The 57,671-nt window shown below is 30.9% G+C and carries 59 protein-coding genes and 1 pseudogene (2 of these 60 cut by a window edge); 14 read left to right on the forward strand and 46 right to left on the reverse strand.

The window, feature by feature from the left end:
* From G4D72_RS10275 to G4D72_RS10285, 3 genes are all read left to right on the forward strand, one after another.
* Positions 1-586, forward strand: the end of a protein-coding gene (locus G4D72_RS10275; protein WP_166077606.1) for an LTA synthase family protein. It extends 1,352 nt beyond the left edge of the window; the window shows 586 of its 1,938 coding nt (coding positions 1,353-1,938); its start codon lies off the left edge, out of view; the stop codon is at positions 584-586.
* A gap of 89 nt (positions 587-675) precedes the next feature.
* The gene (locus tag G4D72_RS10280) at positions 676-1,272 is read left to right on the forward strand and encodes a dual specificity protein phosphatase family protein (RefSeq protein WP_166077607.1); all 597 of its coding nucleotides are present in this window, start codon (positions 676-678) and stop codon (positions 1,270-1,272) included.
* A complete protein-coding gene (locus tag G4D72_RS10285; protein WP_166077608.1) occupies positions 1,273-1,608 on the forward strand; it encodes a protease inhibitor I42 family protein in 336 nt (111 codons plus the stop codon).
* A 229-nt stretch (positions 1,609-1,837) separates the two neighbouring features.
* On the opposite strand, the gene G4D72_RS10290 is transcribed toward G4D72_RS10285, so the two are convergent.
* From G4D72_RS10290 to G4D72_RS10310, 5 genes are all read right to left on the reverse strand, one after another.
* The gene (locus G4D72_RS10290; RefSeq protein WP_166077610.1) at positions 1,838-2,611 is read right to left on the reverse strand and encodes a sulfite exporter TauE/SafE family protein; all 774 of its coding nucleotides are present in this window, start codon (positions 2,609-2,611) and stop codon (positions 1,838-1,840) included.
* Positions 2,612-2,710: 99 nt separating this feature from the next.
* Positions 2,711-3,460, reverse strand: a complete 750-nt coding sequence (gene tpiA / locus G4D72_RS10295) for a triose-phosphate isomerase (protein WP_166077611.1) — start codon at positions 3,458-3,460, stop codon at positions 2,711-2,713.
* Positions 3,461-3,541: 81 nt separating this feature from the next.
* Positions 3,542-4,036 (reverse strand): TlpA family protein disulfide reductase, encoded by a 495-nt coding sequence (locus G4D72_RS10300; protein ID WP_166077612.1) that lies wholly within the window; start codon positions 4,034-4,036, stop codon positions 3,542-3,544.
* Positions 4,037-4,075: 39 nt separating this feature from the next.
* Positions 4,076-5,167 carry a TlpA family protein disulfide reductase gene (locus G4D72_RS10305; RefSeq protein WP_166077613.1) on the reverse strand — a complete coding sequence of 364 codons (1,092 nt, stop codon included), beginning with the start codon at positions 5,165-5,167 and terminating at the stop codon, positions 4,076-4,078.
* 123 nt (positions 5,168-5,290) lie between these two features.
* On the reverse strand, positions 5,291-5,833 hold the full coding sequence (locus tag G4D72_RS10310) for a DUF1599 domain-containing protein (protein WP_166077614.1): 543 nt from the start codon (positions 5,831-5,833) through the stop codon (positions 5,291-5,293).
* A gap of 177 nt (positions 5,834-6,010) precedes the next feature.
* Between G4D72_RS10310 and folP the strand changes: the two genes are divergently transcribed.
* The gene (folP, locus tag G4D72_RS10315) at positions 6,011-6,838 is read left to right on the forward strand and encodes a dihydropteroate synthase (protein ID WP_166077615.1); all 828 of its coding nucleotides are present in this window, start codon (positions 6,011-6,013) and stop codon (positions 6,836-6,838) included.
* Positions 6,839-6,884: 46 nt separating this feature from the next.
* Here the strand turns inward: folP and rlmH are convergent, their stop codons facing one another.
* The gene (gene rlmH / locus G4D72_RS10320; protein ID WP_166077616.1) at positions 6,885-7,358 is read right to left on the reverse strand and encodes a 23S rRNA (pseudouridine(1915)-N(3))-methyltransferase RlmH; all 474 of its coding nucleotides are present in this window, start codon (positions 7,356-7,358) and stop codon (positions 6,885-6,887) included.
* Between the two features lie 181 nt (positions 7,359-7,539).
* Complete coding sequence (locus G4D72_RS10325; protein ID WP_166077617.1) at positions 7,540-8,256, reverse strand: YebC/PmpR family DNA-binding transcriptional regulator; 717 nt, start codon at positions 8,254-8,256, stop codon at positions 7,540-7,542.
* A gap of 292 nt (positions 8,257-8,548) precedes the next feature.
* On the opposite strand from G4D72_RS10325, the gene G4D72_RS10330 reads away from it, so the two are divergent.
* Positions 8,549-10,219 (forward strand): RluA family pseudouridine synthase, encoded by a 1,671-nt coding sequence (locus tag G4D72_RS10330; protein WP_166077618.1) that lies wholly within the window; start codon positions 8,549-8,551, stop codon positions 10,217-10,219.
* Between the two features lie 38 nt (positions 10,220-10,257).
* On the opposite strand, the gene G4D72_RS10335 is transcribed toward G4D72_RS10330, so the two are convergent.
* Both G4D72_RS10335 and hutI read right to left on the reverse strand, forming a co-directional pair.
* Positions 10,258-10,866, reverse strand: a complete 609-nt coding sequence (locus G4D72_RS10335) for a hypothetical protein (RefSeq protein WP_166077619.1) — start codon at positions 10,864-10,866, stop codon at positions 10,258-10,260.
* 88 nt (positions 10,867-10,954) lie between these two features.
* Entirely contained in the window at positions 10,955-12,196 is a 1,242-nt protein-coding gene (gene hutI, locus G4D72_RS10340; RefSeq protein WP_166077620.1) for an imidazolonepropionase, read from the reverse strand.
* Positions 12,197-12,242: 46 nt separating this feature from the next.
* Here hutI and corA point away from each other — a divergent pair, with 46 nt between their 5' ends.
* The 5 genes from corA (at position 12,243) to arsB (ending at position 16,020) form a co-directional block, all read left to right on the forward strand.
* Positions 12,243-13,307 (forward strand): magnesium/cobalt transporter CorA, encoded by a 1,065-nt coding sequence (corA, locus tag G4D72_RS10345; RefSeq protein WP_166077621.1) that lies wholly within the window; start codon positions 12,243-12,245, stop codon positions 13,305-13,307.
* A gap of 90 nt (positions 13,308-13,397) precedes the next feature.
* Positions 13,398-13,721, forward strand: a complete 324-nt coding sequence (locus tag G4D72_RS10350) for an ArsR/SmtB family transcription factor (RefSeq protein WP_166077622.1) — start codon at positions 13,398-13,400, stop codon at positions 13,719-13,721.
* Between the two features lie 15 nt (positions 13,722-13,736).
* Complete coding sequence (locus G4D72_RS10355) at positions 13,737-14,213, forward strand: DUF6428 family protein (RefSeq protein ID WP_166077623.1); 477 nt, start codon at positions 13,737-13,739, stop codon at positions 14,211-14,213.
* A gap of 23 nt (positions 14,214-14,236) precedes the next feature.
* Positions 14,237-14,845 carry a low molecular weight phosphatase family protein gene (locus G4D72_RS10360; RefSeq protein WP_166077624.1) on the forward strand — a complete coding sequence of 203 codons (609 nt, stop codon included), beginning with the start codon at positions 14,237-14,239 and terminating at the stop codon, positions 14,843-14,845.
* A gap of 140 nt (positions 14,846-14,985) precedes the next feature.
* Positions 14,986-16,020 (forward strand): ACR3 family arsenite efflux transporter, encoded by a 1,035-nt coding sequence (gene arsB / locus G4D72_RS10365; protein WP_166077625.1) that lies wholly within the window; start codon positions 14,986-14,988, stop codon positions 16,018-16,020.
* A 99-nt stretch (positions 16,021-16,119) separates the two neighbouring features.
* On the opposite strand, the gene G4D72_RS10370 is transcribed toward arsB, so the two are convergent.
* The 4 genes from G4D72_RS10370 to katG form a co-directional block, all read right to left on the reverse strand.
* Entirely contained in the window at positions 16,120-16,377 is a 258-nt protein-coding gene (locus G4D72_RS10370) for a DUF6952 family protein (protein ID WP_166077626.1), read from the reverse strand.
* A 235-nt stretch (positions 16,378-16,612) separates the two neighbouring features.
* Complete coding sequence (locus tag G4D72_RS10375; RefSeq protein ID WP_166077627.1) at positions 16,613-16,921, reverse strand: thioredoxin family protein; 309 nt, start codon at positions 16,919-16,921, stop codon at positions 16,613-16,615.
* A gap of 127 nt (positions 16,922-17,048) precedes the next feature.
* Complete coding sequence (locus tag G4D72_RS10380) at positions 17,049-17,684, reverse strand: peroxiredoxin (RefSeq protein ID WP_166077628.1); 636 nt, start codon at positions 17,682-17,684, stop codon at positions 17,049-17,051.
* A 309-nt stretch (positions 17,685-17,993) separates the two neighbouring features.
* Complete coding sequence (gene katG / locus G4D72_RS10385; RefSeq protein WP_166077629.1) at positions 17,994-20,201, reverse strand: catalase/peroxidase HPI; 2,208 nt, start codon at positions 20,199-20,201, stop codon at positions 17,994-17,996.
* Positions 20,202-20,384: 183 nt separating this feature from the next.
* Here katG and G4D72_RS10390 point away from each other — a divergent pair, with 183 nt between their 5' ends.
* On the forward strand, positions 20,385-22,079 hold the full coding sequence (locus G4D72_RS10390) for an APC family permease (RefSeq protein WP_166077630.1): 1,695 nt from the start codon (positions 20,385-20,387) through the stop codon (positions 22,077-22,079).
* A gap of 79 nt (positions 22,080-22,158) precedes the next feature.
* On the opposite strand, the gene G4D72_RS10395 is transcribed toward G4D72_RS10390, so the two are convergent.
* Both G4D72_RS10395 and G4D72_RS10400 read right to left on the reverse strand, forming a co-directional pair.
* Positions 22,159-23,511: a hydroxymethylglutaryl-CoA synthase family protein gene (locus G4D72_RS10395; protein WP_166077631.1), complete on the reverse strand. Its 1,353-nt coding sequence runs from the start codon at positions 23,509-23,511 to the stop codon at positions 22,159-22,161.
* Between the two features lie 41 nt (positions 23,512-23,552).
* On the reverse strand, positions 23,553-24,473 hold the full coding sequence (locus tag G4D72_RS10400; RefSeq protein WP_166077632.1) for a DUF4349 domain-containing protein: 921 nt from the start codon (positions 24,471-24,473) through the stop codon (positions 23,553-23,555).
* 176 nt (positions 24,474-24,649) lie between these two features.
* Between G4D72_RS10400 and G4D72_RS10405 the strand changes: the two genes are divergently transcribed.
* On the forward strand, positions 24,650-25,153 hold the full coding sequence (locus G4D72_RS10405; protein ID WP_166077633.1) for a hypothetical protein: 504 nt from the start codon (positions 24,650-24,652) through the stop codon (positions 25,151-25,153).
* Between the two features lie 492 nt (positions 25,154-25,645).
* On the opposite strand, the gene G4D72_RS10410 is transcribed toward G4D72_RS10405, so the two are convergent.
* From G4D72_RS10410 to G4D72_RS10555, 31 genes and pseudogenes are all read right to left on the reverse strand, one after another.
* Positions 25,646-27,886: a multicopper oxidase domain-containing protein gene (locus tag G4D72_RS10410; protein ID WP_166077634.1), complete on the reverse strand. Its 2,241-nt coding sequence runs from the start codon at positions 27,884-27,886 to the stop codon at positions 25,646-25,648.
* A gap of 17 nt (positions 27,887-27,903) precedes the next feature.
* Positions 27,904-28,122: a GDCCVxC domain-containing (seleno)protein gene (locus tag G4D72_RS13430; protein ID WP_317165245.1), complete on the reverse strand. Its 219-nt coding sequence runs from the start codon at positions 28,120-28,122 to the stop codon at positions 27,904-27,906.
* Positions 28,123-28,173: 51 nt separating this feature from the next.
* Positions 28,174-28,521 (reverse strand): annotated as a pseudogene (locus tag G4D72_RS13435) (MerC domain-containing protein); the annotation flags it as partial.
* Positions 28,522-28,545: 24 nt separating this feature from the next.
* Positions 28,546-29,259 (reverse strand): heavy-metal-associated domain-containing protein, encoded by a 714-nt coding sequence (locus G4D72_RS10420; protein ID WP_166077636.1) that lies wholly within the window; start codon positions 29,257-29,259, stop codon positions 28,546-28,548.
* Positions 29,260-29,352: 93 nt separating this feature from the next.
* Positions 29,353-29,913 carry a helix-turn-helix domain-containing protein gene (locus tag G4D72_RS10425; protein WP_166077637.1) on the reverse strand — a complete coding sequence of 187 codons (561 nt, stop codon included), beginning with the start codon at positions 29,911-29,913 and terminating at the stop codon, positions 29,353-29,355.
* Between the two features lie 2 nt (positions 29,914-29,915).
* Positions 29,916-30,644, reverse strand: a complete 729-nt coding sequence (locus G4D72_RS10430; RefSeq protein ID WP_166077638.1) for a DUF3347 domain-containing protein — start codon at positions 30,642-30,644, stop codon at positions 29,916-29,918.
* Positions 30,645-30,660: 16 nt separating this feature from the next.
* The gene (locus tag G4D72_RS10435; protein WP_166077639.1) at positions 30,661-31,476 is read right to left on the reverse strand and encodes a hypothetical protein; all 816 of its coding nucleotides are present in this window, start codon (positions 31,474-31,476) and stop codon (positions 30,661-30,663) included.
* On the reverse strand, positions 31,476-31,973 hold the full coding sequence (locus tag G4D72_RS10440; protein WP_166077640.1) for a heavy-metal-associated domain-containing protein: 498 nt from the start codon (positions 31,971-31,973) through the stop codon (positions 31,476-31,478). The genes G4D72_RS10435 and G4D72_RS10440 overlap by 1 nt, the downstream gene beginning before the upstream one ends.
* Position 31,974: 1 nt before the next feature.
* Positions 31,975-32,439: a TlpA family protein disulfide reductase gene (locus G4D72_RS10445; RefSeq protein ID WP_166077641.1), complete on the reverse strand. Its 465-nt coding sequence runs from the start codon at positions 32,437-32,439 to the stop codon at positions 31,975-31,977.
* A gap of 6 nt (positions 32,440-32,445) precedes the next feature.
* Complete coding sequence (locus tag G4D72_RS10450) at positions 32,446-33,318, reverse strand: DUF3347 domain-containing protein (protein WP_166077642.1); 873 nt, start codon at positions 33,316-33,318, stop codon at positions 32,446-32,448.
* Between the two features lie 192 nt (positions 33,319-33,510).
* The gene (locus tag G4D72_RS10455) at positions 33,511-33,888 is read right to left on the reverse strand and encodes a hypothetical protein (RefSeq protein WP_166077643.1); all 378 of its coding nucleotides are present in this window, start codon (positions 33,886-33,888) and stop codon (positions 33,511-33,513) included.
* Between the two features lie 68 nt (positions 33,889-33,956).
* The gene (locus G4D72_RS10460; RefSeq protein ID WP_166077644.1) at positions 33,957-35,948 is read right to left on the reverse strand and encodes a heavy metal translocating P-type ATPase; all 1,992 of its coding nucleotides are present in this window, start codon (positions 35,946-35,948) and stop codon (positions 33,957-33,959) included.
* 10 nt (positions 35,949-35,958) lie between these two features.
* Positions 35,959-36,324: a DUF3703 domain-containing protein gene (locus G4D72_RS10465; protein ID WP_166077645.1), complete on the reverse strand. Its 366-nt coding sequence runs from the start codon at positions 36,322-36,324 to the stop codon at positions 35,959-35,961.
* Positions 36,325-36,326: 2 nt separating this feature from the next.
* Positions 36,327-36,683, reverse strand: coding sequence for a hypothetical protein (locus tag G4D72_RS10470; RefSeq protein WP_166077646.1), 357 nt, complete (start codon positions 36,681-36,683; stop codon positions 36,327-36,329).
* Positions 36,684-36,698: 15 nt separating this feature from the next.
* A complete protein-coding gene (locus tag G4D72_RS10475; protein WP_166077647.1) occupies positions 36,699-36,986 on the reverse strand; it encodes a heavy metal-binding domain-containing protein in 288 nt (95 codons plus the stop codon).
* Positions 36,987-37,024: 38 nt separating this feature from the next.
* The gene (locus tag G4D72_RS10480; protein WP_166077648.1) at positions 37,025-38,314 is read right to left on the reverse strand and encodes an efflux RND transporter periplasmic adaptor subunit; all 1,290 of its coding nucleotides are present in this window, start codon (positions 38,312-38,314) and stop codon (positions 37,025-37,027) included.
* A gap of 11 nt (positions 38,315-38,325) precedes the next feature.
* Entirely contained in the window at positions 38,326-42,675 is a 4,350-nt protein-coding gene (locus G4D72_RS10485; protein ID WP_166077649.1) for a CusA/CzcA family heavy metal efflux RND transporter, read from the reverse strand.
* A gap of 96 nt (positions 42,676-42,771) precedes the next feature.
* A complete protein-coding gene (locus tag G4D72_RS10490; RefSeq protein WP_207784902.1) occupies positions 42,772-43,098 on the reverse strand; it encodes a DUF6660 family protein in 327 nt (108 codons plus the stop codon).
* 90 nt (positions 43,099-43,188) lie between these two features.
* Complete coding sequence (locus G4D72_RS10495; RefSeq protein ID WP_166077650.1) at positions 43,189-44,121, reverse strand: DUF6371 domain-containing protein; 933 nt, start codon at positions 44,119-44,121, stop codon at positions 43,189-43,191.
* A 66-nt stretch (positions 44,122-44,187) separates the two neighbouring features.
* Entirely contained in the window at positions 44,188-45,513 is a 1,326-nt protein-coding gene (locus G4D72_RS10500; protein WP_166077652.1) for a DUF3987 domain-containing protein, read from the reverse strand.
* 2 nt (positions 45,514-45,515) lie between these two features.
* The gene (locus tag G4D72_RS10505) at positions 45,516-45,929 is read right to left on the reverse strand and encodes a hypothetical protein (RefSeq protein WP_166077653.1); all 414 of its coding nucleotides are present in this window, start codon (positions 45,927-45,929) and stop codon (positions 45,516-45,518) included.
* Positions 45,930-45,956: 27 nt separating this feature from the next.
* On the reverse strand, positions 45,957-46,298 hold the full coding sequence (locus G4D72_RS10510; RefSeq protein ID WP_166077654.1) for a helix-turn-helix domain-containing protein: 342 nt from the start codon (positions 46,296-46,298) through the stop codon (positions 45,957-45,959).
* 197 nt (positions 46,299-46,495) lie between these two features.
* Complete coding sequence (locus G4D72_RS10515) at positions 46,496-47,449, reverse strand: hypothetical protein (RefSeq protein ID WP_166077655.1); 954 nt, start codon at positions 47,447-47,449, stop codon at positions 46,496-46,498.
* Positions 47,436-48,581 carry a tyrosine-type recombinase/integrase gene (locus tag G4D72_RS10520; RefSeq protein WP_166077656.1) on the reverse strand — a complete coding sequence of 382 codons (1,146 nt, stop codon included), beginning with the start codon at positions 48,579-48,581 and terminating at the stop codon, positions 47,436-47,438. Before G4D72_RS10520 ends, G4D72_RS10515 begins: the two co-directional genes overlap by 14 nt.
* Before the next feature lie 6 nt (positions 48,582-48,587).
* On the reverse strand, positions 48,588-49,148 hold the full coding sequence (locus G4D72_RS10525) for a helix-turn-helix domain-containing protein (protein WP_166077657.1): 561 nt from the start codon (positions 49,146-49,148) through the stop codon (positions 48,588-48,590).
* 243 nt (positions 49,149-49,391) lie between these two features.
* A complete protein-coding gene (gene mnmE / locus G4D72_RS10530; protein WP_166077658.1) occupies positions 49,392-50,783 on the reverse strand; it encodes a tRNA uridine-5-carboxymethylaminomethyl(34) synthesis GTPase MnmE in 1,392 nt (463 codons plus the stop codon).
* Between the two features lie 608 nt (positions 50,784-51,391).
* Positions 51,392-52,510: a DNA polymerase III subunit beta gene (dnaN, locus tag G4D72_RS10535; RefSeq protein ID WP_166077782.1), complete on the reverse strand. Its 1,119-nt coding sequence runs from the start codon at positions 52,508-52,510 to the stop codon at positions 51,392-51,394.
* Positions 52,511-52,580: 70 nt separating this feature from the next.
* Complete coding sequence (gldG, locus tag G4D72_RS10540) at positions 52,581-54,266, reverse strand: gliding motility-associated ABC transporter substrate-binding protein GldG (protein WP_166077659.1); 1,686 nt, start codon at positions 54,264-54,266, stop codon at positions 52,581-52,583.
* A gap of 5 nt (positions 54,267-54,271) precedes the next feature.
* Positions 54,272-54,997 (reverse strand): gliding motility-associated ABC transporter permease subunit GldF, encoded by a 726-nt coding sequence (gldF, locus tag G4D72_RS10545; protein WP_166077660.1) that lies wholly within the window; start codon positions 54,995-54,997, stop codon positions 54,272-54,274.
* Positions 54,998-55,173: 176 nt separating this feature from the next.
* Positions 55,174-55,470, reverse strand: a complete 297-nt coding sequence (locus G4D72_RS10550; RefSeq protein ID WP_166077661.1) for a putative quinol monooxygenase — start codon at positions 55,468-55,470, stop codon at positions 55,174-55,176.
* Between the two features lie 53 nt (positions 55,471-55,523).
* Positions 55,524-56,354 (reverse strand): SAM hydrolase/SAM-dependent halogenase family protein, encoded by an 831-nt coding sequence (locus G4D72_RS10555; RefSeq protein ID WP_166077662.1) that lies wholly within the window; start codon positions 56,352-56,354, stop codon positions 55,524-55,526.
* Between the two features lie 108 nt (positions 56,355-56,462).
* On the opposite strand from G4D72_RS10555, the gene G4D72_RS10560 reads away from it, so the two are divergent.
* Positions 56,463-57,413 (forward strand): PhoH family protein, encoded by a 951-nt coding sequence (locus G4D72_RS10560; protein WP_166077663.1) that lies wholly within the window; start codon positions 56,463-56,465, stop codon positions 57,411-57,413.
* Positions 57,414-57,529: 116 nt separating this feature from the next.
* Positions 57,530-57,671, forward strand: partial view of a phosphoribosylaminoimidazolesuccinocarboxamide synthase gene (locus G4D72_RS10565; protein ID WP_166077664.1) — the beginning only. Its footprint extends 806 nt past the window's final position; only the first 142 of its 948 coding nucleotides appear in the window; it begins with the start codon at positions 57,530-57,532; its stop codon lies beyond the right edge, outside the window.

The following is a 57,671-nucleotide window of genomic DNA, read 5'->3' on the forward strand; positions in this document are numbered from 1 at the left end:
AAATAAATTGCCAAAAGGTGATATTCCTATGCATCAACCCGTTGCGTATACTGATTTGGCTTTTAAAAAGTTTTTCCAATCGGCAAAAAAAGAACCTTGGTTTAAGAATACTATTTTTATAATTACGGCAGATCATTGTAATCAGGTGCATTACATGGAAGAGTATTATGATAAAATGGTAAATCGATTAGCTGTTCCGATATTAATTTACAAACCAAACAGTACTTTTAAAGGCGAAAGCAATCAGTTAGCACAACATATTGATATTTTTCCTACTGTAATGGATATGATAGGTTATGATCAACCTTTTAGAAGTTGGGGAAGAAGTTTGTTAAACCGACCAAATGATGTTGAACCTTTTGTAATTAATCATAACACAGGCTTATATTATTTTCAGAAAGGAAAGTATTTGTGTGTGTTTGATGGCAAAAATGCAATTGGATTTTATGATATAAATGATAAAAAATTAACAAAAAACCTAATTGCAAAGCGAACTGCAGAAATGAATGCTTTAGAAATAGCGTGTAAAGGCTTTATTCAAGATTATTTTGATAAAATTATTGATAAAAAGTTAACTTTTAAGTAATATCGCAATGGTTCGAAGTTTTTTTTCATATATTTACCTTTTTAAGTTAGACCCAACTGACTTATGAATGATTGAATTAAATTGAATATATGTTCTTTAAAAACAAAATAATAGTTAGAGTATTTCTTTTACTAGTAGCAATTGCCATTGGTTTATTCGGAAAACTTTATGTATACGATTATAAAATTAATCATAATTTTGATACAGTTACAGAAGGTAAAGTATACAAAAGTGGCGTTCTTCCACCAGATGAAATTGCAGATTATGTAGCAAAATATAAAATTAAAAGCATTTTAGATTTACGTTATCCAGGAACAGGTGATGATGTAAACAATCCAGAAATTCCTGCTGAGTTAAAAGCAGAAAAATTAGCAGCAGCAAAAATTAAGGGTTTAAATCATTTTAATATTGGTTCTGAGCAAGTTCCTAAAACTGAAAATTTAAAAGCTTTTTTTAAAGTTATGGATGATCCTGCCAATTATCCAGTTTTAATTCATTGTTTTCATGGTGTCGGTCGTGCCGAAATTTATTCCGCTATTTACAGAATTGAATATGAAAATTGGGATAGAGATCAAGCCAGAACCTCTACCAGATTAGTTACTAAATATTGTGCTTTCGATTTAGGAAAACCAAAAGGTGACTTTTTGCATACTTATGTGAAAAGAAATGAGAAAGCTGGAAAATAAATGATGAGAAAAAAGGCAATACTAGTTTTACTTATTTTATCTTTCGTAATATTTTTTTTTAAGTTACCAAATGGTACTTTTAGAATGCTGCACAAACAATACAAATTGTATAATAAAGAATGTTATCATATAAATGTTGGTGAAACTTTTGAAATTAATCTCAATGAAAATGGCTCTACAGGTTTCATTAATTGTTGGTTAAACCAAAATGCGATAGATATTGTGGAAGAAATAAATTCCGAATATGTGTCAGATAATAATGATAAACTTATTCCAGGTGCTGGAGGTGTTTTAACTATTAAGTTTAAAGGAATAAAAAGGGTTTTGATACAATAATGTTTTCAAATTGTCCTGTATTAAGAGAGAGAAAAAAATGTGAAGCGTATACTACTAAAAATACAGTAGTTGATGATATGTTTATAATTAATGTAGTTGATTAGTTTTATAACATAAAGACAATTTTTTATTTAAGTACTTTCAAAAAAAATAGATTTTAGGTTTTTTCATATCAACAAGTTTTCATGATACATCTAGGCAATCACTTTAATTCGTTTAATTTGTGTGGTTATATAATTCCCAATCCTAAGCCAATCGCAAATATAATAATTAGAAATGCCACAATTTTCTGAATCGTATTTATGGTTATCTTTTTAACCAATTTGTTTCCAAAATATACTCCAATAAACGCCGCAAATGTTGCAATACAAATCAAGTTCCAATTTAAAGTGTCTTTGACTTTTAAAAAATTGCTACAATAAACAGATATTCTACTCACATCAATCATAAAAGCGATGATTACACCAGTGGCAATAAAAGCTTCTTTAGATAAACCAACTTTCATTAAAAACGCACTTCTCAAGGCACCTTGATGGCCCGAAAGTCCACCAAAAAATCCACTTAAAATCCCACCAATCGGTAAATATTTCTTAGGAAACTGTAAGTTTTTTAGTTTCGGAATTAATTCAAATAAAGCGAAGAAAATCAGTAAAAAAGCAACAATACCTTTCAATACTGTAATTTCGAAAATTCTATTAGCTAAAGTATAAGTTGCAATAATATTGCGGCTTGTAATTTGATCTAAAAGAAAAGCTCCAAGAAAAGAAAAAAGTAAAGCAGGAAGTCCAAATTGTAAGGCAATTTTCCAGTTGATATGTTTTCTAACTAAAACAAGTTTAAACGTATTATTTAAAAAATGTACAATTGCAGTTAAAGCGATTGCGACGTCAACTGGGAAAAACAAGGCAAAAGCAGGTAATAACAAAGTTCCCAATCCGAAACCAGAGAAAAAGGTTAGGGCAGAAGCGAGAAGAGCTACAATTGGGATTAAAATATATTCCATTTTTTGAGAAGTCAGTTTCAGTCACAGAAATCAGTCACAGTTTTCAGTCACAGTTTTCAGTGGTTAAAAAAGCTGAAAACTGCGACAGAATTCTGAATACTAAATTCCAGAAATAATTCCGAAGAAATCGTTAGCATTTAAAGCAGCACCGCCAATTAATCCGCCATCAACGTCTGGTTTTGAGAAAATTTCTTTCGCATTGTCTGGTTTCACACTTCCACCATATAAAATAGAAACGTTTTCAGCGATTTCTCTTCCAAAAACTTTATCAACTAAATCTCTCACAAATAAATGCATTTCTTGTGCTTGTTCTGGAGAAGCAGTTTCACCTGTTCCAATAGCCCAAACAGGTTCATAGGCTAACACAATATTTTTCCAGTTTTCTTTTGAAATATGGAACAAACCGTCACGTAATTGGTATTCAACAATATTAAAATGATTGTCGTTTTGTCTGTCTTTTAATTCTTCACCAAAGCAAAAAATAACGGTCATATCATGAGTTAAAGCGGTATCTACTTTATTGGCTAATAAGGCATCGCTTTCATGAAAATAAGCTCTTCTTTCACTGTGACCTAAAATTACGGTATTTACACCAACACTTGTTAACATTGACGCTGCAACTTCTCCTGTAAACGCTCCATTTTCTGCTTGATGTATATTTTGTGCGGCAATTTTAATTTCTGTACCAGCCACTAATTCTACAGCTTTTGCCAAATAAGGAAAAGGAGTCGCTAAAATAACTTCTGCATTATTAGTTGGTTTGTTGTTTTTAATTTCGTTAATTAATTCTATGGCTTGTGGTAAGGTTTTGTTCATTTTCCAGTTACCCGCTACTATGTTTTTTCTCATAATTGAAGTTCAATTTCAATATTAAAAATTAATGTTAAAGATCAATTTAAAAAATTGACATTGTTATTTTGGTTGCTAGTGTTATTTTGTTTGTTCAATGGTTTTCTGAATCAACTCAAAGTCTTTTTCAATAGCTCTGAATAAGGCGATTTTCCCGTTTTTATCTACCACAATGAAACGCGGAATCCAATCTAATTTAATAGATTTTCCGAATGCTCCTTTCATACCGTCTTTAATTAAAAAGTTTGCTCCAGAAACTTCATATTTTTCCACTCCAGTTTTCCATGCATCGAACGTTTTATCACAAGATAAATTTACAAATGCGACATCTGGATTAGAAGCTTTTAATTCTTTAACTTGTGGCATGCTTTTTATACAGTCGGAACACCAAGAAGCCCAAACTTCAATAACAATAGTTTTACCTTCGTTTTGTTTTAATATTTCTTCAAAGGAAATGTCTTTGTTATCAATTGTGGTTAAGTTGGTTTTTAAACTTTCTTTAGAAAATTCAGTTTCTTGGGCTTGACATGCTGTTAAGCTAAGTCCTAATGCTAATGTAGCTAAGATTTTTTTCATGATTTTTTGTGATTTAAGATGTAATATAGTTGAAATTTGTTATTTGTAAATTACTTTTTCTAATGCTTTGCTATTAAATGCTTTTTCGGCAATTCCATCGAAAAACTTAATGACATTTCCGTTATGTATATACACTACGCCAGGAGTGTCTTTTCCAGATCCCAATTTAGTCCAAAATGGAATAACATCTATTATTTTGTATGGAAATTGTTTCCCTGCATATTTTAGGAAATCTGGAATTTTTTCTGCTTCTTCATCCATAAATACAATTTGTACTTGTGGAAAATCTTTGTGTTTCTTTTGTAGCGCGTTTAAGTCTTTAGCCGCTTCACGACAATGGTCGCATCCTGGAACGAAGAAACATAATATTTTTTGACCTTTATCAATATCGGCATAAAACTCTGCATAACCTGAAACCGCTTGTTTTGGACCAGCATCTTTTTTGACTTCCTCAACTTCTTTTTCAATTTTTGTTATTGATGAATCGATAGCTTTTGTTTTCTCAACTTTTATGGTGTCCTCAGCTTGTGAAATTGTATCATTTAATACAGTATTAGAGATGTCTGATGAACTTGAAGTAGTACTTGCTTTCATTGGCGCCAACATGAATAAACCTGAAATACAAGCTAAAGTCACGGTTGTTAAAATCCAAAAGTTTGATTTCGGATCATTATCTAAAATTTTCCAAAGCCAGATTAATAAACCAACTGCAATACTGTTTTTAACAATTGCTTCAATAGGTGTCATCGGAATTAATTCGCCAAAGCAACCGCAATTTCCTGAATTTCCTCCAGTCGAAAAGGTAACATAACTTAAATGTAAAATGAATACAACTAGTAAACCAATGGTAGCAGGAATAGTTATACGTTTTAAATAATTTGGGTTCAATAGTAAGAAACCAAGTGCGAATTCAATTCCAATTAAAATTCTTGAAAAATAGGGAGCAACCGATTCTGAAAATCCTAGAGTTAAAAGTTGTTTCACTTCAAAAGTAGATATAGCAAAATAAGGTGAAAAATCGATAAAAGGAAAATCGGAAATCCAACCTTTTGATATTTTTGCTAAAGCAGAAACTATAAAAAGTAGAGCAACTACAATTCTAATGGTCCAAGATATATTTTTTTTGTTCATGAGTTTTTTTATTGTTTTTCTTTCAGGTTTCAGATTGTACTCAAAGTAAATTATTATTTGAGCTAACAAATTTAGTTATGCTTTTACATTGATTTTGTTAACAATATGTTATTTAACTTGAAACTAAATAAAACGATTCATCAGTATTAAAGCGAAAACTGAATAATTTATCATGTCTTGATAATTGGCATCAATTCCTTCTGAAACTAGTGTTTTTCCTTTGTTGTCTTCAATTTGTTTCACACGCAATAACTTCTGAATGATTAAATCTGTTAAAGAACTAACTCGCATGTCGCGCCATGCTTCTCCATAATCATGATTTTTATCTTCCATCAATTGTTTGGTTACCGCAATTTTTTCATTGTATAATTGGATGGCCTCTTCTGCTGCTAAATCAGGTTGAGTCGCAATGCCTTTATCCATTTGAATCAAAGCCATCACACAATAATTGATAATTCCTATAAATTCAGAGGTTTCGTCTTCGTCTACTTTTCTTACCTCATTTTCTTGTAAGCTTCTGATGCGTTGTGCTTTAATAAATATTTGATCCGTTAACGATGGCAAACGTAAAACGCGCCAAGCGGTTCCGTAATCGTGCGCTTTTTTAGTAAATAAATCCCTGCAAACTGTAATTACTTTGTCGTATTCTTGTGAGGTATTGCTCATTATTATATTATATTTGTATATTCATTTATGTTTTGCCACGAATGCACTAATTTTTAAGTTTTTGATTAATTAATTCGAATTATTATCGACAAAGTTGATTTTTAATTTTTTTGAAAGAATAGTAATTCGAGAATTCGTGGCTAAATTATCAAACTTCAAATATAAGTAAAAAATACTATGTCAACAATAAACTGTAAGGGAACACTTGTCGATTTATCAACACCTAAAGTAATGGGAATTGTTAATGTTACTCCAGATTCTTTTTTTGATGGTGGCAAACTGACCAATTCTGATGAAATTGTGAGTCAAGTTGCGAAAATGCTTCACGACGGTGCTACGTTTATTGATTTGGGTGGTTATTCGAGTAAACCTGGAGCTGAATTTGTTTCGGAAATTGAAGAATTGAATCGAGTGATACCAATTGTGAGGTTGTTGTTAGAGAAGTTTCCAGATATTTTACTTTCGATTGATACGTTTAGAAGTGAAGTTGCCAAACAAGCCGTAGAAAATGGTGCAGCAATTGTTAATGATATTTCGGCAGGTTTGTTAGATGATAAAATGTTGGAAACGGTCGCGAAATTGCAAGTTCCATACATAATGATGCACATGAAAGGCACGCCACAAACGATGCAAAGCTTAGCAAATTATGACGATTTATTAAAAGAAATGAATTTTTATTTTTCGGAACGAATTGCCAAAGCCAGAAGTTTTGGATTAAACGATATTATCATCGATCCTGGATTTGGATTTGCGAAAACCATCGCACACAATTACGAATTATTACAAAATTTAGAGTTACTACATTTTCACGAATTACCGATTTTAGCAGGAATTTCAAGAAAATCGATGATTTATAAAACCTTGGAAATTTCACCTAAAGAAGCTTTAAATGGAACCACTTTTTTACACGCCTTTTGTTTGCAAAAAGGTTCAAATATTTTACGCGTTCATGATGTGAAAGAAGCTGTAGAGTGTGTGAAATTAATTTGTCAGTTTAAAAACTAACTTCTTAGCGCGTCACTTTTACCTTTTTACTTTTTACTTGTTTCTTTTAATTATGGTGATATGGTTCATTATTCAAAATTGTAAAACCTCTATAAATTTGTTCAATCACAAATAATCTAACCATTTGATGTGAAAAAGTCATTTGAGATAACGCCACTTTTCCTTGTGCTTTTTGATACACTTCTTCTGAAAAACCATAAGGGCCGCCAATTACAAAAACTAAAGTCTTAATTCCAGAATTCATTTTCTTTTGTAAAAAATCAGAAAAACCAACGCTGTTAAATTCTTTTCCGTTTTCGTCCAATAAAATCAATTGGTCGGTGGGTGCTAATTTGGATAGAATAAGCTGACCTTCTTTTACTTTTTGTTCACTTTCCGATAAGTTTTTAACGTTTTTGATATCAGGAATAACATCCAATTCGAACTTAATATAAAATCCCAGTCGTTTCGTGTATTCGTCAATTAACGCTTGTAGGTTTTTATTGTCGGTTTTGCCAATGGCTAATAGTTTGATGTTCATTTCTTTAAGTTTTCAGTCAGAGTTTTCAGTCGCAGTCGCAGTCACAGTCACAGTCACAGTCACAGTTTTCAGTTTTTAGTCACAGTTGCGGGATACGGTTTTAGTTTAACAAAAATGCAGAATTTAAAATAATAAATTCTGCATAAACTGTATACCGAAAACTGCGACTGAAAACTAAATATTAATTCTCAACCATGGTGTGGAAAACGTTCATTACGTCGTCGTCTTCTTCAATTTTTTCTAATAATTTCTCCACATCTGCTACTTGTTCTGGTGTTAATTCTTTTGTAACTTGTGGAATTCTATCAAAACCAGAAGATAAAATTTCTAAACCTCTAGCTTCTAATTCTTTTTGAATGGCTCCGAAACTTTCGAAAGGAGCGTACATTAAAATGCCGTCTTCCTCATCAGCGAAAATTTCTTCTACACCAAAATCAATCATTTCTAATTCTAATTCGTCAATATCTTGTCCAGCAGCAGGAATACGGAAATTACATGTATGATCAAACATAAATTCCACTGAACCTTGCGTTCCTAATGTTCCGTTACATTTGTTGAAATAACTTCTAATATTGGCAACCGTTCTGTTATTATTATCTGACGCGGTTTCAATTAAGATGGCAATTCCGTGTGGTGCGTAACCTTCAAATAAAATTTCTTTATAATTGGCAGTGTCTTTATCTGTTGCTTTTTTGATGGCGCGTTCCACGTTCTCTTTTGGCATATTTACGGCCTTTGAGTTTTGTATGATTGCTCTTAAACGTGAGTTTGCATCAGGGTTTGGACCTCCTTCTTTAACTGCCATTACAATATCTTTACCAATTCTGGTAAACGCTTTGGCCATTGCCGACCAACGCTTCATTTTTCTTCCTTTTCTGAATTCAAACGCTCTTCCCATTTCTCGTTTTGGATTTTAAAATATTCTTGCAAAAATAAAATAAGCAAATAGTAAAAAAAAATGTTTGAGTGTTTTTTTTATGGTTTGAGAATTTAATTCTCAGAACCTTGCACATTTTGCCACGCATACACTAATTTTTCTTTATAAACATTAGATTTAATTCGAATTTCATCAAAGATGAACAAATTTTTTAGTCAAAATTTAATTCGAGAATTCGTGGCAAATATTTATAAATTAATTTGGGATATATAGTCTAATTGGTAATACAATTCTATTGCTTTATCTTTGCCCAATGCAAAATCATTTTTTTCAACCTTTTCAAACCGACATTTCAGGAATTTCTTTGCCTGAAAAATTTACCTTTCCGTTTTATTATCAACCACATCCATTAAGTAAAATTGCAGCTTCGGCTTTGCAGAATTACTTAGAAACCCAATCTGATTTTGAGCATAATTTTGGTTTAGATGAAAGTCAATCAGGATTGGTTATAGGTAAAATGTTTGGCGTTTTGGTTTGTCAAAATGAAAAAGACGAATTAGGTTATTTGTGGGCGTTTTCAGGGAAATTAGCCAATGAAAATCAGCATAATTATTTTGTTCCAACTGTTTTTGATATGTTAACCGAAAATAGTTTTTTTCGTAAAGAAGAAGAACTGTTAAATGCTTATAATCGAGAAATTGAAGCGTTAGAAGTTTCTGAAGATTATTTGAAAGAAATAGAAAATTATAATGCAAAAAAACTTCAAGCTGAAACAGAATTGCAAAATCAGAAAAATAGAATAAAAGAACAGAAAACACTACGTGATGCCAGAAGAGTTCAAATCGAATCGACTTTAAATCAGGAAGAATTAGAAGCTTTTAATTTTGAATTGTCTGAAGAAAGTAAAAAGGAAAGCATTTTGTTAAAGAAAATGACAAAATATTGGAAATTAACTTTACAAGCTTTAGAAGAAAAAGGTTTGGTGTTTTCAAATGAATTGATGCAATTAAAAGAAGAAAGAAAGGCGAAATCTGCAGCTTTACAACAAAAATTATTTGCTGAATATTCGTTTTACAATCAATATAAAGAAAAGAAAAGTTTAGGTGAAATATTTAATAATAATCCACCAGCAGGAGCAGGAGAATGTGCCGCTCCAAAGTTATTGCATTACGCTTTTCAACATAATTTGAACCCTATTTGTATGGCAGAATTTTGGTGGGGACAATCGCCAAATTTAGAAATACGACAACACAAGCAATTTTATCCATCATGCAAGAGTAAATGCGAACCTATTTTAATGGGACATATGTTGCAAGGTATAGAAATGGAAGACAATCCGTTTATAATGAATCATGCGGAAGGAAAAGATATTGAAATTGTGTACGAAGATGAAGTAATGCTTGTAGTAAATAAACCCACTGAATTTTTATCGGTTCCAGGAAAAACCATTTCCGATTCTGTTTATGCTCGAATGAAGGAGAAATATCCTGATGCTTCTGGTCCGCTAATTGTACATCGTTTAGACATGTCCACTTCCGGAATTATGTTAATCGCTAAAAATGAAGTTACAGCGGTGCAATTACAAAGTCAGTTCATCAATAGAACTATTAAGAAACGATACGTAGCTTTATTAGATGGTTTATTAGAAAAATCTTATGGTTATATCGATTTGCCTTTACGAGTAGATTTAGAGGATAGACCTAGACAATTAGTTTGTTACGAACACGGAAAACCCGCGCAAACCAAATGGAAAACTATTGAAGTCAAAAACGGAAAAACGAAAGTTCATTTTTACCCAATAACTGGAAGAACGCACCAATTACGAGTTCATGCTTCACATAATTTAGGATTAAAAACTCCAATTTTTGGCGACGATTTATACGGTACGAAAGCCGATAGATTGCATTTACATGCCGAATGGATTCAGTTTGAACATCCGGTTACTAAAGAAGTAATGGAGATTTTGGTGGAAGCGGAGTTTTAGTTTCATTAACCCTTCGAGGGTTTTAAACCCTCGAAGGGTTAATGAAATTCTTGATAAAATTCAATTGAAGATAAATTTGAATTATGAAATTCAATAAAATTTGAAATATTTCCAAACATATCAACAACTTCATTTCTTTTTAAATTTGTATTTTTTGTTGAAATAATTGTTTCGTATGAACTCCAAGGATACAAATTCATGCTTTTACAAAAACCGTGTTGTACAGGATTGTTGTGTATGTAATAAATTAGTTTTTTTAAATATTCTTCTGAATCAATTCGTTTTCTTTTAAACTTCGATTGAAAAATTTTTCCAGATCTTTTGTGTTTTTTATTTATAGCTTGTGTGTAAGCATTAAAGAAATGAGAAAATTGTTTCGAAGCATCAATAACTTTTGGTTTTTCAACAGTTGTATATGATAATTCATCTTCAAAAATTTCTTCACTAGTTTTTATTCTTACAGCAATATGAAAATGGTTTTTCAACAAACACCAAGCATAAGTATCTGCAATTGGATTAATGTATTTTGCGTAAAGTTTTAAAAAGTGATAGTAATTTTCAGTATCAAAGAAGATGTTTTCTCCATTATTTCCATTGTTGTAGATATGATAATAATTTCCGGCAATTATTGGTGTAACTATTTGCATTTGTATTAATTTTTTATGGCGTGTATAATACAAATATAACAAAATAATTTAAACCCTAGAAGGGTTCAAAACCCTTCGAGGGTTTAAATTAAATGTGTACTTTCTCCCCATCCAACCAAACACTATCAATTAAATTCGAAGCAAAACAATACGGAATTTCGTAAAAACTATGTAAGGGTTTAGTGATAATCAAATTCGCTTTTTTACCTTTTGTGATACTTCCATGAGAATCGCTTAAATCCATCGCGTAAGCTCCATTAATAGTTGCTGCGTTTATCGCTTCTTCAGGTGTCATTTTCATTTTGATACAAGCTGTTGCCACTACAAAATGCATGTTTCCAGAAGGCGTGGTTCCTGGATTAAAATCGGAAGCTAAAGCTAAAGGCAAACCGGCGTTTAACATTTGTCGTGCTGGTGTATACGGAATCGAAATAAAATACGAACAACTTGGTAATGCGACTGGCATACAAGCAGAATCTTTTAAAACTTCTATATCTTCTTCTGTTACAATTTCTAGATGATCGACACTTAAAGCGCCGTTTTCTACACAAGCTTTTATTCCGTCAATGGCTGTAAACTGATTCACGTGAATTTTTGGCGTTAAGCCATATTTTTTTCCAGCTTCCATAATTTGAATGGTTTCTGAAACACTGAAATAACCCGTTTCTAAAAACGCATCATTATAATCCGCTAAATTTTCAGAAGCGATTTTCGGCAGCATTTCATTAATTATCAAATCGATATACGCTTGATGATTTTCTTTGTATTCTGTTGGAAAAGCGTGTGCACCAAGGAAAGTTGACTTTATGGCAATGGGATAATTTTCTTTTAGTTTCTTGATAACACGAAGCATTTTCAATTCGCCTTCAACGGTCAATCCGTAACCTGATTTGATTTCAACCGCTCCTGTGCCTTGAGCAATGACTTCTTCCAAACGCTTTTTCGATTGGTTATAAATTTCTTCTTCTGAAGTTTCGTTTAATTTCTTAGCGGAATTTAAAATCCCACCGCCACGATTCGCAATTTCTTCATAAGACAAACCATTAATTCTATCTACAAATTCACCACTTCTGTTTCCTGCATATACAATGTGAGTGTGACTGTCGCAAAAACTTGGTAGCACAATTTTTCCAGTTGCATCAACAAGAGTTGCATTTTCTAATTTCGGACAATTTGCCATCAAACCAAAATCGGTTATCAAATCGTTTTCTATCAGTAAAAAAGCGTTTTCTAAAAGAGGTAAATCTGCCATTTCTGAACCAGAAACCTTTTCAATAGAAGTGGCTCTAACTTGTAGTAATTGTTTGATATTTATAATTAGGGTTTGCATAAGAATGTTATATTTGTAAAAGGTAAAAATACTTATTTAATATAAAGTGCGAAAACTATTATACAAAAAAGGTCGAAAAGTTGTGCCAACACTAATTGAGTACACGGGTGAACATGCAAATACAACACCAGAAATGCAATTGTTTGTGTATGATTCTGATGAATTAGCGGAATATGAAGACATCAAACTGTTTCAGTTGGATAAGCATATGGAATCTGATAAAAACAATTGGATCAATTTGCACGGATTATCAGATGTTGCTTTGATTAAAGAAATTGGCGCAAAATTTAAAATTGACGATTTCATTTTAGGTGATATATTAAACATTCTAAAACGTTCTAAAGTTGACGAGTACAATCATACTTTATTTTTTAATATTAAATCGTTATTGCCTGAATCTACTGGAATCGATATCGAACAGATTAGTTTTATTTTACGTGATGGTTTGTTGTTTTCATTCCAAGAAAAAAAGAGCGATTTCTTTTTGCATATTCGAGAAAGAATGCGTCAACATGCAGGCATTGTAAGAGATAGAAAAGTCGATTATTTACTGTATTTATTGTTAGATGCTGTTATGGAAAATTTCTACATTACCATTGAAAGTGAAGAAAATAAAATTGATGCGGTTATCGATTTAATCAAAACCAAACCTAACCCAAATATTTTAGAAGATATTGAATTGCATAGAGATAATTTGAATTTTTTACGCCGTTCAATCGTGCCTCTTCGCGATTCGTTATATTCCATAAAAAGTATGAAAGATGATGATGTTTTTAATGTCATTCAACCAGAAAACTATACTTTTTTCTCTCGATTGCATCAAAAATGTTTAGAACTTTTAGATCAAGTAGATGCTGATTTGAGTTCCTTAGAAAGTGCCTCAGCCTTTTATTTTTCAATGCAAAGTCATAAAATGAATGAAGTCATGAAAACGTTAACCGTAGTTTCTGTGTTTTTTATGCCCTTAACTTTTATTGTTGGCGTATATGGGATGAATTTCGATAATATGCCAGAATTGCATTGGAAATACGGATATTTTATCATTTTAGCTGCGATGTTTTTGTTGCTTTTAGGCATGATTATTTATTTTAAGAAAAGAAAATGGTATTAAAACTTTTTTAAAATCTTCTTGTTTTTTCTTGAAGATTTTTTTTATTCATTTTATTATCGTAATATTGCAATATATAAATATGTTTTTAAAATGGGAATTACAAAATCAGAATCTTTCACCGACGAACAAAATGAAATAGCTAATTTGTTGAAAGCATTAGCTAATCCGGCTCGTGTGGCTATTATTCAGTATTTATTAAAAGTAGATTCTTGTATTTGTGGCGATATTGTCAACGAATTGCCTTTGGCACAACCTACAATTTCTCAACATTTAAAAGAATTGAAAAACGCAAATATCATTCAAGGAACCATTGAAGGAAAATCAATTTGTTATTGCATCAATTCGGAAACTATGACGAAAATAGAACGTTATTTTGAAGGAATTTCACTAAAATTAAAAAATAAATGTTGTTAAATTAAATACATTATTATGAAATTATCAGAAGTTAAAAATCAGCTTAAAAAGCTTTCCACAATTGCTTTTCAATTGCCTAATGGCGAGTTAGTTCCGAATCATTTTCATGTAACAGAAGTGGGCAAAATCACTAAAAACTTCATCGATTGTGGTGGAGTAGTTCGTACAGAAGAAGTGGCAAATTTTCAACTTTGGGAAGCGAATGATTACGATCACCGTTTGCATCCAGAAAAATTGATTCATATTATTGAACTTTCGGAACAAAAACTACAAATTCCCGATTTAGAAATTGAAGTGGAATACCAAATGAAGGAAACTATTGGAAAATTTAGTTTAGAATTTGAGGGTACGAATTTTCAATTGAAATCGAAGTTAACGGATTGTTTAGCCAAAGACAATTGTGGCATTCCAACAGAAAAAAAGAAAGTCAAAATAGGGGAGTGGATTCCAAAAGAAACATCAGGTTGTACTCCAAATTCAGGTTGTTGTTAATTAAATATTTTAAAATTTAGATGATGTTTCAAAATTTATCCAAAACAATAGAAATCATTTCACAAATTTCTGTTTCTGAAGAGCGAAAAGTAGGTATACAACCTTTGGTAGAGTATATTCAAAAAAAAGTAAATTCTAATGAAGTGATTCGCCTGAATTTCATTTGTACTCATAATTCGAGAAGAAGTCATTTGAGTCAAATTTGGGCACAAACTATGGCGTTTCATTTCGGAATAAAATCTATATTTTGTTATTCTGGCGGAACTGAAGTAACTGCAATGTTTCCGAAAGTTGGAGAAACTTTACTTAATCAAGGTTTTGAGATTCAACAATTGAGTGAAGCTGAAAATCCAGTTTATGCTATAAAATATTCAGAAAATGAAGCTCCAATTATAGCTTTTTCAAAAACTTATTTTGATGTTTTTAATCCGAAAACCAATTTCGGAGCCATTATGACTTGCAATTCTGCGGATGAAGGTTGCCCGATTGTGTTTGGCGCAGAAGCCCGATTTCCAATCAAATATGAAGATCCTAAGGCTTTTGATGGTACAGCAGAAATGAATGAAAAATATACTGAACGTAGTTTGCAAATTGCAAGTGAAATGTATTACGTTTTCAATCAAATTAAATAAATTAAAACTTCGTGAACCTTGCGCTTTCTTTGCGTCTTTGCGGTAAAAAGAAAACAATAATACCTTTTCAATCAAATTAAATAAATTAAAACTTCGCGAGCCAAGCACTGTCTTTGCGCCTTTGCGGTAAAATAAAACATATGAAAAAAAGATTAGGATTTTTAGATCGTTTTTTAACACTTTGGATTTTTTTAGCGATGCTAATTGGAGTAGGAATTGGCTATTTTATTCCGAATTCAGCTGTTTTTATTAATTCATTTTCTTCGGGTACAACAAATATTCCATTAGCAATTGGATTGATTTTGATGATGTATCCGCCTTTAACAAAAATTGATTTTTCTAAAGTGCCACAAATGTTTCAACAACCTAAATTGTTAACCGCATCCTTTTTTATTACGTGGATTTTCGGTCCTTTTTTAATGTTTGTTTTAGCAACATTTTTCTTAAAAGACTATCCAGAATATATGACGGGTTTAATTATTATTGGAATTGCGCCTTGCATTGCCATGGTAATTGTTTGGAACGAATTGGCCGAAGGAAATCGCGAATTAACTGCTGGTTTAATTGGAATTAACAGTTTGTTGCAAGTTTTCTTTTTTAGTTTGTATGCCTATTTTTATTTGAAAATTATGTTGCCTTTATTCGGAATTAAAGGTTTAGAATTGAATGTAACGATTGCTGAAATAGCTCAAACCGTTGGAATTTATTTAGGTATTCCTTTTGCATTGGCTGTTGTGAGTCGATATGCCATTAAAAAGTATTTGGGCGAGAAATTTTTCAATCAGAAATTTATTCCATTTGTATCGCCAATCACATTAATCGCCTTACTTTTTACGATTGTAATCATGTTCAGTTTGAAAGGCGAAATGATAGTAGATTTACCTTTAGATGTGGTTCGAATTGCTATTCCGTTAGTAATTTTCTTTGGCATTATGTTTTTCTTGATGTTTTTCGTATCGAAGAAAATTGGTGCCAATTACAGAGATGCAGTAGCCTTATCGTTCACAGCTGCAGGAAATAATTTTGAATTAGCAATAGCGGTTTCAATAGGCGTTTTCGGAATCAATAGCGGACAAGCTTTTGCCGGAGTTATCGGACCTTTAGTAGAAGTTCCAGCTTTGATAATTTTAGTAAATGTGGCGTTTTGGTTGAAGAAAAAGTATTTTAAACAATAACTATTTTATTAAAAAACCATTAAGGAATTAAAATTTATTTAGTTGGATTTCTAAATCACTTTAATTGCTTAATGGTCGATACTATTAAGTAGGCTTGAATTATTTATCAATAGCACCTAAAACGCGTTTCATAAAATCGTTTAGTGCTGTTTTTTTGTCTTTGCCTTCTTTAACCATTTTATTCACTTCAATGGCGCCATACATGTTAGAAATCAATTCGCCAATAACATCTAATTCTTCGTCTTTTAAAGATTCTAATTCTGTTAAATGTTCTAATACCGCGATGGTTTCAATAAGGTAATCCGCATCGTTTTCTTCTACAAATTGGGTCAAATGTTTTATTACAGGTAATTTCATGTTTTGTGAGTATTGTTTGGGTTAGTGGTATTTAATTCTTGTCAAAGCAACAAAAGGATAGGAATAAAAATAACTTCGAACTTTGTACTTTGAAATTTGTACTTCGTACTTCGTAAATCCTACTTTTTAATTTGTACTTCGTAAATCGTACTTCGTAAATCGTACTTCGTAAATCGTACTTCGTAAATCGTACTTCTTAAATCGTACTTCTTAAATCGTACTTCCTAAATTCCCTTTATATTACTTCAGCCACTAATTCTGCTAAAACTTCTGCCTTATTAGTTTGTGTTTGGTTGACTAACACACCATTTTTAAAAGCTGCGAATGTTGGTAAATTGTCTACGTTCGCTAATTTTCTAGATTCTGTAAATTGTTCAGCATCTACTACTAAAAAAGGAACGTTTTCGTTTTCTGAAGCCATTTTTTTAAATTTTGGTTTCATGATTCTGCAATTTCCACACCAAGATGCTGAAAATTGTACTAAAACCACTTCGTTTGAAGCTACTACTTCAGCTAAATTATCTTTTTCTAATTCTAAGAACATGTTTTCTAATTATCAATTTGTCAATAAGTTAATCCCGAAATATGGGATAAGTTGTACCAGTTTTTTGGTGTAAAAAAACAATGTGTCAATAATTGGCTTATCGACACATTGCTACTTGTCTTATTTTTTAGTTTTGACTCAAATAAGCTGCCGTACTTAATCTGTCTGCGCTCATTGCTTCTTTACCAGCTTCCCAGTTAGCAGGGCAAACTTCACCTTTAGTTTGAATGTGCGTGTACGCATCAATCATACGTAAATATTCGTTTACATTTCTACCTAATGGCATATCGTTTACACTTTCGTGGAAAATTTTACCTGTTTCGTCAATTAAATAAGTAGCACGGAAAGTTACATTTGAACCTGTTAATAAATAATCTCCAGTTTCTTCATTGAATTCATCTGCTACATCTAAGATATCTAATGCGTTAGCTAAATTACGAGTTGTATCTGCTAACAAAGGATAAGTAACACCTTCAATTCCACCATTGTTTTTAGCTGTGTTTAACCAAGCAAAGTGTACTTCGTTTGTATCGCAAGAAGCACCAATTACAATTGTGTTTCTTTGTTCAAATTCTGGTAAAGCAGCTTGAAAAGCGTGTAATTCAGTCGGACAAACGAATGTAAAGTCTTTTGGATACCAAAATAAAACAACTTTTTTATTGTTTTTAGTTGCTTCTTCTAAAACGTTAATTCTTAAGTTGTCTCCCATTTCTGAGATTGCGTCAACGGTAATGTTTGGGAATTGTTTTCCTACTAATGCCATAATTTTTTTGTTAATTTTAATGATTTTAATTCGAGTGCAAAATTAAGCATTATTCTAACTATTTCAAAAGGTAGGTATTGTAATTTCTTATGTCCAAATAAGAGATACTTATGATGAAAATTGTATTTGGTTTTATAGAAAAAAAGGCAATTTGTTTCCAAATCGCCTTTTAGATAATTTATTGATTTAATATGATTTAAGCTAAGAATTCACATTTTTCTATTTACTTAGAATTATTATCGCCTTAAACGATAAATTAAGATAATTAGAAAACTTTAATTCGTGAATTCGTGGCAAACAATTTAATTATTATTTGATATCAAATCGGTCTGCATTCATTACTTTATTCCATACAGAAATAAAATCAGTTACAAATTTTTCTTTGTTATCATCCTGAGCATAAACTTCTGCATAAGCTCTTAAAACAGAATTCGAACCAAATACTAAATCAACACGTGTTGCAGTCCATTTAGTAGCGCCTGTTTTCTTATCTACGATATGGTATAAATTATCGCCCGCTGGTTTCCAACTGTAATTCATGTCAGTAAGATTTACAAAGAAATCGTTGCTTAACACACCTTCGTTATTTGTGAAAACACCATGTTTCGTTCCGTTATAATTTGTGCCAAGCACACGCATTCCACCAATTAAAACAGTCATTTCTGCTGCTGTTAATCCTAAAAGTTGTGCTTTATCTAACATTAATTCTTCTGGTTGTACAACATATTTGGTTTTTACAAAGTTTCTAAATGCATCATTAGTTGGTTCTAATACTTCAAACGATTCGCTATCTGTCATTTCTTGTGTAGCATCACCACGTCCAGCATGGAAAGGCACTTTTACATTGAAACCACCTTCTTGAGCTGCTTTTTCAAGAGCTGCATTTCCACCTAGAACGATTAAATCTGCAATACTTACTTTTTTAGTTAGTCCAGCCTGAATTTCAGTTAATTTAGCTAAAACTTTTTCTAATCTTTCAGGTTCGTTTGCTACCCAACTTCTTTGTGGTTCTAAACGAATTCTTCCTCCATTAGCACCACCTCTGAAGTCAGAACCTCTGAAAGTTCTGGCACTATCCCAAGCGGTATTTAGTAATTCAGCTCTAGATAAACCGCTATTTAGTAGTTTTTCTTTTAATTCTTCAATTTCAGAATCTGATAATGTATAATCTACTTTCGGAATTGGGTCTTGCCAAATTAAATCTTCTGCTGGAACATCTGCACCTAAATATCTGTCTTTCGGACCTAAATCTCTGTGCGTTAATTTGAACCAAGCTCTTGCAAATACTTCTGTGAAATAGTCCTGATCTTTGTGAAAACGCTCAGAAATTACTCGGTACGCAGGATCCATTTTTAGTGCCATATCGGCATCTGTCATGATTGGATTTCTTCTTACTGAAGGATTGTGTGCATCTACAGGTTTGTCTTCTTCTTTCATGTTGATTGGTTCCCATTGTGAAGCTCCTGCTGGACTTTTCTTTAATTCCCAATCATAATTTAATAATAAATTGAAGTATTCATTATCCCATCTAGTAGGGTGTGTAGTCCAAGCGCCTTCTAAACCACTTGTTACCGTATCTGGACCATTTCCATTTCCTTTAGGATTTAACCAACCAAAACCTTGATTTTCAATAGCTCCGCCTTCTGGTTCTGGACCTAAAGCAGCTGCATCTCCATTTCCATGTGCTTTTCCAACTGTATGTCCACCAGCTGTCAAAGCTACAGTTTCTTCATCGTTCATAGCCATTCTTGCAAATGTAATTCGAACATCGTGTGCTGTTTTTAAGGGATCAGATTGTCCGTCTACTCCTTCAGGATTTACATAAATTAATCCCATCATAACTGCAGCTAACGGATTTTCTAAATCTCTTTCACCAGAATATCTACTTCCTTCACTTCCTGATTTGGCTAACCATTCTTTTTCTGCACCCCAGTAAATATCTTTTTCTGGATGCCAAATATCTTCACGACCACCTGCAAAACCAAATGTTTTTAGTCCCATAGATTCATAAGCCATATTTCCAGCTAAAATCATTAAGTCTGCCCAAGAAATTTTATTTCCATATTTCTTTTTAATTGGCCACAATAATCTTCTTGCTTTATCTAAGTTTCCGTTATCTGGCCAACTGTTTAAAGGGGCAAATCTTAAATTTCCTGTTCCAGAACCTCCACGACCATCTGCAATTCTGTAGGTTCCAGCTGCGTGCCATGCCATACGAATCATTAATCCGCCATAATGTCCCCAATCAGCTGGCCACCATTCTTGACTTTCCGTCATAAATGCTTTTAAATCATTTTTTAAAGCTTCTAAATCTAATTTTTTAAATTCTTCAGCATAATTGAAGTTTTCTCCTAACGGGTTTGTTTTAGAATCGTGTTGGTGCAGAATGTCTAAGTTAAGTGCATTTGGCCACCAATCATGAACTTTAGTACCGTGTCCCACAGTTTGCTTTGTTGCACCACCAGAGAAAGGACATTTTCCTCCTCCAGTACCGTTAGCATTTTCGTAGTTTTCCATAATTATATTTTGTTTTAGATGTTTCTTAGTTACAAAATTATAATATTAACCTTTATATTTAATAAGTTTTTATTATATAAATTTATAAAACAATAGTTTTGTATTATAGTAATTTAGTTTTAAATAGCTAAAGCAATTTCAATTTTAATTATATATTTGCCTTGCTAATCAAATATACTAAAAATGAAACTATTTAGAAGAAAACCTATTGCAACAATTTTAAAAGAAGGTGGAGACGGTGAGCATTCAGGTTTAAATAAAGTATTGACAGTAAAAGATTTAACTTTTTTTGGAATTGCGGCTATTTTAGGAGCTGGTAGTTTCAGTAGTTTAGGAAGTGCCGTTTTTAATGGTGGCCCTGGTGTAGTGTTTTTATTTGTAATTGTAGCTGTTGCTTGTGCTTTTACTGCTTTTTGTTATTCAGAGTTTGCAAGTAGAATTCCAGTTGCTGGAAGTGCATACACTTATGCATATTCGAGTTTTGGAGAATTGTTTGCTTGGATTATAGGTTGGGCTTTGATAATGGAGTACTCTATTGGAAATATTTATGTAGCATACAGCTGGAGTGATTATTTTACCTCATTACTAAGTCAATGTGGCATAAATGTACCCGCTTATTTGTCTACAAGTTATATGGAGGCTTCTAAAGCTTTTCAAGGAAATGTTGAAGGTGAGGCTTTAACAGCATGGACCACGGCATCTGAAATTGGCGGTTTAAAGATAATTTTAGATTTACCTGCTTTACTTATTAATTTAGTTATTACTTATTTAGTTTACAAAGGAGTTAAAGAAAGCAAGAATTTTAGTAATCTGATGGTATGGATTAAGATGTTCGTAGTGGGACTTATCATTATTGTTGGTGGATTTTTAATTTTTAAAAATGATTTATTTGCGAATTGGACACCAGATAATTCTGTAGGCATTCCGAGTTTTATGCCTAATGGTTTTGGTGGTGTTATGATGGCTGTTAGTGGTGTTTTCTTTGCTTACATTGGTTTTGATGCGGTAAGTGTAATGGCAGAGGAAAGTAAAAATCCACAACGCGATTTACCAAGAGGGATGATTTATTCTTTAGTCATATGTACGATTGTTTATATTTTATTAACCTTGGTTTTAACGGGTGCAGCTAATTACAAAGCTTTTGAAGGAATTGGAGATCCGTTAGCTTTTATCTTTGAAAAAGAAAATTTAGATTTACCTTGGATGCATTTTTTAGTGGCCATTTGTGCAGTGGTAGCCATGACAAGTGTAATGTTAGTTTTTCAAATGGGGCAACCAAGAATCTGGATGACTATGAGCCGAGATGGACTAATGCCTAAACGTTTTTCAACCATTCATCCCAAATATAAAACGCCTTCTTATGCTACCCTTATTACTGGTTTAGTAGTTGGAATCCCGATTATTTTTACAGATAAAACTTTTGTTTTAGATTTTACATCTATCGGGACTTTGTTCGCTTTTGTACTGGTTTGTGGTGGTGTTTTGTTAATTCCTAGAAGAGAAAAAGAAGCTGGTAAATTTCACTTGCCTTACATCAATTCTAAGTTTATTTTTCCAGTATTAATTGCCATTTCAATTTTCTTGATTTATACATTTGTTCCTGGATTTTTTTCAGATACCTTTGATTTTTCTTCTTCAGAAACAAGAGCTAAAAATATCCCAATGGTAGTATTTTTTGTATTAGTTTTGGTAATGATGGTGTTGTCTTTAGTTAAAAATTTATCGTTAATTCCGTTGTTAGGTTTAATTTCTTGTTGTTATTTGTTAACAGGAATGGCAGTTTCTAACTGGATGTGGTTTGGCGTTTGGTTAGTAATCGGATTGGTTATTTACTTTGCTTTTAGTTACAAAAACAGTAAACTGAATACTGAAAATTAATATCCTAATTGTTTCATAAAAAAACCTGTCTTTCTTTTTTAGATAGACAGGTTTTTTATTTTATACTGAAGATATCAGTTTACTCTGCAAACTTATAATATCTAGCTCCTTTAAGATGAGGATTTTCGGTTTCAATAAAATCTAAAACAAATTCCGATTTTGCTTTTAAAATAGGCTCCTTGATTTCTTTTTTATGTAATTTTTCATACGTTTCAAAATCGATTGCTGTTCTATTTTGTAGGGTTTCAAACAAATTGGTTTTTAGAATTTGTTGTTGCCAATTTTCAGTTAAATTTCCTTCAAAAACTTTCGATTTTGATCCCGAACCATAGGCTATAAATCCGATTGTATTATTTTTAAATACTTTATTTTCTTTTGCTGAAAAATACAAAGCAGATAAAAAGCCTAAAAATAACGAACCTGTATAAATATTTCCTATTTCACTTGAACTAATTTCAGCAGGTTGAAGTTTTTGCTGCACTATATTTTTATACGCTTCTGATTTGGATAACGCTTTTATTTTTTCTCCTTTATTTTCTCCCTTTTCCTTTTCTAAAAGTTCAGGATATTCAGTAGCGAAAATTTCTACAAAGGTTCTTCTGCCTTGAAAACTGTAGGGCAGATGCATACAGATTAAATCCCAATTTTCTATCACATCAAATTGATAGTTGTTTTCTTGTTTAAAATGTTCAAATGCTTCTGTAATTCTATTAATGTAACAAGAATTAGAATAGTAACCATCAAAAACCGGTTGCTCTTTTATAATGGTGATTTCTTTTTCTAAAATATCAAACCAATTGTCATTCGCTTCACTTGAAGTGATTTTTTGTTTGTCGATATATTGTTTAGGTTTAAAAAAATCAAAAACACCTGAAGTCGCTATTCCGAATTCCGAATCAAATGCAATTATTTTAGGATTAGAAGTAATTAACAAAGCAATCGCTCCCGCACCTTGAGTGTATTCACCTGTAGAATTTAAATCGTACTTGGCATTATCTGTAGTTATTACAATCGCTTTTTTATTTGGGTTTAACCGAACAAAATCTAAACAATTTTGTAAAGCATCTACACCGCCAATACAAGCAAATGTTATGTCTAACACATCACAATTGGTAGTTTTTTGTTGTAATTTTTCTTCAACTATTTGTAAAATATAGCTCGCCATGGGTTTAGAATTATCTAAACTACTTTCGGTTCCTACATAAATCCTTGAAATTTCAGGCAAAGTAATGTTTTCCTGAACTAAAAGTTTGTAAAGCGCATTAGCACCAAGTGTAATAATATCTTGATTGCTATCCAACAAACTCATTTTATATAATCCTAAGCCTTTCTGAAGCTTTTCAGGTTCAATTTGTCTCTGAATAGCAAGCTCTTCAATATCTAAATAGATTTTAGGAAAATCGTATTGTACGGCGTTAATTCCAACTTTCATTTTTATTTCAAAGCTAATAAATTAAATTTTTCTTGCGCTAATTACTTGTTAACGATAACGTTTGAAGTCGATTTAAATTTTTTCCAACCCATCCATGACAAAAATCCAAGTAGAAAAAAAGGCCACAATTGAACCAAAAAGGCAAGAATAGTTTCTAAAGCAAACCAGCCAGTTTTGAGGCTTTCCCATATCTGAATCCCTAAATTTGGTCGGTAGGCGTTTACATTTTTTTCATTGGCCACCAATTCGTATTTTAATTGTTCGTTTTGATACAATTCTAACGTAACCGTTGAAAAGTTCACCTGATCTTTTAAGGATAAATTAGTAATAAGTGAAGCATCAGACTTTTCTCTTTTTGATGCCAAATTTTCTTCCGACTCATTAATTTCTTTCAGTTTATTTCCTTTTTTATCGATCGCAGTTTCTAATCTTTTAGAAGTGGTTGCATTTCTTTTTTGAGACAATTCGTTGGCCAAGAGTTGTAAATTTACATCATCTGCTTTTATAACGCGATAATCTAAAAACTGAACTTCTTTAGCTAAACTTCGTAAAAGGGTATCTAATTTTACATTGGGTACGCGTAAAGACATGGTGTTGTTCACTTCGTAACGTGTGGTTTTCAATAAACTATCTTGGCTTATTTGCGTTTCATCGTTTTCGGTAACTGAACTTCGCAACTCGGAAAGGGTTACAAATCCGCCACAACTTTTGGTTACATTTTCAATTTTGTAAGTCGATTGCGCGACATCTTTGACTTTAAAACGCGCATCGGCAGTTCTAATAAATTTTCTTTTGGAATTTTGGTCTTCTACTGCTGCGGAAGAACTCATGTCGTTAGCTACAGCGCTGCTATCTACAACAGCTAAATCCATTGCACTTGTATTAGATTCAGATTTTTTGTTACAAGCGATAGCTAGGGTTAGAAGCAAAATTGCGCTTCCAGTTTTGAAATTTTTGTTCATAATAATTTGTATTTAATGGTTGGTTAATAAGTAAAAAGTAATTGTGCGCCATTAACAAATTTTTATGATTAGGTGATACGAAATAACCTACTAAAAACTGTGCCAAAATTTTGTAAATACTTCATGACTTTTAATTTTTTATTGATAAGTTTGAATTGAGATATAATTAAGAACTGATGAGACGTCCAAAAGATGAAAATTTACCGATTTATAAGAAAGCCAAATACATTTTTCAGCTGGTTGAAAGTTTGGTGTCTATTTTGCCTGAAGATGATGAATATTTAAATGAAACCAAGCACTTTATGACTAGTGATGCCATGCAAATTTGCGCAAAAATAATGGGAGCAGAAGGTGGAGATTTATACAGTATTCGAATGCAAAATGCAGCTTTAATAAGAAAGGCAGCTATGGATTTGTACGTGCAAGTAGGCGCTTTGAGGATGTTTGACAACTTTAAAGACAAAAACTACATTCCATTAATTAGACAAGAAATTGAAGAGTTCCGATTGCAATTTATCGATTGGGTAGCTAGTTTTGATGCATCTAATTATATTTGGGATGAATGGGAGTTGTTTAATCCAAAAGGTGCGGTTCCACCCAATCCGAACGATTACCAAGACCCTATTAACTTTGATGATTTTGATTTTGATGCATTCGACTCAGATGATGAAGAAGAGTAACATTTAAAAGAATGAGCCGATTAAGAATTTTAATCGGCTTAATCTTATTTATTTGAGTGGAATAGTGGTATATGCGACTTAAAGTCAGAAGAAATGGAATACATACGCTAAATGCTTTTGAAATATAGTATCCAAATGAAAACACGCTGAGTAAAGTCTTATGAATTTAAACTAATATAAATCAATATTTTTATGGAACACCGTTTCGTTTCACTTCTAATTTTGTACTTCTAATTTTGTACTTTATACTTTACTATTTTCCGATACAGAAATATTAAACTATTGATTTTAATGGTTGTTTTTGTAATAGGGTACAAATGAGGTACACAGGAATGAAAATTTAATTTTATAATTCCTTTTTCAATACATCATTTAATACGATTGCAAAGTTACATAATTCCTTAAAATAAAAATATCTAAACAACCATTGCTATTTTTTTTCATTTCATTGCAATGGTTGTTTATATGCTAAATAAGAAGCATATACAGTTCTTAATAATTCAAATTCAATCCTAAACCGAACCCCATATCGCTATCATAATGTGTTGTTAAACTTAAGTTTCTTTTCATAATATATCGTAATCCTGCCATATATTCTTTATCAGTATTCCATGACAAATCCATTCGAAGTCTTTTTGAAACAGGAATGTCCATTCGTTCAAATTGTAATCTGAAATTCCCATCGTTAAATACTTCAGCTTGTGCTTTAATAAGCATTGGCATAGTATATTCAAGACCAGCACTGAAAACACTGCGTTTGTCTTTAGTATTGTTTTGATTGAAAAGATTTGTTTCATGTTCATCAATTCCCATTTTTCTATAGCGCCAATCGAAACCAATAAATGGCATTATCCATTGCATTTTTCCTATATATCTTCCAATATGAGTTTCAACTTCATAACCATGATGCTCTTTGTAACCTAAACGCCATTCTGTTCCAATATTCCAACGTGTGTTTCCTAACATTGCTTCACCATCATTTCCATTTGTAGCAAAATCATTTTCTGCCATAAAATGAAATCTTCTATCATCGGCAAATAATTTTCTTTGCGCTAATTTAGGATTTGAAATTAAAGGGTTTGGAGCTTGGTTTTCATAAGTAAAAACTCTTCCCATTCCTGCCATCATATGATACAAAATGTGACAATGAAAAAACCAATCACCTTCTACATTGGCATTGAACTCAATTATATTAGTTTCCATTGGCATTAAATCCATTATGTTTTTTAATGGCGCATATTCTTCTTGACCGTTGATAATTCTGAAATCGTGACCATGTAAATGCATTGGGTGTCGCATCATTGAACCGTTATAAAGCGTAATTCTAACATTTTCGCCTTTTCTAATTAAGATTCTATCTATTTCAGAAACAACCTTATTATCTAAACTCCAAACATAGCGATTCATATTTCCAGTTAGTTCAAAACGAAGTTCTTTTACTGGTGCATCTTTTGGTAAAGTTGTTTTTTCTGTAGATTTTAGCATTGCATAGTTAAGCGTCGTAATATTTGATAACGCATTAGCATTGTACTGATTTTGATTATGGCTGGAATGTTCATTATTCATTTCCATATTGCCCATACTTTTTGTTTTTGCAAAACCAGTTATCTCTGGATACATAACTACATTCATATCCATTTGGTTCAATGACATTTGCATTCCCATATCGTCCAAATCTCCGTTCATTTTCATCATACCATTCATCATTTTCATACCTTCAAAATATTTCAATTTTGGTAAGGGAGAAATTAATTGCTTGATACCATTACCAATATATAATGATGCAGATTTTGTTCTATCTTCAGGAGTTGCTAAAAACTCATAGGAAGTATTATCAGCAGGAATTGTAACTATAATATCATAAGTTTCAGATACGGCAATTAATAATCTGTCAACTTCAACTGGTTCAACATCGTTTCCATCACTTGCAACAACAGTAATTTTACCACCTGCATAAGTTAACCAAAAATAGGATGATGCACCACCATTTGCAATGCGAAGTCGAACTTTATCGCCACCTTTGAATTGTGATAATTGACTTTCATTTTTACCATTAATAAGAAACTTTTCATAATACACATCACTTACATCCATAGCATTCATTCGTTTCCATTCATTCGCAACCTTTGTTTTGAAATGACCTTGCTTTATGGCTTCTGTATAGCTTTGTGTAGTCCCTTTTTTAATAGCAAACCAATCTGTTCCATTGTGCAACATTCTATGGACATTTTCGGGCTTTAAATCAGTCCATTCGCTTAAAATTATTGGAACAGTTGGTAAATCATCTATTCCTTTTCGAAATGTTTTATCATTTTGCTTTTTGCTCATAATAAACATTCCATACATTCCGATTTGCTCCTGTAAACCTGAATGACTGTGATACCAATGTGTTCCATTTTGTATGATTGGAAAAGTGTATTTGTGAGTAGTACCAGGTTTGATTGGCATTTGTGTTAAATTAGGTACACCATCTTCTTTATTAGGCAAAAATAGTCCGTGCCAGTGCAAAGAAGTTTCTTCTTTTAATTCGTTATGTACATAAATTTCAGCAATGTCGCCTTCGGTAAATGTCAACGTAGGCATAGGAATTTGACCATTAACCGCAATCGCTCTTTTTTCTTTTCCAGAATAATTTACAATTGTATCACGTACGTATAAATCATATCGTACGATATTTTGAGCAGAAATACTTAATGTAGTAAATGCTATTAGAATTGATAATTTAATTTTCATAAATAGTACTTTATATTTTAACAACATGCTGTTCCAACTTGAATTGGCGGGCATTTCACACTTCCGTAACTACAATATACGCAACAATCTCCTTCTAATGGTCGCAATCTTGTTTTGCAATTTTCGCATTCGTAGAAAAATTCACATGCATTTGTCGGCATCATTTTGGATTTTTTGTGTCCACATTTTGGACAAGTTATTGTCGATTTCAATTCAACAGTTTTTCCGTCATATATTCCACACGTTTTACAATTTCCATGTAATTTATTTTGGTAATAATTTACGATTGTTGCAATAAGAAGCCCAAACATACCTGTATATAAAAAATAAACTTGATACTCATTATTACAAAAATAATAACTGTAAAAAATGATAACCATACTTGGAATTGAAATTAATAAAGGATAAAGACACTTATGTTTGCGATAAGAAAGAAAAAAACCAATAATAGAAATTAGAACCATCCCTTGAAAAATCCACATTGTCCAGCCTCCAAAAAGTTCAAAACTACCCAAACCTAAAGCAGATGCTGCAAATGCAAAAAGAGGAAAGCAACAAGGAGAAAATATTGCGGTGAAGAACATACCAATTGTTCCTAATTTATCTATATTATTTATTATTTTCATAGAATTCATTTATATTTAATTTTGATTGTAATTTTAAATTAGGTGGATTATCATTAATCCGCTCATTATAATCATTAAAGCATCTTCAATAATTGTTACGGTACTCATTGGTAAATTGAATATTGCTCCTAAACAAGCACATTGAATTTTCTTTTTATTTAGAACCGATTGCAATACTCCAATTATACTAATACTCATTACTAAAAAAGTAACACTATTTGTAGTCAACGGATTAAAACCAGTCAGGAAAGCTATACCCAGCATTAACTCTGTAAAAGCGTATAAGTACGCCCAAATTGGAATTTTTCTTGCTACTACATCGTACATAACATAACTCTCTGCAAATCCTTTTAAATTAAGCAATTTGAAAAAAGAAAACACTAAAAAGAAACCTGCCATAAAATGTTGCATTGCTTCCATTAAGTTAAAACTTTGATTTTTAATCTGTATTAAAATCGTTACTAAGCTAATGTAGAAAAAAATCAATAAAATTGGTTTATAGGTTTCTAACCACGATTTAGCTTGTTCTTCAATTTCACTATGATTTACAGCAGAAATTTGATATTTATTATCTAATGCTTTTTGAAAATTGGATAATGCAATATGCTTATTCATTGTAATTGTTGCTGAATTAGTATCTTTTGAAACTTCAACACTTGTTACATTTTCAATTGTAAGCAAAGCTGATTTTACTTTAGCTTCACAACTGCTACAAGTCATTCCTGTTATTTGATATTGGTGTGTCATAATCTTGAATTTTAATTGTTAAAAATTATAATACAAAGTTCTACAATTACGAGTTCATCAATGTTGTGGAATTTTGGGTAAGAATTGTAATATTTATAAATCTTCTATTTGTTTTCTCTTTTTGTCTTTTAATTGTTTGTAATGTGATGGTGAAAAACCAGTAATTTTTTTAAACTGATTACTCAAATATGCCACGCTACTATAATTAAGTTGAAAAGCAATTTCACTCAATGTTAATTCATCATACACTAATAATTCTTTTACTTTTTCAATTTTTTGACTAATAAAGTATTTTTCAATAGTAACATCTTCTACTTCTGAAAACAAATTACTAAGTGAAGAATAATCTTGTGATAACTGATTTGATAAATATTCCGAAAGATTAATCGCAAGTTCATTGTTTTTCTGATGTACTAAATCAATAATCAAAGTTTTAATTTTTTCGATTATTCTACTTTTTTTATCATCAATCAATTCAAATCCAAAATTTTCTAAAGCTTCCTTAATTTGTTGTTTCTCTTGGTTGTCGATGCTGTTTTCTAATTCAACTTCACCTAAATCAATAACATTGGCTTTGAAGCCTAATTTTTCAATTTCTGTTTTAACTACCCATCTACATCGGTCACAGACCATGTTTTTAATGTATAGTTTCATTTTTAATAAGATTTTTTAATAGTTCCACAGCTTAACATTTCAGAACCATAATATGGGTTTTTTATTTCTTTTGTTTCACTAATCCAAACACCACCTTTTCCGTCGTTATACATTGGACAATAATCTTGATATAATTTTTGTTTAGTTCCAAACATTTTAATCAAATCATTTATGTTTTTACTAAGCAACTCAAAACGCTCTCTTTGATGTTCAATTTTACCTGAATTATTTTTTATGTGTTCTGTATTTTGTTTGGCTTCAGTAACAATTTTAAGATAGTCCTTTTTTTGATTTGAAGTTAAATCATTAGTACTTGTTACATTTAAAGTTTTAAATAAAACTTTTCCAGCATTTGAAGCACCGTTGGAATCATCCTTTGTTAGAGCATTTTTAATTTTCAAGTAGTTTGTAACGATTTCATTTATTGAAAATGAAGTTGTAGCAGTTTTAGTTTCAACAACTTTTTCTACAGTTTCATTACTTGTTTGTTTTACAGTGTCTTTGTCTACTTGAGTTCCGTCATTTTGGTTCTCAGATTGAGTAACAGGTACAGTTAATTCCATTCCACATTTTGAACAATCTTCCCCTTTTTTTCCAGTAATTTCTGAATGCATTGGACAAGCAAATATCTCATTTGAATTTACTGAAGTATTGTTTTCCGTTTCTTTAGTTTTATGATTGCAAGAAACTAAAGTGATTGCTAAAATAGCAGTTAAAAAAAGTGATTTCATATTTATATTTTTAAAATTATTTTTTACTTTTTAAATCAAAAAAAGTATAGTAAAGGTTGAAATAAAAGCCATTTGGAGCTGAACGAATCATTGAACTTACTAACTCTTGACGGTATGCGAAATCCAAACGTGCTTGACTATTGAAAATGAATTGTACTGCTGGCATCACATCCAAATACGATTTACCATTTTCATTAATAGTTTGCCCAACAAATTCAACCATTAGGTTAATATTTGTTTGTTTGTAATTGGTGTACTTTTTAGGATACATTAATTTACCTAAAGATAGTGTATAATTAGTAGCATTATCACCAATATTATCAGGAAATGGATAACTTGGTTTATTGTCAAATGCCTTTTCAAAACTAACTGAAGAACTTATTGCTACTTTTTTAATCAATTTTGTAGCAATAATTCCTGTTTCAAATCCAGAATTATGTCCCAAGATTTCAATTTGTTCTTGATGGATGTCGGCATTGTTGAAACTATATCTTCCATAAGCTGCTAATCTAAAATGGCTATTTAAATCATCGGCAGAATAAAAACGATATTTTGTATAAAAACTACCACCTTCAGTAACCAAATCATTATTTCTATTACTTACAAAAGCAGAAGCACGAAACATTATGTTTTTATTTAATCCATAAGATACTTCAGGCATAAAATGGTAATTGTAACCCGATTTCATTTCCTCTTTAAAAAGCGATTGCATTACATTAACTCCAAGTGAATTTGCAGGAACATTGCTTGCAGGGTCGGTAATTACAAATAATTCCTGACTAAAAATATTTTGACAATATATTACAACAAAAAACAAAAGAATTCTCCTCATTAGTTTAAAATTTTAATATGAAAATCATCTTCATTATTCACAACATAAGTTGCAATATCCTTGTATGATTTAGATAATTTTTTAAACTCCTTTTCTGTAACATATCCTTTGTCAACTACTTGAAATTGAACTTCGTTAGCGTCGTTTTTTTTGTCATTAACTAAAATGTAAGGACTTTTACTAACAGTTTCAGATTTTGCAGTTATTATTAATGAGCCAATGAAAAAACCTGCTTTTTCTACTTTTTCTTTAAATGTTTTTGGACTTAATTCATTTCCTTCTTTAAGTGTTACCGTGAATGTATTTGTATTTAAATCTGTTTCAACATTAGTAACTTCAGGTAATGTCTTTAGTTGTTTGTTAATCGCATTTGAACACATTGAACAGGTTAAACCAGTAGCTCTAATTTCAGCTTTTACAATTTGTGCATTACTATTTATTGAAAACATCAAAACTACTGATGCAACTAAAACATAAATTTTATTTATTTTTTTCATTTTACTTTTCTGTTAATTTAATTATTTCCTCTTCTGTTGGATTTTTTGCAATTAGAATACCTTCTTGATTAAACAAGTATTTTGAAGGCAATTCATCAACACCAAATAGTACTGCTGTTTCAGCATCAAAACCATTGGAATCTATCAATTGAGTAAATTTAATTTTATCTTTTTCAATAGCTTTTAGCCATTTATTTACATCTGTATCAATTGAAATTCCTATGATTTCAATTTTATCTTGACTAACTTCATTATATAACTTGACTAATTTTTTATTACCTAAACGGCAGGGTGCACACCAAGATGCCCAAAAATCAATAAGTACATATTTTCCTTTAAAAGATGTAATATTTATATCTTTATTACTGCTGCTTTTTAGTGTAATTGACGGTATTGTATCGCCTACATTAATTTGTGCAGTAGCTATATTAGCAATTAAAAAAAACGCAAAAACTATTCTTCTCATTTTAGATTATTTAATAGTTTCAACTGTTTTTCCACAGCTTAACATCATTGAGCCATAATAAGGATTTTTTACTGTATTTTCTTTACTTAACCAATTTGCACCTTTACCATCGTTATACATCGGACAGAATTGGAAGTAAACAGTTACATTGTATTTTGCCACTTTTAGTAATGAATAAATGTCTTTTGATAATGTTGTAAAATGCTCACGTTGATGTTTAATATCTTTTGTATCTGCAATGTGTTCAGCATCTTCTTTAATTTGATTTAAAACTTTCATCCAAACCATATGAACATCCATTTCTAATTTGTCCATCTTAACATTGTTAATTGATACTAACAATTCCTTTGAGGCAATTGAAGTAGCATTACCATCTGAGAAAATCATAGCATCTTTTACCACAAAATAATTATCAAAAATAGCTTTAAGTTGATTAACTTCTTGAACTTCTACTTTTGGTGTTTCTGTATGGTTTCCATGGTTATTATGATTTTCAGTAGTTGCTTCTGTTTTAGTTTCTTCTTTAACAGGAACTTTTGCTACTCTGTCATACTGACAACATCCGTGAAGATTATTATAAACATCATCAGGCGCAAGAAACTTATCACTATCATAACCAGCTAATGCAATTCTCTTTAATATTTCGTCCTGATTAGTTTTAGTGGCATCATAAGTTAGAGTTGCCATTTGAGTTTCTTGATTCCAATCAACTACAACTATCTTTTTGATAGTTCCAGCTTTTTCGATTTTGGTTTCGCACATTCCACAGTTACCATAGATTTTAACTGTTTCCGTTTTTGAATTTTTTATTTGTGCATTGATTGTAAATGATAGCAATGCAAAAGTTGCTACCATTATATTTTTAAATGAATTTTTCATTTTAATAATGTATTAGTAATCAAAGTGAAATACTCTGACTGATTGATAAAAATAAATTTGAATAAATAACAGTTTGGAAATAATAGTTAATGCAACACAATAATTGTAAAGCAAAAATTATTCATTAAACTGTTTGAAAATTATAGCTTATAGCTATGGATTTGACACAATAATGGCTGTCAAAAAATGAATTTAGCTTATTTTAGGTATTAGCCAAATTGAATGAAAACCATCTGAAATTGATGGAGTTGTGTATGAAAATTTAACTTTCTCTATTGAAGAATAGCGAATAAAGTTAATTTTAAAAATAATTTCTGGTATAAAGCTTATTGAAGAAGGAGGGCAAGTTGAAGAACAACCACATTTTGAATGACCACAATCACCATTACATCCCTTATCATCTTTGTCTGTTGAACTGTCATTACTACAACAACTCTTTTTCTCTGTCTTTGTAGATGAAACCTCTTTTTCACAAGTATGTTTTGAATTAGAGTCACCACAAGCCATAGCAGTATCAGGCATAAAAAATATGCTTAAAAGTACTACTAATATGATGTGGTATTTTTTCATTAAAAAAATTATAACATGACAAAACTAATAAAAACTTATTATTTTATATTTAAAATGATGTTAAAATGTTAAAACTTCATTCTTTGTATTCTAACCGAATTCAAAATAGCTAATAACGCAACACCAACATCTGCAAAAACTGCTTCCCACATTGTAGCTAAACCACCTGCGCCGAGAACTAAAACTATTGCTTTAACACTAAATGCTAAAATAATATTTTGCCAAACTATTTTTTTAGTTTGTTTACCTATGTTTATAGCTATTGGAATTTTGCTTGGTTTGTCATCTTGAATAACAACATCAGCAGTTTCTATTGTGGCATCACTTCCTAAACCACCCATTGCAATGCCTACATTGCTTAAAGCAACTACAGGTGCATCGTTTACACCATCGCCAACAAAAGCTACGGTTTCTTTTTTAGTAATAATTTCTTTTACCTTATTTACTTTATCTTCTGGAAGTAAATCACCAAAAGCGTTTGTAATTCCGAGTTTTTGAGCTACAAATTGAACAACAGTATTTTTGTCGCCACTTAACATTGTGGTTTTAATTCCTAATGCTTTTAGTTTGTCAATTGTGATTTGTGCATCTTCTTTGATACTATCAGCAATGGTTAGATAACCTACAAATTTTTTATCATAGGCTACAGCAATTAATGTGTACACTATACTTGATGGGTCAATATCATACGAAATAGAAAATTTATCCATTAATTTAAAATTTCCAACTAACAATTCTTTTCCATTCACATTTGCTTTTAATCCGTGTCCTGATATTTCTTCCACATTTTGCAAAACAATTGTAGGGTCAACATTACCAACAAATTGATGAATGGCTGTTGCGACTGGATGCGTACTTTGACTTTCTAAAGCGTTAACCATTTGTAGTATTTCATCTTCATTAAAATCAGAATCAAAAACGACTTCTTGTACTTTAAAAACACCTTCAGTCATAGTACCTGTTTTGTCCATTACTACGTTTTGAACAGTAGCCATTACATCAAGAAAATTACTTCCTTTAAACAGGATTCCATTTTTAGAAGCTGCTCCAATTCCACCAAAATATCCTAACGGAATACTAATTACTAAAGCACAAGGACACGAAATAACCAAGAAAATTAAAGCACGATATAACCAATCATTAAATTGGTAATTTGCTACAAAAAACATTGGAACTACACAAATTAAGATGGCGAAAAGCACTACAATTGGTGTGTAAATCTTAGCAAATTTTCGTATGAATAATTCGGTTGGTGCTTTTTTTGCAGTAGCATCTTGCACCATTTCAAGAATTTTTGATAATTTACTATCACTATATGCTGTAGTTACTTTTACTTGACAAACAGAATTTAAGTTAATCATTCCTGCTAAAACGGCTTCCCCTTTTGTTTTTGTATCAGGTTTACTTTCGCCTGTTAAAGCTGCTGTGTTGAATGAAGCACTATCAGAAAGTAATTCTCCATCTAAACCTAATTTTTCTCCTGCTTTGAGTTGGATAATATCTCCAATTTTTGCCAATGATGCTTTTATAGTTTTAGCTACATTGTTTTCTAAAATAGTAACTTCGTCAGGGCGTTGGTCGAGTAATGTTTTGATGTTTGCTTTTGCTCGCTGTACTGCTAATGTTTGGAATATTTCACCAATAGCATAAAACAACATAACAGCAACACCTTCAGGAAATTCAGCAATTGCAAATGCTCCAATTGTTGCAATTGACATTAATAGAAACTCTGAAAACACATCGCCTTTTCTAATGCTTTCAAACGCTTCTTTAACTACAGGAATTCCAACAGGAATATAAGCCAAAATATACCAAGCTATTCTTAGCCAACCTGTAAACCAAGATTGTGTAAAATAATTATCTAAACCAATGGCTACCATCAATAAAACAAAACTTATAATTGCTGGTAAAAACATTTGAAAGGTTGATTTTTCCTTACTTGAATGGTCGTGATCGTGTCCATCATCATCCGAATGATGTTCCATACTTTGATTTATCTTTTCTTCTAATGAACAACAAATTTGTTTTCCTTGTTTGTCATAAATGTGCTGATGTTCCATACTATAATCGTTATGAATTCATATTTAAAATTTCTTTAATATCTTCAGGTATTTCCATCTTTTTTACAGGTGGTACTTTTGCACCACCTGTATTACCTATTGGAATATAATCAACAAATGATTTTACACCACCTACCAATAATCTTGGTATTTGACCAACAACTTCTTTTGAACTTTTTATTTTAATACCAAATTGCAACATTTTCCAATGTACAAATGTGTGCTTATAAGGATATTTTTGTGCAATAATATGTGCTCGCTCTAAATGATGCCAAGCACTTTGTAAATTATCTTGCTGTAAATTATCTTTAACGATTTCTAACTCTTTTTGATAAAAAGGAATTAGCTTATTCGGCATTTTGATATTAAACTTCATACTTATGCTTTACAACAACCGTCTAAACTTTCATAAGCTTCTGGGTCGGCTTTTACTTCATCAGCATCATAACCAAGTTTAGAAATACCTTCTTTAATTACTTGTAAAGTAGTTTTCTTTGAATTATAATAAATTGTAAAAGTCATTGCTTTATCGTCTAATTCATACATCTTAACACCTTTTATTTTAAGCATTTCTGTTTTGAATTTTTCTCCACAGGTTTCACATTCTTTACAATGGTCGCAATGTAAAAATGTTTTTATAACTGCTTTTTGAGTTGTTTTTTGAGCTGTAACAAAATTTGAAAAGAAAAATAATGATACAGCTAATACTAATGTTTTTAAAATTGAATTTTTCATAATTAACTTATTAGATTAATGATTATGTCCTTTGTGACTCTCTTTTGAATGATTGTGTCCTTCGTGACTATCAGCTTTGGCTTCAATTAATTCCATTTTGCAAACGGGACAGTTTCCTTTTTTATCGTACGTTTTACCTTTTTCACAATCCATTGGACATTCGTAAGCTAATTTGTGAGCTTCACCTTCTTTGTGATTGTGTCCTTCGTGTCCAGTTGTTGTTTCAGTATTCTCTTTTTTATTACAAGAAACTGTACTAAATGTTGCAATAGCAAATGCCAAAATTAAAATTGATTTTTTCATTTTATTTCTATTTTTTAAGTTATTATTTTTATTTGATTTTAATGTTCGTGACCGCCACCACCTTCACTTTTTAGTAAATGACTTTGAACATAGTAAGCTCCTTTTAATACAATTTTTGCGTTTGCTTCGATTTTTTGAAGTAATGTTACTTGTGTATAGCCTAATTGTGAAGTTCCTGTTTTTACTTCAATACGTTGAAAATGGAAGGTTTTTCCTTCTGCTTCTTCATGTTTGTCACCATCTTCGTGATTATGTCCTTCTTTTTCATCGTGGGCTACTTCTTCTTTGTGACCTTCTTCTGAAACAAAAATAAACTCTCTACCATCTGCTTTTATTATTGCTTCTGTAGGTAAAGCTTTAACTGTATTTGCTCCTGCATCGATAAGTGCATTTACATACATTCCTGGAATTAATTTTTGTTGAAAGTTTGAAATATCAGCGTGTACTGCTACCGATTTTGTTTCATTTTCAAATGATTTACCAACACTAAAGATTTTTCCATTGATTTCTGTGTTATTTTGATTAGTTAGAATAAAACGCACATTTTGACCTTGTTTTACTTTGAATAAATCTTTTTCGTACACCAATAAATCTACATGTAATTTAGAATTATCAACTATATTCATTAACGGTTTACCTGCTTCAACATTACTACCAATTTTAATATAAATTTCTGTAATATTTCCTGAAATTGGAGCAATTACAGGAACTGTAGCCGTTGTATTTCCGTTACCACTAATGTGTAAAGTGTTTAATTGCTTTTGCAAAGAATTAAATCTTGCTCTTTCAATTTCATAATCTGATTTGGTTTTTTGAAAAACTTTTTTAGAATTTACTTCTTCATCACTTAATGTTTTTTGTCTTTCAAATTCTAATTTTAAATACTCTAAATTACTTTTTGAGGTTAAATAAGCTTCTTGAATTTTAGTAAATTCAGGACTTTCAATTGTAGCAATAGTTTGTCCTTTACTTACTCTTTGCCCTTCGATTACATTTATTGTTTTTACAATTCCTGTAGTAAAAACAGATACATCAGCTTGATTTTGTGGCGGTAACTTTGTATAACCGTTAGCCTTAATTACTTCGCTTAAATTTTTATCAGAGAAAGTACCTAATTCTATACTTGATGCTTTAAACTGAGCTTCATTTAATTCAACTTCTTTTATTGCTGTAGGTTCTTTTTCTTCAGAATGGCTTTCTTCAGTAAGGGCTTCTCCATCTGTATGAACGTGTCCATCACCTTCAGTATGACGCAAAGAAAAATATAAAATAACAGCAAGAATTATCGCTCCTACTATTGATGCATATATTATATTCGATTTTTTCATTTTACTTTTTATTATTGATTGATACTGTATTGAATTGTAATTATAGTTTGATTGTAATTATAAATCGCTTCGCTATAATTTAATTGAATTTGACTTGCTGTTTCTAAACTTTGAACATATTCCACATAAGAAATATCACCATTTTGATACCCTTTTGTTGCGTTTTTGATTATTAAATTAGCATTTGGCATCGCTGTATTTTTATAATAATCAATTAATGAACTATATGTAACTAATTGTTCAGATTGTTGCTCCAAATGGCTTTTAAATTGCTGATTTATATAATCGGCATTTTTCTGTTCTCGTTCAATATTAGTTTTTGCAGATTTGGCTCTTGCAATACTACTTCCTGCAAATATTGGCACAGATAAACCAACCACAACACCTTGAAATTGAGGTGTGTTATTGTAATATGTTGGTGTTCCGTTTACATCTTGATTACCTGTTATAGATTGCAAAAAATAACCCACTGAAAAATCTGGAGACAATGCCGATTTTTCAACTTTATGATTGGCTTGTGCAATTTTAACTTGCTGATTTGCTAATTGAACAATTGGGTTTTGTTTTACCATTGAACTATCAACTTTTGCCATAGCAGGATATGGTACAAATGAAGTATCAGCTGCTATAAAATCAGTTTTTAGATCTAAAATTACTTTTAGCCTTGATTTTTCAATTGCAATTTGTGTTTTATTTTGCTTAATTTTTTGTTCCAACTCTTGTTGTTTTGCCAATGCAATTGTTTTCTCTAAAGCATTTGTTTCACCTGTTTGAAATTTCAGATTGGCAGACTTTACAAATTTTTGCATTACTGCATTTTGTTTTTCTAAAACTGTATTTTGTTTTTCATAATACAATAAAGTATTCCAAGATTGTCTAATTGAATAAGTTACTTCTTGTTTTGAAACTCCTAATTTAGTCGCACTTGCATTGCTATATGCTTTAAGCAAACTTCTTTTTGCACTTATCTGAAAAGGATTAAAACTTTGACTGATACCAAAATTTTTATCTTGAGCTTGAGAGTTTATTTGTCCAAAAGTACCTGATAGTTCCGTTTTAGGAAGTTCAAATGCCGTTTTTTGTAACTGTGTTTGCATTTTTACTTCTAATTCTGAAACTTGAATATTTTGATTGTTTTTCAAACCTATTTCAAGCGCTTGTTTTAAATCAAGTTTTTGAGTTTCTTGAGCATTTGCTCCAAATATTCCAAATAAAAAGGTAATTACTAAAGCCGAATTATTCATAGTTTTTCTTTTAATCTTTATGCCTTTCTCAAAATATAAATACAGAATTGGAAGAACAATTAACGTAAGTAAAGTAGCTGTTATTAATCCTCCAATAACAACTGTTGCTAATGGTTTTTGAACTTCAGCACCAGCACTACTACTAATTGCCATTGGTAAAAACCCAAGTGAAGCAACAGCAGCAGTTAATATTACAGGTCTTAATCTTACTTTTGTACCTTCTTTTATTCGATCATATACATTGTCCATACCTTGTTTTTTAAGTTCATTAAAATATCCTATTAAAACAATTCCGTTTAATACAGCTACACCAAAAAGAGCAATAAAACCTACACCCGCAGAAATACTAAATGGCATATCTCGTAACCATAGGGCAACAATACCACCAATGGCAGATAATGGAATAGCAGTGAAAATTAATAATGATTGTTTAATAGATTTGAATGTGAAGTAAAGCAATACTAAAATTAAACCTAATGCTACAGGTACAGCAACAGAAAGTCGTTTATTTGCCTCAATAAGATTTTCAAATTGACCGCCATAAGTAGTATAATATCCTTCTGGCAATTTTAGTTTTTCATCTAATTTAGCTTGAATAGTTTCTACAACCGTTTTTACATCAGCACCACGAACATTGAAGCCTACAACAATTCTACGTTTCCCATTTTCACGAGAAATTTGCATTGGTCCATCTTCATATTTTACATCAGCAATTTGTTCTAACGGAATTTGGCTACCTGATGGTAAGGTTACAAATAAAGCTTTTAGATTTTCAATGTCTTTTCTACTATCATTGTCTAATCGTACCACTAAATCGAAGCGTTTTTCTCCTTCATAAACAACTCCTGCTGTTTCTCCCGCAAACCCCATACGAACGACTTTGTTTAAGTCGCCAATTTTTAATCCATAAAGTGCTAATTTGTCTTTATTGTAACGAATTGTTATTTGTGGTAATCCTGCCACTCGTTCTGCTTTAGTATCTGAAACACCTTCAATACCATTAATTAACTGAACTACTTCTTCACCTTTACTTACTAACATATCAATATCGTCACCAAAAATTTTAACGGCTACATCACTTCTTACACCTGTCATAAGCTCATTAAAACGCATTTGAATAGGTTGAGAAAACTCAGTAAATGCACCTGGAATATCTGACAAAGCGTGTTCCATTTTTTCCATTAATTCTTCTTTGGTTTCTGCTGATGTCCATTCGCTTTTATCTTTCAAAAGAATAATCATATCTCCAGCTTCAATAGGCATAGGATCTGTAGGGATTTCAGCCGAACCAATTTTGGTTACAATCATTTTGATTTCAGGAAACTTTGCTTTCAAAATTTGTTCTGCTTTTGTAGTTGCTTCCACTTCTTGAGATAATGAACTACCAGAAGCTATGATTAAATGCGTTGCAATATCACCTTCATCTAATGTTGGAATGAACTCACCACCTAATGTGTTAAACAGAAATAATGAGCCAATAAATAAAGCGACTGCTACACCAATAATTGCTGCTTTAATTCGTAAAGCTTTTTCTAAAATAGGTGTATAGAAATTGTAAATTGAGTCAATAATTTTATCGCTAAAATTCTTTTTATGTCCAGTTTGTTTTTTTAATGCCAAAGCTGACATCATTGGCACATAAGTTAATGACAATATAAATGCTCCTAATATGGCAAAAGATACTGTTTGTGCCATTGGTCCAAACATTTTTCCTTCGATACCTACTAATGCTAAGATTGGCAGATATACGATTAAGATTATTATTTCTCCAAAAGCGGCACTACTTCTAATTTTTGAAGATGCTTGATATACTTCATCATTCATCTGTTTAGTAGTTAATTTACCTTTGTTGCTGACTTGGAGTCGATGTATTATGGCTTCTACGATAATAACAGCACCGTCAACAATTAATCCAAAGTCGATTGCTCCTAAACTCATTAAATTACCACTAACTCCAAAAAGTTTCATCATTGAAATGGCAAATAACAAGGCTAATGGAATAACAGAAGCTACCACTAAACCAGCTCTCCAATTACCTAACAATAATACTAAAATGAAAATTACGATTAATGCACCTTCAATAAGATTGGTTTGAACTGTACTAATAGCTTTGTTTACTAAAACTGTTCTATCCATGAACGCCTCAACTTCTACACCTTCTGGAAGTGATTTTTTGATTTGTTCCATTTTCTCTTTCACAGTTTTAACAACTTCTCCTGAGTTTTCACCTTTAAGCATCATTACCATTCCCGATACTTCTTCGCCATTTCCGTCTTTTGTAACTGCACCATATCTGATACTACTACCTATTTGAACATTGGCAACATCACGAATAAGAATAGGAATACCATTTTGATTTTTTACAACAATTTTATTGATGTCTTCAATGCCATTAACCATACCCACACCACGAATGAAATAAGCATATGGTTTTTTATCAATGTATGCTCCACCTGTATTTTCGTTGTTATTTTCTAACGCATCAAAAATTTCGGTGATGGTAGTATTCATACTTTTCAGCTTATCTGGCTGAACAGCTATTTCATATTGCTTTAGATTTCCACCAAGCGTATTCACTTCGGCAACACCTTTTGTTCCAATTAATTGGGGTTTTATAATCCAATCTTGAATAGTTCTTAAATCTGTTGCAGTGTATTTTTCTTCAAATCCTTTTTTTGGAAATACAACATATTGGTATATTTCACCCAGTCCTGTACTAACTGGTGCCATTTCTGGTGTACCAACTCCTTTAGGTATGGTGTTTTCGGCTTCTTTTATTCGCTCAGTAATTTGTGCTCTTGCCCAATAAATATCTACTTCTTCTTTAAATACTACTGTTACAACACTTAATCCAAAACGACTTATTGAACGAAGTTCTACAATATCAGGAATTGATTTTACTGATTGCTCTATTGGATAGGTAATAAATTGTTCTACTTCTTGTGTAGCTAAAGTAGGTGAGCTTGTAATTATTTGTACTTGATTGTTTGTAATGTCTGGTAATGCATCAATTGGTAAAGTATAAAGTGAATAACTACCAACGATAACTAATACGAGTGTGAAAAGCCCAATAATAAATTTATTATTGATACTAAAATGAATGATTTTATCTAACATTTTTATTGTATAATGAATTAATAAACAGCTAACTGTTATCTTTTTTTAAGTTGTTCAAAAGACACAACTCGTTAACCCGAAATTACTCGGGCTTCATTATACCAACTGCGGTGGTTGCCAAATACTTCCGTAGAAATTTGAAAAAGAAGTTGACTTATAAAAAGAAATAGAAGTTTTTATTTCTTGGAATTGTACTAAAAATTGAAAAGATTGAATTTCTAAAAACGTTAATGTTTGTTGACCACAACAATTGCAAACACAAAAAGGAGAACATAAATCTGTTTCTTCTTCATGAGAATGATTATGTTGTGAACTAGTTTGTGTGTTTGAAGATTTCACTAAAACATCATTATGCTTATCTGCACAAGGATAGGCAGTAAGCATAAATATATACATTGATAATATGATGTTTAGTATTTTCATTGTTGTAAAAGTAATATTTTTTTACAATAAATAAAAATAATTACAAATTGTGTTTTTTTTATAAATCTGAATATAAATTTTGCAAGTATATCATATAGTATTGATTTCTCTAAAAATATCTTCTAAATCATTATTATAAATACCTTCAAATTTTAATTGTTCATCAGTTTTACCATCAGTCATATCCCATATTTTTGCATTTATTCCTAAAGAAATAAGAAAAGGTATTTTATTTAATATTATACCTACTGCGTTTTCGCTCATATCAGGAATAATCAATACATTATGACCAATTAAAGGTTTTACTTTATTTTCAGTTAAGCCATTAATTCCACCATACGCTAACCAAAGATATTGTGGAAATAAAATAAAACCAATAATAGCTGTTTTTTCACTTTCAGTTAATACAATTGTTTTCTTTTCTTTGATTTCATCATAAATCAAATGCTCACCAAATAGACAGTTGAAATATCCATCTTCATTTTTAAAAGGAACTTTGAATTTATTGGTTCTTTTTCCGTTCGTGTCATAATAAGCTATTTTTGCTTTTTGAACTTTTGAATTAGAATTTATACTCCAAAATATTATTCCGCCGTCATTACTTGTTCCTAATGCGTAAATTTCTTTTGCAAATTCCGCTTTTGAATCTCCATATGTTTTTCTTAAATATTGTATTAGATTGTTTTCGGGAATTATACTATAATGTTTCCATACAATCGATTCATTTATGAATTGTTGTATGGTTATTTTTGGTGTATTTATTATGGTTTTTTTAGGTAGTGATAAATCCGTTTGAAATTTACCTTCTAACTCATTCCAAATATATTCTTCTCCTTTTTCATCAACATATATAGTTGGTGGTAAAGATGCTTTTCCACAAGAATGGCAATATCCAAATTCTTGACTTTGATTTTTATAGTTGATAAATTTTCCGTCTGTATTTTTTCTACCACAACAAGGTGTGACTAACTTGTAATCTCTTTTTGGATTAAATTTAAGTTCTAATTTCGTTTTTTGTAGCATATTATAAATTTTGTTGTGCAACTTGCAACTCGCAACTTTTGACAAAAACCTTGTTAAGTATTTATTTTATTGTATGTCAGAATGTTTTTGTTCGCAGTTGCGAGTTGCGAGTTGCAGGAGTTCATTATTCCATTTTCTCGATATTGAAGATTTATTCATTCCAGTAATGGCAACGACCTCTTTTTGAGTAGCATTGTTTTTTATAGCTAATCGAATAACATCTTCTGTCGTTGGTAGCTTTTCTTTGTGATTGATATTTTCTTCTAAAACAATTTTAAAATTTATGAAATAGAATTCAAGAATTAGAATTGCAATTTCAATGGTTTCAAGATTAATTTCACTTTGATAAGTTTGTTCTCTTGAATTTAAAATTAAATGTGTCAAAAGAGTTATTTTATGGATGTTAATCATCATTTTAGAAATATATTCTTTGCTTAAATCAATTGCTTTATTTTGACGATTTATTAATTCTTGTGAATAATCAAAAAGTCGTTTTTTAGCATCTAAATTGAGTTCTATTTGTAAATCATCCATTTCAAAAGTATTCTCTATTTCAGTACGATAATTTAGAAGATTGATTAAGGATTTTGAATAATTTTCAGATACTACTATAGAAATATCATCAATTGATAATTGATTATTCATTGTTAATTTGTTTGTAAAAAGGATTCTGTCAATTAATCCACTTTCTAAATTTCCATCTGCAAATAATTTTGGAACAAATTGATTTTGAATTGAACCTAATAAGGTTGGGTATGATTTTTCAATTCTAAAACTTTCGGTTGTTTTGCGTGATATATCAATATATTTATTGGTATTTCCTTGTAAAAAGAATGTTCTCCAAGCTGTGCCTTCGGTACTACTTTTATTTGCCATTTTTTCAATAATAAAATAAAGTTCATCAATGAAAATTCCAATTGAATATTTGTTTTTATAATGTGTAAAAATTGCTGATTCAATTGTAGCATCTTGAAGAAATAATTGCTTTCTACTAATTTTTTCAATTTCATCTAATTCAATATTTTCTGTTTTAAATTCTTTATACTTTTCGTTATCATATTTTACCAAAGGAAAAGTAGCTAAATCCATTGCTGGTGATTTAATATCTCCACGACTTCCAATTATTGAAAAATATAAATTAGCATAATTTGTATATCCCATCGCTTTTATTGAAAAAGCAAGACCACAGGCATTACTGAATGAAAACAGTATTGAACTTAATAAATATTCTTTAGGAATTCTTTTTAAAGTAAACGCATCGTTAATTATTTCTTCAATTTCAATTGGCATCTTAGAAATTATTTTTTCTAATTGATTAATTGCAATTTCTTTGTTGCTTTTAAATGTGTTTCCAATTTTATCATCAATATCATTAAGGTTTTTTACCTCCATAGCTAATAATTTTTAAGGTAGATAAAATTTTTAGTTTCCATATCATAATGAGCTTTTGCTCCGTCTCTTCTTATAGGAATATTCAGAATAGGGTAGTATCGTTGTTTTAATGACGACATTAGATTTTTTAAATCTTTTTTTGTTGCAGGTTTGTTTTCTTCTTTTGTAAGTAAATTGGTTGCTAAATTTACTGCTAATGCTCCAACGGCTGCATTTCCAACACCTGCAAAACTCATTTTCTCAATTTTAAGTTTTTTGCTTTTTTCATCTTCCTTTATAGGTAAATTTCTGTTTTCAGTATTTCGGATTTTAAATGCTCTTACTCTGCAACTATTGCTACAATACTTTTGTTTTTTGCGTCTGTTTGGTTTGTAATCTTTAGAGCAATATTGACATGTATATAAATAACTTTCCATATATATATTCGTAAATGTTACGTTAGATTAACGATTAAACAATTGATTTTTCATTAAATACTCATTGGCTTTAGTTTCTGTATCATCTTTAGATTCTTTTTTGCCAGATTTTAACCAATCAATGATTTGTGATTTCAAAAAATATAAACGCTTTCCTTTTTTATGATATGGAATTCTGTTTTGATGAACTAAACCATAAATACTTGGTTTGGCTAAATTGATAAGTTTTGCTGTTTCATCAATGTTCATAAAGACGTCCTCTGCTGAAGAATTTAAGGGATTAATTGCCTTTTTAATGTTCTCTGTAATTTGCTCTGCAAGTACTTTTATTCCTTCTTCTGAGAGCATGTAAATTTGTTGATTTTTCATACTTCAAAATTGATGAAGAAAGGGTGTGTTCGTTTTTGTGTTTATTAGTGTGTTTAGTAAAATATTCGTAGAATATTATTTTTACTCACTTTTCGTATATCTCAAAAACAATAATTTCTATAAAATTTGAACTTTAAAATTCAAATTTTATAGAAATTGATAAATTTGCGTGTGGGAATTTTTCGTGAAATTTAGTGTTATTTTGCTTTTTTATTGTTTCTTGCTATTTCGGCTTTTAAAAAAGTGCTTTTTTTTGATAGATACTTTGTTATGTTTTTAAGTTTTAACTGTCTTGTTTTAGAAATTAAAATATCAATGAAACTATCTTGAATTTTAATTTCTGAACTTACTTTTTCTATACCGCCACTTAATATTCTATAATAATCAGAGTTTTTATAATTATCACTTGCGAAACACGAATCATCATGTAAGTTTACAATAGATAATACTTTGTAAAATTCAGTATTATTTAGTTTTGCACTTGTTTCGGATTCAGCTATAATTTTATAGATTGAATGTAGTAAAAAAGCCTTCTCTTTTTCATTAAAATTAGGGATGTTATTTTCTAAATCATCAATACTATCATCAGAATAAATCACTGAAAAATTTTCTAAATAGTTTTCTGTTGATTCTTCTAATGGAAAAAATTTATTTAATAAATCTGTATAGATTTTCGAGTCTCTAAAGTCAATCGGATGATAGTCTTTTATTTCAAATGATTCAAAAAAATTATTATTATACATCATCTTATACATATCGGAATAGTTCCTAAATATCCTTGATAATTCATGTATTGCATTACTTATAGCTAATTCTTTTATAAAAGAATCAAAGGTATAGTTAGTGTTTATATTGTCTAAAGATAATTTTGAAAAGCTTTTTTTAACTTCATTTTTTAATGCTAATTCAATACTGTTTTTCGAATAATTGCTAAGTGAACTTTTATAAATGTTTTTTAGCTCTACAAGGTTAGGTTCTTTTTTAATTAAATATTTTTTTTCAAGGTTTTCAAATAATTCTAAAGTAAGATTGAAAGCTCTGTTATAGGATAATGATTCTTTAATGAATTGTATCAATTTATGTTTTATAAGACTTTCTCCTATTCTGTATGTTTTATTATAATTTGAATTGTATATTTTAAGATAATCCATCTAATTTAATATTTATACGGTTAGCGGCTTCAATTTTGCTTTTGTCCATTACTTTGGTGTAAATCTGTGTAGTGGAAACGTTTTTGTGACCTAATAATTTTGATACAGTATATATGTCTGTTCCGTTTGCAAGTTGTAAAGTTGCATAGCTATGTCTGAAATTATGAAAGGATATTTTCTTTTTTATTTCTGATTTTTTAATCCAGTCCTTTATTGGTCTGGTTATTTGAGAATATTTAATCCCTCCAAAAACAAGTCCAACATCAGTTTTTTGTGTTTTCAAAATATTGTAAGCAGTATTAGAAATAGGATGATTTTTTATTGATTTTGTTTTTTCTTCTCTTAATGATATGTAATATCCTTGATGTTTGTCTTGGAAAATATTTTCCCAGTAAAGGTTATTTATATCAACAAAACGCAGTCCACTTAAAGCTGAAAATATTGCCATATATTTCACTTTCTCAATTTTAATTTCTGTTTTCCATAATAAAGAAATTTCTTCTTCGGTTAAGTATTCCCGATGAGTCTCTTCTTCTTTTATGTATTCCGCATCTTCTGCTAAATTTTTTTCAATCAAATTTTGTTTATATGCAACTTTTAAAACAGCAATAAAGTTTTTAAAATATGATGAAGCGGTATTTTTTGCAAGTTTTTTGTCAACTTTTGAATTTCTTGTGCTTTTTGCATTTAAAAGATAGGTTCTGTATTTTTTTATATAATCAAGGGTTAAATTGTTTGATAATATAGTTCCTCCACTAAAATTTTCTAAATGATTTAAAGAAGCTTTCCAAGAGTTATAATTGGATTCACTACCTGTGTTGTAGTATTCATCAACAACGCTTTTATATAGAGTTATAAAGTTTACATTTAACACTACGTTATCTTTAAAACCAAATTCTTTGTTTTTAAGCTGAACATTTCTTTTAGATTTAATTATTTCAGCAAGGTCTAACGTTTCTTTATTGTGCTTTTTTTCTTCAATTAATTTTGGATTTTCTATTAGATATAATTTTAAAAATTCTCTACGGGTCTCAGTTCCATTTTTAGGATTAATAATAGGAGGGTAGTAGTCTAAATAAAGACTTATTTTGCCAGTCTTTAGTGTTTTTTCTCTTAATGTTACTTTACTCATAATTGATTATTCAAAAATTTTGTTTAAATCCTCCTTTTTTACTAACGTAAATTTACCGTATTTCTTTTTTTGTATATTATGTTTTTTGATAATATTATATAATGCGCCACTTGAAATATTGAATTTTTCAATAGCTTCATTTATAGTATAAGAATTATCAATATTAATTTCATTTTCTCGATTTGGATTCACATAATCACTATTTATTAAATTTCTTTCAAAATAACTATCAATATCTTTTCTTCTAACTAAAGTTTTTCTAATTGAAAAATTAAAAGCATTTAATTCATTTTGTTCAATTAATCTATAAACAGTTTTTGAAGACATATTAAGTAATGTTGAGGTTTCATTAACTGTTAAAAAATCTTTTGAGTTTATATCAATAACGTAATTAGTAACTTTTAATTTTGTTTCAGTATCACTTACTTCAATTTTTTTAGTTTTTTGCTTTAATTTATAATCTCTGCTATTGCAAATGTGTGAACAGTACTTTGTCTTTGTCGTTTTTGCATCAAAGACATTTTTGCAATAATCACAGATTCTTTTTACTGTAAAATTTGAACTCATATTGTTGTAATTTTAGACGACATAAGACTAAATAAATAGAAATAAGGGTAAATAAGAGACATAATTTGTCTTTAAATTTCAAAAATAGTAAAAATATTTATACGAGGTACAAAAATGGTACAAAAAATAACAAAAAAACACAAAACATGATAAATTTTAATTTTGTGTAAAACAAACAAAACCCTTTAATTTAAAGGGTTTTGTTTGTTTTATTGTGTTATGGTTTTTGTTGTTTTTGTACTGTTATTTTCCGATACAAAAGTTCGCGAAAATATTGCCAAGTAGTTCATCGTTAGAGACTTGACCCGTAATTTCTCCGAAGTGGAAGAGTGCTTGTCGAATATCAATCGCCATAAAATCGGAAGAAATGTTATTGTCTAAACCAAAACGCACTTTCTGAATTTCTTCTAAAGCTTTCAATAACGAATCGTAGTGGCGGGTGTTGGTTACTATTGTTTCATTATTGCGCAATGCACCAGTATTTACAAAAGATAACAACTGATTTTTTAATTCGTTAATTCCTGTTTTGTTTTTCGCAGAAATTAATAAAGCATTAGTAATTTCTGACTGAATACTTTCGACTAATGCAGCCGACATCAAGTCCATTTTATTAAAAAGAACTAATAAAGTTTTTAAAGGATATTTATTTTTTATTTGTTCAATTTCCGATTTAAGGTTTTCTAAACTATTATCAGATAATTGAGAACTATCCACAAGAAAAAGAACCACCTGTGCTTGTTCAATTTTCTCAAAGGTTTTCTGAATTCCGATGCTTTCTACCACATCTTTTGTTTCTCTAATTCCAGCTGTGTCGATAAAGCGGAAACCAATGCCATCAATAACTAATTCATCTTCAATGGTATCACGAGTCGTTCCTGCAATGTCCGAAACAATCGCGCGTTCTTCATTCAATAAGGCATTTAAAAGCGTAGATTTCCCTACATTAGGTTCCCCTACAATGGCGACCGGAATTCCGTTTTTAATCACATTTCCGACGGCAAAACTGTCGATTAATCGTTTTAGAACGAATTCAATTCGGGTTAGCAATTCGTAAAATGCGGTTCGGTCTGCAAATTCTACATCTTCTTCGGCAAAATCTAATTCTAATTCAATCAAAGAAGCAAAGTTTAGTAATTCTTCACGCAACTTAGCAATTTCATTACTGAATCCGCCACGCATTTGTTGCATCGCTATTTGATGACTGGCTTCGTTATCTGAAGAGATTAAGTCGGCCACGGCTTCCGCTTGGGATAAATCTAATTTAGCGTTTAAAAAGGCTCTTAAAGTAAATTCACCCGCTTGTGCCATCTTAGCACCTTTGCGAAGTAATAATTGGATAATTTGTTGCTGAATAAAAACCGAACCATGGCAAGATATTTCCACCACATTTTCACCTGTATACGAATTCGGACCTTTAAAAATTGAAAGTAAAACTTGGTCGTAAACCTTTGTCCCGTCTACAATATGTCCTAAATGTATGGTGTGTGTTTTTTGTTTCGTAATGTCTTTTCCTGAAACCGATTCAAATACTTCAGCAGCAATAGAAATCGCATTAGCACCAGATAATCTTATAACAGCAATTGCTCCCGCACCAGATGGTGTAGCTAAGGCAACTATAGTTTCGTGTGGAATCATATTTTTGGTTTTGATTACAAAGATAATTTAAAGTCAGAAGTTAGAAGTTAGAAGTTAGAAGTTTTTTTAAAAGAACAAAAATCGTTTTTAAATCACGTGTAGTCCCGCTATCCACTATATTCCCGATGAAAAATCGGGAGATGCCGTTCCTATCGGGTCTATTATAGCACTTTTTGTTTTTCAGTTCATCAATTACTACACCCCTAAAGTCCCCTCAAGGATTTGATATTAAGAGGAGAAACGTAAGTTTCGGAATATATAATTTGCTTTTGAAGGTATAATCTTGACACCCCTAAAGTCCCCTCAAGGGGACCATACTTCTAAGATAATTTTGTTTAGGTCAGAAAAATCTATTTTAAAAGTAGTAGTTGTGAGTTCGAATTGTCGCCTTGAGTTGACTTTAGAGGTATTTTTACAAATGTCGTATAAGTTGTAACATTACAAAATCAAAATCCGTTCAATCGATTTCAATTCGCGTCATTTGCATAATCATCAAAAAAAAACCACAAAAGCAAAAGCCAATGTGGTTTCAAGTAGTAGTTAAGGTTAGTTATATATAATTTTGAAATCAGAAACGTATTTCTTCATTCAATTATGTATACTCAAATTTAGTTATTCAACATTACAGGCATTACTAACATTGTAACCGTTTCTCCTTCATCTAATCCGTCAATAGGAGTAAGGATTCCAGCTCTGTTAGGTAATGACATTTCTAATTGAATTTCGTCACTGGTTAAATTATTCAACATTTCTGTTAAGAAACGTGAATTGAAACCAATTTGTAAATCGTCACCGTGGTAATCACAAGTTAAACGCTCATCTGCTTTGTTAGAATAATCAATATCTTCAGCAGAAATGTTCAACTCTGTACCCGCAATTTTTAAACGAATTTGGTGCGTTGTTTTGTTAGCGAAAATAGCCACACGACGTACCGAGTTTAAAAAAGTAACACGACTTAAGATTAATTTATTTGGATTTTCTTTTGGTATAACCGCTTCATAATTTGGATATTTCCCATCAATTAAACGACACGTTAACACATAGTTTTCAAAAGAATACGTTGCATTCGAATCATTATATTCTACTTTTACTTCTGCATCTGAAGTCGCTAAAATTCCTTTTAAAATGTTTAAAGGTTTCTTAGGCATAATGAATTCTGCACTTTGAGAAGCTTTTACATCGGTACGTGCGTATTTTACTAGTTTGTGCGCATCAGTCGCCACGAAAATTAAACCTTCTGTAGAAAATTGGAAAAATACTCCACTCATTACTGGGCGTAAATCGTCGTTTCCTGTTGCGAAAATCGTTTTTCCAATAGCAGTAGCTAAAACTTCAGCAGGAATAACAGTAGTTGATGGATCTTCTAAAGCTACAGCTTTCGGGAATTCTTCACCAGCAGCATAAGCAATAGCATATTTTCCAGAATTAGAACTAATTTCTACGGTGTTGTTTTCTTCAACTGTAAAAGTAAGCGGTTGTTCTGGAAATGTTTTTAAAATATCTAACAAAAGTTTTGCTGGTATCGCAACACTTCCTGTACTATTTGATTCAATTTCTAAGCTAGCCGACATAGTAGTTTCTAAGTCAGAAGCCGAAACGTGTAATTGATTGTTATCTAATTCAAATAAAAAATTATCAAGAATAGGTAAAGTGTTGTTACTATTAATAACGCTTCCTAAAACTTGTAATTGTTTTAATAAATACGAACTGGATACTATAAAATTCATCATCATCTAATTTTTTTGCTTTACAAATATAATGGGTTACTGCTTAATCTAAAAATATACTTATTAACAACTAGCAGTTGTATTTCTTCTTTCTTAAATAGGTGAATAAAAATCCGAAGATGCCTAATAATACGACAGGTAACGCTACCGTTAACATTTGTGTTTGACTGTAATTGTCTTCCACACTTACTTTATCTAGCATGGGTAAACTGACATCTTTACTTCTAATGTTAATAAGTCCGTTATCGTCTAACAAATAATTTACACTATTTAAGATAAATTCTTTGTTTCCGAAATATTGTCCAGTGTATTTGTCGTAACCCAATTCGATTGGCGCACCTTTATCTAATTGATTTTTAATTACGTCTCCATCCGAAATCACAATCATTTTAGTTGGTACACTTTTATTGATGAATTTTTCATCTTTAAACGGCAACACACGATTGTTGTACATTGAAGTAAAAGAACCTTCAAGTAAAGCCGCAACTGGAATCAAACCACCACCTGCGTAATCTTTTGGAGTCGTTTCTTCTGTTATCATTTCTAAAGAAACCACACTTGGTGTTCCAATGACTTTAGAGTAGGGAGAACTTTCTAATAAAATAGTTTTTTTAAGATTGGAGTTTAACAATTCAATTGGCGAACAAAAATCGAATTTCACTCCATCTGTGTTTTTTACTATTGGGTGTTTTTTTGATGCTGGATAAATAAAAGGTGCCATTTTCCAGTTATAGGTTTCCATTTGTGTTTCGCTACCTTGATTTCCAGAGGCTAATTTAATAGGCGTGCCATATTCGTCTTTAATCAATTGTGGATTAATTCTGAATCCGTATTTGAAAAACATGTCTGTTAAATTCAAATCGTTACTCGCTACTAAAGTGGTACCAGTTTCATTATAAAGTTGTTCCATTTCAGCAGTAGTACCGTCAATTAACCAAAGTGTTTTTCCACCTTTCATAATAAATTGATCCAGTACTTGTTTTTCTAGCTCAGTAAATTTTTCTCTAGGTTTTGCAATGATAGCTAAATCGTATACATTTAGAGCTTTTAGGGTTTCTTTAGGTTGAGAAGCTACAGAATCTAAAGTAATTGGTCCGATATAGTAATTTTCACGAATGGTTTTTAAGAAATCGGCAATGTAAATATCGTCCAATTCACTATTTCCTTTAATCACCGCAATTTTACGTTGTTTTTCTTTTGAAATTTTGTTGATTGCTTCTGCAAACGCATATTCTAAGTGTTGCACAGAGCTTTCAACCTGATTTTCAATTTGTGCACCCATCATATTTTTTAACAACTGTACTTTCGCACCTTTGTCGCCATAATTGGCTAATGCCCAAGGAAACACTACTTCTTGCGATTGTTTGCCTTTTTCGGTTACTGAAACATTCATAGGTGTCAATCCTTTTTCGAAGAATTTCTTCATGATTTCCACACGTTCTTCTTCTTTCTCAATCGGATTTACAAATTGAAAAGTTATGTTCGAATTGTAAGCCGAAAATTCTTCTAACAACTGACGGGTTTCTGTTTGCAGCTTTTTGAAATCAGCAGGGAAATTTCCTTCTAAAAATACATCAATAATTAAAGGTGAATCTACACCATCGATAATTTTTTTAGTGGTTTCAGAAAGTGTATATCGTTTGTCTTGTGTAACATCAAAACGTTTGTAGATATAATAACTGGCAAAGTTGATAAGGAATAAACCTATGGCTAAGAATCCTAATTTTTTTAAACTATTTTTTTGAACTTCTTTCATCTTCATTACCATTTAAGTGATTTAAGTTGATAAACCGTTCCCGCTAAAAATAAAATAGTGATACTTATGAAATAAATGATATCTCTGGTATCTAATACACCACGACTCATACTTTTAAAGTGAAAGTCCATTCCTAAAGTTTTTATGATGGTTCCAAAACTTCCGAATAAATTAGCTAAACCATCAAATCCAAAATAAAAGAAAAAGCACAAGAAAACCGCAACAATGAAAGCTACAATCTGATTGTCTGAAAGGGTAGAAGTGAACACACCAATTGCAGTGTAAGCACCAATTAAGAAAAGCAATCCGAAATACGACCCAATAGTACTTCCGTAGTCGAATGTACTTTGTGCAGCTGTAAAACTTGATACTATAAATACATAAAAAAGAGTAGGAATTATCGCAATTAAAATTAAGATAAAAGCGCCTAGAAACTTACCATTAACAATTTCCCATAGACTTAAAGGTTTGGTGAATAAGATTTCTAAAGTACCTTGTTTTTTTTCGTCTGAAAAGCTTTTCATGGTAACGGCTGGAATTAAAAAAATTAAAATCCAAGGCGCTAGTTTAAAAAACGGACTCATGTCCGCGTAACCCGAATTCAAAATATTAAAATCGCCATCAAAAACCCAAAGAAATAGTCCATTTAAGAGTAAAAAAATGGCTATTACTAAATACCCAATTGGCGAACCAAAAAAGGATTTTATTTCACGTAATAAAAGTGCTTTCATATAGTTGTTTAACGTTTAAAACGTTTGAAAATAGTTTTGTTTTTCGCAAAAGTAAAGGATTAACTTGAAACTTAAAACTTTAATTTGTTTTTTGATACCAATTGCACAGTTTTTAAAAATTTTAATAGTTTCTTTAATCAGTGTTTCGAAAGATCTGATAATTCGTGGCTTTAATTTTACTCCAAAGTAGCCAACTTATTTACACTCCACGCTTCAGGTTTATCGGCGAAAAGCGTTTTGGTGTACGTCCAAACTTCATTAAATAGTGTCGATTTTCTGTAGTTTTCTAAAGCGTCTTCATTTTTCCAGTAACTGTAAGTAAAAAAAATTCTAGAATCGTGTTTGTCTTGATACAATTCTAGAAATTCATTGCCTTCAAAATTTCTAATTTGCTGTTTAATTTCTTCAAAATTAGCTAAAAAGGCTTCGATTTTATCTTCTTGAAACGTTAATTTCACTATTCGTACAAACATATATTTTAATTTTAAATCGTAAATCGTAAATCGTAAATCGTAAATCCCAAATCTTAATTCGTAAATTCCACAAGCACCACATCTTGTATTTTTAATCCTAACAAGGTTTGAGCAGAGCCAGAACGTTTCGGATTACTCCTATAAATAGCAATTTCTAAAAAATGGTCTTGATTAAATATAGCAATTTCGTTACCTGCTAGGGCATTCAAATCTGCTGTTGTATTATTTTTGAAATCGGAATAGTTGTTTTTAACTTTTTTTATACTGTGCGAAGAAAAACGAATGATATACTCTCGACCTTTAGCAATTTCATCTATCAAACTCTTTGAAATGTTTGTGACACAGTTTCCAAAATCATCAATATAAACAACATGACCCCGAATGATTTTTTCATTTTGCTCCACAATCGGAACCAAAACATTCATTTTTTTAATTTCTGAAATGGGTGTGCCAATAACATTCATTTCGCCGCCTTTAGCTAAATGAGTCGCTACCATTGCAAAAACATCTAAATCACTTGAACCGTTAATTAATCGGTCATGAATGCTAATTCTAACTATTTTTTCAGCATTACGTTTATTGGTTAAACTGCCAAAAATTCCATTATCTGCACCAATAAAATAATGTCCGTCATACAACATTACAATGTGTTCTGTATCGGCATTTCTGGATGCATCGACACACACAAGATGAACCGTACCTTTAGGAAAGTGAGCATAGGAAACGGAAAGTAAATAACTAGCTTCTAAACAATTGAATTTATCAATAGTGTGCGTAATATCAACAATGTTAATTTCTGGTAACAATGAAAAAAGTTTACCCTTTAAAATTCCCGCAAAATGATCTTTCAGACCATAATCTGTAGTAAGAGTAATTATTGACATTTTATTGTTTATAACTTATTTGAAATGGAATTATAGTTTTTGCTATATTTGAGTGATACAAAACTACTCTTTTTTTTACAGAATAAAAACATTTTAAAAATATAGCCTTTGAACGAGAGAATTATTGAATTGGAAAACATTGCGCCTAAAGATTTTTGGGGCGCACATGATAGTCATTTAGAAACAATTAAAAAGTACTATCCGAAATTAAAAATTGTGGCAAGAGGTACCGTTTTGAAGGCTTTTGGTGAAGCTGAGGTTTTAGATGAATTTGAAAAACGTTTCAGAAGGTTAATGACACATTTTACTCGTTTTAACACTATCGACGACAATGTAATTATGCGTGTAATTGAAGGTGATGCCCAACAGACAGGTGAAATGCATAAAAGCGATCAAATTTTGGTGCACGGTTTAGGTGGTAAGTTAATTAAGGCGATGACGCCTAACCAGCAAAAATTAGTAGAATCTGTTAATAAAAACGATATGGTTTTTGCTGTTGGTCCAGCTGGAACGGGTAAAACCTACACAGCAGTGGCTTTAGCAGTAAGAGCGCTAAAAGAAAAACAAGTAAAACGCATCATTTTAACCAGACCAGCAGTTGAAGCAGGAGAAAATTTAGGTTTTTTACCAGGTGACATGAAGGAAAAGTTAGATCCTTACATGCAGCCTTTGTATGATGCTTTACGCGATATGATTCCGCCACAAACATTAGAAGATTATATTTTAAAAGGAATTGTTCAAATTGCACCCTTAGCTTTCATGCGTGGACGAACTTTGGATAATGCTTTTGTAATTTTAGATGAAGCGCAAAATACCACTCATTCACAAATGAAAATGTTTCTAACGCGTATGGGAAAAAACGCCAAATTTATAATTAATGGCGATCCTGGGCAAGTTGATTTACCAAGAAGAACAATCTCTGGTTTAAAAGAAGCTTTATTGGTGTTAAAGGATATTGATGGCATCGGAATTTTATATTTAGATGATAAAGATATTGTACGTCACAGATTAGTGAAAGCAGTAATTAATGCATATAAAAGTATTGAGAATACGGATTAAAATTAAAAGAGATGTTAAAATAAACATCTCTTTTTTTGTTCAAAAATGATTTAAAAACTACTTTTGCACCACAACAACAGATTCTGAAATTAATTCAGAATAAACAACACAACAAAATGAACACTATTACTACTACAAATTTTAATTTTACAGGTCAAAAATCCGTTTACAGAGGAAAAGTTAGAGAAGTTTATAACATCAATGATGATTTATTAGTGATGATTGCCACAGATCGACTTTCAGCTTTCGATGTGGTTT

It is taken from the genome of Flavobacterium difficile, assembly GCF_011392115.1.
Lineage (GTDB): Bacteria > Bacteroidota > Bacteroidia > Flavobacteriales > Flavobacteriaceae > Flavobacterium > Flavobacterium difficile.

Bases quoted from the DNA above. Each gene is read 5' to 3' on its own strand.
- G4D72_RS10280 (WP_166077607.1), top strand. From the start codon at position 676: ATGTTCTTTAAAAACAAAATAATAGTTAGAGTATTTCTTTTACTAGTA.
- G4D72_RS10285 (WP_166077608.1), top strand. From the start codon at position 1,273: ATGATGAGAAAAAAGGCAATACTAGTTTTACTTATTTTATCTTTCGTA.
- G4D72_RS10290 (WP_166077610.1), bottom strand. From the start codon at position 2,611: ATGGAATATATTTTAATCCCAATTGTAGCTCTTCTCGCTTCTGCCCTA.
- tpiA (WP_166077611.1), bottom strand. From the start codon at position 3,460: ATGAGAAAAAACATAGTAGCGGGTAACTGGAAAATGAACAAAACCTTA.
- G4D72_RS10300 (WP_166077612.1), bottom strand. From the start codon at position 4,036: ATGAAAAAAATCTTAGCTACATTAGCATTAGGACTTAGCTTAACAGCA.
- G4D72_RS10305 (WP_166077613.1), bottom strand. From the start codon at position 5,167: ATGAACAAAAAAAATATATCTTGGACCATTAGAATTGTAGTTGCTCTA.
- G4D72_RS10310 (WP_166077614.1), bottom strand. From the start codon at position 5,833: ATGAGCAATACCTCACAAGAATACGACAAAGTAATTACAGTTTGCAGG.
- folP (WP_166077615.1), top strand. From the start codon at position 6,011: ATGTCAACAATAAACTGTAAGGGAACACTTGTCGATTTATCAACACCT.
- rlmH (WP_166077616.1), bottom strand. From the start codon at position 7,358: ATGAACATCAAACTATTAGCCATTGGCAAAACCGACAATAAAAACCTA.
- G4D72_RS10325 (WP_166077617.1), bottom strand. From the start codon at position 8,256: ATGGGAAGAGCGTTTGAATTCAGAAAAGGAAGAAAAATGAAGCGTTGG.
- G4D72_RS10330 (WP_166077618.1), top strand. From the start codon at position 8,549: ATGCAAAATCATTTTTTTCAACCTTTTCAAACCGACATTTCAGGAATT.
- G4D72_RS10335 (WP_166077619.1), bottom strand. From the start codon at position 10,866: ATGCAAATAGTTACACCAATAATTGCCGGAAATTATTATCATATCTAC.
- hutI (WP_166077620.1), bottom strand. From the start codon at position 12,196: ATGCAAACCCTAATTATAAATATCAAACAATTACTACAAGTTAGAGCC.
- G4D72_RS10350 (WP_166077622.1), top strand. From the start codon at position 13,398: ATGGGAATTACAAAATCAGAATCTTTCACCGACGAACAAAATGAAATA.
- G4D72_RS10355 (WP_166077623.1), top strand. From the start codon at position 13,737: ATGAAATTATCAGAAGTTAAAAATCAGCTTAAAAAGCTTTCCACAATT.
- G4D72_RS10360 (WP_166077624.1), top strand. From the start codon at position 14,237: ATGTTTCAAAATTTATCCAAAACAATAGAAATCATTTCACAAATTTCT.
- arsB (WP_166077625.1), top strand. From the start codon at position 14,986: ATGAAAAAAAGATTAGGATTTTTAGATCGTTTTTTAACACTTTGGATT.
- G4D72_RS10370 (WP_166077626.1), bottom strand. From the start codon at position 16,377: ATGAAATTACCTGTAATAAAACATTTGACCCAATTTGTAGAAGAAAAC.
- G4D72_RS10375 (WP_166077627.1), bottom strand. From the start codon at position 16,921: ATGTTCTTAGAATTAGAAAAAGATAATTTAGCTGAAGTAGTAGCTTCA.
- G4D72_RS10380 (WP_166077628.1), bottom strand. From the start codon at position 17,684: ATGGCATTAGTAGGAAAACAATTCCCAAACATTACCGTTGACGCAATC.
- katG (WP_166077629.1), bottom strand. From the start codon at position 20,201: ATGGAAAACTACGAAAATGCTAACGGTACTGGAGGAGGAAAATGTCCT.
- G4D72_RS10390 (WP_166077630.1), top strand. From the start codon at position 20,385: ATGAAACTATTTAGAAGAAAACCTATTGCAACAATTTTAAAAGAAGGT.
- G4D72_RS10395 (WP_166077631.1), bottom strand. From the start codon at position 23,511: ATGAAAGTTGGAATTAACGCCGTACAATACGATTTTCCTAAAATCTAT.
- G4D72_RS10400 (WP_166077632.1), bottom strand. From the start codon at position 24,473: ATGAACAAAAATTTCAAAACTGGAAGCGCAATTTTGCTTCTAACCCTA.
- G4D72_RS10405 (WP_166077633.1), top strand. From the start codon at position 24,650: ATGAGACGTCCAAAAGATGAAAATTTACCGATTTATAAGAAAGCCAAA.
- G4D72_RS10410 (WP_166077634.1), bottom strand. From the start codon at position 27,886: ATGAAAATTAAATTATCAATTCTAATAGCATTTACTACATTAAGTATT.
- G4D72_RS10420 (WP_166077636.1), bottom strand. From the start codon at position 29,259: ATGACACACCAATATCAAATAACAGGAATGACTTGTAGCAGTTGTGAA.
- G4D72_RS10425 (WP_166077637.1), bottom strand. From the start codon at position 29,913: ATGAAACTATACATTAAAAACATGGTCTGTGACCGATGTAGATGGGTA.
- G4D72_RS10430 (WP_166077638.1), bottom strand. From the start codon at position 30,644: ATGAAATCACTTTTTTTAACTGCTATTTTAGCAATCACTTTAGTTTCT.
- G4D72_RS10435 (WP_166077639.1), bottom strand. From the start codon at position 31,476: ATGAGGAGAATTCTTTTGTTTTTTGTTGTAATATATTGTCAAAATATT.
- G4D72_RS10440 (WP_166077640.1), bottom strand. From the start codon at position 31,973: ATGAAAAAAATAAATAAAATTTATGTTTTAGTTGCATCAGTAGTTTTG.
- G4D72_RS10445 (WP_166077641.1), bottom strand. From the start codon at position 32,439: ATGAGAAGAATAGTTTTTGCGTTTTTTTTAATTGCTAATATAGCTACT.
- G4D72_RS10450 (WP_166077642.1), bottom strand. From the start codon at position 33,318: ATGAAAAATTCATTTAAAAATATAATGGTAGCAACTTTTGCATTGCTA.
- G4D72_RS10455 (WP_166077643.1), bottom strand. From the start codon at position 33,888: ATGAAAAAATACCACATCATATTAGTAGTACTTTTAAGCATATTTTTT.
- G4D72_RS10460 (WP_166077644.1), bottom strand. From the start codon at position 35,948: ATGGAACATCAGCACATTTATGACAAACAAGGAAAACAAATTTGTTGT.
- G4D72_RS10465 (WP_166077645.1), bottom strand. From the start codon at position 36,324: ATGAAGTTTAATATCAAAATGCCGAATAAGCTAATTCCTTTTTATCAA.
- G4D72_RS10470 (WP_166077646.1), bottom strand. From the start codon at position 36,683: ATGAAAAATTCAATTTTAAAAACATTAGTATTAGCTGTATCATTATTT.
- G4D72_RS10475 (WP_166077647.1), bottom strand. From the start codon at position 36,986: ATGAAAAAATCAATTTTAATTTTGGCATTTGCTATTGCAACATTTAGT.
- G4D72_RS10480 (WP_166077648.1), bottom strand. From the start codon at position 38,314: ATGAAAAAATCGAATATAATATATGCATCAATAGTAGGAGCGATAATT.
- G4D72_RS10485 (WP_166077649.1), bottom strand. From the start codon at position 42,675: ATGTTAGATAAAATCATTCATTTTAGTATCAATAATAAATTTATTATT.
- G4D72_RS10490 (WP_207784902.1), bottom strand. From the start codon at position 43,098: ATGAAAATACTAAACATCATATTATCAATGTATATATTTATGCTTACT.
- G4D72_RS10495 (WP_166077650.1), bottom strand. From the start codon at position 44,121: ATGCTACAAAAAACGAAATTAGAACTTAAATTTAATCCAAAAAGAGAT.
- G4D72_RS10500 (WP_166077652.1), bottom strand. From the start codon at position 45,513: ATGGAGGTAAAAAACCTTAATGATATTGATGATAAAATTGGAAACACA.
- G4D72_RS10505 (WP_166077653.1), bottom strand. From the start codon at position 45,929: ATGGAAAGTTATTTATATACATGTCAATATTGCTCTAAAGATTACAAA.
- G4D72_RS10510 (WP_166077654.1), bottom strand. From the start codon at position 46,298: ATGAAAAATCAACAAATTTACATGCTCTCAGAAGAAGGAATAAAAGTA.
- G4D72_RS10515 (WP_166077655.1), bottom strand. From the start codon at position 47,449: ATGGATTATCTTAAAATATACAATTCAAATTATAATAAAACATACAGA.
- G4D72_RS10520 (WP_166077656.1), bottom strand. From the start codon at position 48,581: ATGAGTAAAGTAACATTAAGAGAAAAAACACTAAAGACTGGCAAAATA.
- G4D72_RS10525 (WP_166077657.1), bottom strand. From the start codon at position 49,148: ATGAGTTCAAATTTTACAGTAAAAAGAATCTGTGATTATTGCAAAAAT.
- mnmE (WP_166077658.1), bottom strand. From the start codon at position 50,783: ATGATTCCACACGAAACTATAGTTGCCTTAGCTACACCATCTGGTGCG.
- dnaN (WP_166077782.1), bottom strand. From the start codon at position 52,510: ATGAATTTTATAGTATCCAGTTCGTATTTATTAAAACAATTACAAGTT.
- gldG (WP_166077659.1), bottom strand. From the start codon at position 54,266: ATGAAAGAAGTTCAAAAAAATAGTTTAAAAAAATTAGGATTCTTAGCC.
- gldF (WP_166077660.1), bottom strand. From the start codon at position 54,997: ATGAAAGCACTTTTATTACGTGAAATAAAATCCTTTTTTGGTTCGCCA.
- G4D72_RS10550 (WP_166077661.1), bottom strand. From the start codon at position 55,470: ATGTTTGTACGAATAGTGAAATTAACGTTTCAAGAAGATAAAATCGAA.
- G4D72_RS10555 (WP_166077662.1), bottom strand. From the start codon at position 56,354: ATGTCAATAATTACTCTTACTACAGATTATGGTCTGAAAGATCATTTT.